The following is a 56,572-nucleotide window of genomic DNA, read 5'->3' as shown; positions in this document are numbered from 1 at the left end:
TTAAAGGTGATTTTCTGCAGCTCAACGGCCAGTTTCTCAGCGGCAGGCTTCATCAGCGCGCAGTGAGAAGGAACGCTGACCGGCAGCGGCAGCGCACGCTTAGCGCCCGCGGCTTTACAGGCAGCACCAGCACGTTCTACGGCTTCTTTATGCCCGGCAATAACCACCTGACCCGGTGAGTTAAAGTTTACCGGTGAAACCACCTGGCCTTCGGCAGACTCTTCGCACGCTTTAGCGATAGCGGCATCGTCCAGACCGATAATAGCAGACATGCCGCCAGTGCCTTCCGGAACCGCTTCCTGCATGAATTTGCCACGCAGTTCAACCAGACGTACGGCATCGGCAAAACCGATAACACCCGCACATACCAGAGCAGAATATTCGCCCAGGCTATGACCCGCCATCAGCGCAGGTGTTTTACCCCCCTGCTGCTGCCATACGCGATAAAGCGCAACGGATGCGGTCAACAGCGCGGGCTGCGTCTGCCAAGTTTTATTCAGTTCTTCAGCCGGACCTTGCTGAGTCAACGCCCACAGATCATAGCCCAGTGCAGCTGATGCTTCAGCAAATGTTTCTTCAACAATTGGGTAGTTTGCTGCCATTTCAGACAACATCCCAACGGTCTGGGAACCCTGCCCCGGAAACACAAATGCAAATTGCGTCATGTTTAAATCCTTATACTAGAAACGAACCAGCGCGGAGCCCCAGGTGAATCCACCCCCGAAGGCTTCAAGCAATATCAACTGCCCAGCTTTAATACGCCCGTCGCGGACGGCTTCGTCCAGCGCGCACGGTACGGAGGCAGCAGAGGTATTACCATGTCTGTCGAGCGTCACGACAACATTATCCATCGACATACCCAGCTTTTTAGCTGTCGCGCTGATAATGCGCAGGTTAGCCTGATGCGGCACCAGCCAGTCCAGCGCAGAACGGTCGAGATTATTGGCTTCCAGCGTTTCATCAACGATGTGCGCAAGCTCGGTCACCGCGACTTTAAATACTTCGTTACCCGCCATCGTCAGGTGGATCGGGTTTTCCGGGTTCACGCGATCGGCGTTAGGCAGCGTCAACAGTTCGCCGTAGCGACCGTCAGCGTGCAGATGCGTGGAGAGAATGCCTGGCTCTTCTGATGCGCTCAGTACAACCGCACCAGCCCCATCACCGAAAATGATGATCGTTCCGCGATCGGTTGGATCGCAGGTACGGGCCAGGACATCGGAGCCAACGACCAGAGCATGCTTAACTGCGCCAGATTTAACGTACTGGTCGGCAACGCTCAGGGCGTAAGTGAAGCCAGCACAAGCGGCTGCAACGTCAAACGCCGGACAGCCTTTGATCCCCAGCATACTTTGGATCTGGCACGCCGCGCTTGGAAATGCGTGAGTGGATGATGTGGTAGCAACCACAATCAGACCAATTTGTTCTTTGTCGATGCCCGCCATTTCAATCGCACGGTTTGCGGCGGCAAAGCCCATCGTCGCAACTGTTTCATTTGGCGCTGCAATATGGCGTTCACGGATACCTGTACGAGTGACGATCCACTCATCAGACGTCTCAACCATTTTTTCCAAATCGGCGTTAGTACGCACTTGTTCAGGCAGATAGCTGCCAGTACCAATAATCTTCGTATACATGTACGCTCAGTCACTTTTTGGTTATATACCGCTACGAGCAAATCGCTGATACGGTGGCCACATTCACAAACGCACCGTTATCTGTGTGCTCGTGATTTTGCGCTTTCGCCACCGTCCAGCAGTTCGAATCCAGCTGGGTATACAGATTCCAGGCGAGCGGCAATTCGCTGAGGAACTTGTCGCTGCACCGCCTGCACTGCCTGTTCAATCGCGACTTCAAATGCTCGCTGATTGGCCGCACCATGACTCTTAATCACCGTGCCGCGCAATCCTAACAGACAGGCGCCATTATACTGGTCGGGGTTGAGGTGACTAAATCGCCTTGTCAGGCTTTTTTGTAACCAACGTTTTAATAACAGAAGCCACCACGACCGTTTTTTGCCCTCACCCTGAGATTTCAGCAGTGAAAGGAACATTCTGACAACACCTTCCATCGTCTTTAATGTGACATTACCTGTAAAACCGTCACAGACCAACACATCGGTTTTGCCAGTCAGTAACTCATTGGCTTCAAGATAGCCGATATAATTAATGGAAGGGATTGTTTTTAGCACAGCTGAAGCATCTCGAATACTGTCGAGACCTTTCGTTTCTTCTTCGCCGATGTTGAGTAACGCTACGCGAGGATTGGCAATGCCAACAACCTCTTCTGCCAGCACGGAACCCATGACGGCAAATTGCACCAACATCGTGCTATCACAATCTACGTTGGCGCCCAAATCCAGCACCACCGTTTTGCCCTTTTGCTGATGGGGTAACACCGTCACCAACGCAGGACGCTCAATCCCCTCAAGAGGTTTGAGCAATAACTTCGCAAGTCCCATGAGTGCGCCCGTATTACCGGCGCTGACACAAGCTTGTGCCTGACCTTCTTTCACGAGCTCCAGGGCAACACGCATTGAGCTTCCACGACTGGCGCGAATAGCTTGCGAGGGCCGGGCATCACTGGCAATAACTGACTGAGCAGGGATAATCTGCAGACGCGAACGTTGTTCGAAGTCAGCTTTGGCAAGTAATGGCGTGATTGTATCGGGATCCCCGACTAAAAGAAGTGTGAGTTGCGAATTAGAATTCAGTGCCTGCAATGCTGCAGGCACTGTCACGGTAGGGCCAAAATCTCCCCCCATGACATCTAACGCCAGGGTTAGACGTGTCAAGGTATCGTCGCTGCCCGGTTAGGTGTTTCCCCAGTTACCCGGGGAAAGCCTCACTAAGCTTCATCACGCGTTCACTCTTTGTCTTTCTCACCAGAAGTGGGAAAGCCATTGAGTCATGCGTGATTACTTAGCGATTACCTTACGGCCACGGTAGAAACCGTCGGCAGTGATGTGGTGACGCAGGTGTTGTTCACCAGAAGTTTTGTCTACAGACAGGCTGGTGACTGCGGTCAGAGCGTCATGAGAACGACGCATGCCACGTTTGGAACGGGTTGGTTTATTCTGTTGTACGGCCATGGACCTTACTCCTCAATTACTTACGCTTTAAGCTGGCTAATACGGCAAATGGGTTTGGTTTTTGCGCTTCATCAGGCAATTCGCCAAAGACCATGTCCGCCTCGGACACTTCACAGTGTTCAGAATCATGCACCGGAACTACCGGCAAGGAGAGGATAATCTCATCTTCAACCATTGCAAGCAGATCGATTTCACCGAATTCGTTAACCTCAATCGGCTCATACGCTTCCGGGAGTGCTTCAGCCTGCTCGTCAGAACGGACAGGACTAAAACAATATGTTGTGTGAACATGAAGTGGGAACGGTTTCCCGCAACGCTGACATTCGAGCGTAACCGATACCTTCGCATCACCGGTTATAACGGCGAGACGCTGGTTATCGATAGCGAACGACATGGAGCATTCCACATCACTGTCCACACTGACTACAGAATCGGCGACGCGCTCAACCAGATCAGAAGTATAGATACCTTCATAATCGAGGCGTTTTTGAGCCGTACGAACCGGATCAAGAGTCAGGGGTAATTTTACCTTTTGCATAGGGCGCGCATATTAACTTTGTAACGTCATATAGTCAAAGAAAAAGGCAGCCTGTGGTTGCCTTTTGCCAATAATTCGCACACATTGCGGGTCATCGACTTAAAATCGCTCAAGACAAGCCACTACAGCCAGCTTGTAGGTCGAAGTCCATAGTTTAAAATGGCTATCATCAATACGCTATATGCGAGGGAAAAAATATGCCTCAACTTATTCTTGCTTCTACCTCCCCCTGGCGTCGCGCTTTACTCGAAAAACTGGCAATCCCGTTTGAATGCGCTGCGCCAGAGGTTGATGAAACGCCGTTGCCCGGCGAAGCACCACGCCATTTAGTCTTGCGACTGGCGCAGAAAAAAGCGCAATCTCTCGCCCACCGTTACCCATCGCATCTGATTATTGGCTCCGATCAAATTTGTGTTCTTGATGGTGAAATAACCGGCAAACCATTAACTGAAGAAAATGCCCGCCAACAATTACTCAAAGCCCGTGGCAATATTGTGACGTTTTACACCGGACTGGCGCTGTATAATTCTGCGACCGGACATTTACAAACTGAAGTAGAACCTTTTGACGTCCATTTCCGTCATTTAAGCGAGGCGGAAATTGATGATTATCTGCGTAAAGAGCGCCCGCTCCATTGTGCAGGTAGTTTCAAAAGTGAAGGGTTAGGTATTGCACTCTTTGAACGCCTGGAGGGTCGTGACCCAAATACCCTGATAGGTTTGCCGCTTATCGCGTTGTGTCAAATGCTGCGGCGGGAAGAGATGAACCCGTTGAATGCCTGATTGATTTGCCTGATGGCGACGCGATGCGTCTTATCAGACCTACGGTGCATCACACAATTGTAGGCCTGATAAGCAACGCGCATCAGGCTTTACTGCGTAAAAGCTCGAGGCAGCGCTTCAATTGCTTATCCATCGGCGCTTCAATACGCATCACTTCACCCGTTCCCGGATGGGTAAATTTCAACGCTGCGGCGTGCAGGAAAAGTCGATTCAACCCCGTATCCGCCAGTTGCTTATCGAACTCACGGTCACCATAGCGATCGTCAAAAGCAATTGGATGACCGGCATACTGGGTATGCACACGAATCTGGTGCGTACGTCCGGTCACCGGGCTACAGCGCACAAGCGTGGCAAACGCATAGCGCTCTTCCACTTTAAAACGTGTTTCTGACGGTTTGCCTTCCTGGTTCACCCGCACGATACGCTCGCCGCTTTGCAGAATGTTCTTTAACAGCGGCGCCTGCACGGTTTTGACATGCGACTGCCATTGGCCTCGAACCAGCGCGAGATAGTCTTTCTGCATGCCTTTTTCACGCAGTTGTTCATGCAATGAACGCAAGGCTGAGCGCTTTTTAGCCACCAGCAAAACGCCGGAGGTATCCCGGTCGAGGCGATGCACCAGTTCAAGGAAACGCGCTTCCGGGCGCAGCGCACGTAATCCTTCAATGACGCCAAAGCTTAACCCGCTTCCGCCATGTACGGCCGTACCTGAAGGTTTGTTAAGCACCAGAATGTGGTCATCTTCATATAAAATGACGTCGGTCAGCGCAGCGACCTTTTGCAGGTTCGGTGAAATGGCCTCTTCTTCACGTTCAGCGACACGCACAGGTGGAATACGCACAATATCCCCGTCTTCGAGTTTGTACTCGGGTTTAATGCGTTTTTTGTTCACCCGCACTTCGCCTTTACGCAAAATGCGATAAATCATACTTTTCGGCACGCCCTTAAGCTGGGTGCGCAAAAAGTTGTCGATGCGTTGCCCTGCTTCGTCGGCAGTAATGGCAACTGTTTTTACGGCTGGAGTCTCTGTTTTCATGGGGGCCGATTTTAAATAGCCATCAAGATTCGCGCCACACATTTTTCTATGCTTATATTAACTGCTATACCTTATTACTTAAGTTTGACATAGCCGATTTGGTGGTTATTAAAGCAATCACTACGCGGAAGTGAAAAAACTGTGAGTAACCGGGTGATAAATGGCAAAAGTCATCTTGCTATAACAAGGTTAGCAGTGGAATAATGAGGTTGTTTCCGTGTTGAATCTTGTTAAAACAAGAACTTTTCCGGAATGACCCAATTTTGCCCGACCGATCATCAACGCAGCAATGGCGTAAGACGTATTGATCTTTCAGGCAGTTAGCGGGCTGCGGGTTGCAGTCCTTACCGGTAATATGGAAGCTTTTCTGGAGAGTAACACCCAGACTGTTCCCCTGATAATTGCGCTGTGTTTCCGTATGAAATACAGGCAACCGACACTCTGCGCCTCTTTGAGCTGACGATAACCGTGAGGTTGGCGACGCGAATAGACACGAGGCCATCGGTTCACACCCGGAAAGGCATTACTCTGCCCGCAGCTTAGTCGTCAATGTAAGAATAATGAGTAAGTTACGATGAAAAGAATGTTAATTAACGCAACTCAGCAGGAAGAGTTGCGTGTCGCCCTTGTAGATGGGCAACGTCTGTACGATCTGGATATCGAAAGTCCTGGACACGAACAGAAAAAAGCCAACATCTATAAAGGCAAAATTACCCGTATTGAACCGAGTCTGGAAGCTGCTTTTGTTGATTACGGCGCTGAACGTCACGGTTTCCTCCCGTTAAAAGAAATTGCCCGCGAATACTTCCCCGCTAACTACAACTCCCATGGTCGTCCCAACATTAAAGACGTGTTGCGCGAAGGTCAGGAAGTCATCGTTCAGATCGATAAAGAAGAACGCGGCAATAAAGGCGCTGCGCTGACTACCTTTATCAGCCTGGCGGGTAGTTATCTGGTTCTGATGCCGAACAACCCGCGCGCGGGCGGTATCTCCCGCCGCATTGAAGGCGACGACCGTACCGAATTAAAAGAAGCGCTGGCAAGCCTGGAACTGCCTGATGGCATGGGGCTTATCGTGCGTACCGCAGGGGTCGGCAAATCCGCCGAAGCACTGCAGTGGGACCTGAGCTTCCGCCTGAAGCACTGGGAAGCGATTCAAAAAGCCGCTGACAGCCGCCCTGCTCCGTTCCTGATCCACCAGGAAAGCAACGTTATCGTTCGCGCTTTCCGTGACTACTTACGTCAGGACATCGGCGAAATCCTTATCGATAACCCGAAAGTGATGGAGATGGCGCGTCAGCACATCGCCGCACTGGGTCGTCCGGATTTCAGCAGCAAAATCAAACTGTACACCGGCGAAATCCCGCTGTTCAGCCACTATCAGATCGAGTCTCAGATTGAGTCCGCATTCCAGCGCGAAGTACGTCTGCCGTCCGGCGGCTCAATCGTTATTGACAGCACAGAGGCACTGACCGCTATCGATATCAACTCCGCACGCGCAACTCGCGGCGGCGACATCGAAGAAACAGCGTTCAACACTAACCTTGAAGCAGCCGATGAAATTGCCCGTCAGCTGCGTCTTCGCGACCTCGGCGGTCTGATTGTAATCGACTTCATTGATATGACGCCGGTTCGCCACCAGCGCGCGGTTGAAAACCGTCTGCGCGAGGCCGTACGCCAGGACAGAGCGCGTATTCAGATCAGCCATATTTCTCGCTTCGGTCTGCTGGAGATGTCTCGTCAGCGTCTGAGCCCGTCTCTGGGTGAATCCAGCCATCACGTGTGCCCGCGCTGCTCCGGCACCGGTACCGTACGTGATAACGAATCACTGTCGCTGTCTATTCTGCGTCTGATCGAAGAAGAAGCACTGAAAGAAAATACGCAAGAAGTTCACGCTATTGTTCCTGTGCCAATCGCCTCTTACCTGCTTAACGAAAAACGTACCGCGGTTAATGCTATCGAAACGCGTCAGAATGGCGTGCGCTGTGTGATCGTGCCAAACGATCAGATGGAAACCCCGCACTATTCTGTGCTGCGCGTACGCAAAGGGGAAGAAACACCGACCCTGAGCTACCTGCTGCCGAAACTGCATGAAGAGGCAATGGCATTGCCGACGGAAGAAGAGTACGTCGAGCGTAAACAGCCTGAGCAACCGGCGCTGGCCACCTTCGCCATGCCTGACGTTCCGCCAGCCCCTGCTCTGCAGGAACCTGCCGCGAAAGCCGCCGCGCCTAAAGCTGCAGCAGCAACCGCAGCCGTTGCCGCACAGCCCGGTTTGATTAGCCGTTTCTTTGGCGCACTGAAGTCCATCTTCGGTGGTAGCGAAGAAGTGAAACCGGTTGAACAACCTGCGCCGAAAGCTGAAGAGAAAACCGAACGCCAGCAGGATCGTCGTAAACCGCGTCAGAACAATCGTCGCGACCGTAACGATCGTCGTGATAACCGTGATAATCGCGGTGACCGTGACAACCGTAGCGAACGTTCAGAAAACGGCGAAAACCGTGAAGATAACCGCCGTAACCGTCGTCAGTCCCAGCAGCAAAATGCGGAAGCTCGCGATAACCGCCAGCAAACCACTGATGTTGTAGACAAAGCGAAATCCGGTGATGAACAGCAGGCGCCGCGTCGCGAACGTAACCGCCGTCGTAACGATGACAAGCGTCAGGCTCAGCAGGAAGTTAAAGAGCTGAACCAGGCAGAACAACCTGTGCAGGATACCGAGCAGGAAGAGCGCGTACGTCAGCCTCAAACCCGCCGCAAACAGCGTCAGTTGACTCAGAAAGTTCGTTTCACAGACAGTCCGGCGGTTGAAGCCGAAGTGGCTACTGTTGCTGCAATCGCTGAAACTGCTGTTGCTCAACCAACAGAGCAGCCGGTACCGGCACAGCGCACCGAACTGGCGAAAGTTGATCTGCCAGCCGTCGTTGCTACTGAGCAGGAAGACAACAGCGAAGCTCGTGACTCCAACGGTATGCCGCGTCGTTCTCGCCGCTCTCCTCGCCATCTGCGCGTCAGTGGACAGCGTCGTCGTCGTTACCGTGACGAGCGTTATCCGGTTCAGTCGCCGATGCCGTTAACGGTCGCCTGCGCATCTCCTGAATTAGCGTCCGGTAAGGTTTGGATCCGCTACCCTGTTGCACGTCCTCAGGATCAGCAGGTTGAAGAACAGCGCGAACAGGAAATGGTCCAGCAGCAAGCTGCACCTGTCGCCGTAGAGCCTCAGGTTGCTGCCGCTGCCGTTGAACACATTGTGGATACCCCTGCGCCGGTTGAAGCCGTGCAACCAGAGGTTGTCGTAGCTGAGCCTCAGGCCGCCGTTGTTGAAACCACACAGGTTGAAACCACGCATCCGGAAGTGATTGCGACCCCGGTCGAGGAACAACCGCAAATTATCGCTGCATCTGATGCGCCCGTAGCAGAAGAAATCGCCGCTGAAGCCGAACCTGTGGTTGACGTTGTGACTGCACCGGTTGCCGAAGAGCCTGCAGAGGTTGTTATTCCCCAGCCAGAAGTGGTTGAAGAGATTACTGAGGTTGTGGAAACAGCGCCAGTTGTTGAAGAAGTTGCAGCGCCGAAAGACGTTGTTGCCGCGCCTGTCGTCGAAACTGAAGTCGTTAAGGCTGAAGTTGTCGCAGCCAGCGCTGATGCTGAACACCTGCACAGCCATGCAACCGCGCCAATGACCCGCGCTCCGGCACCGGAATATGTGCCAGAAGCGCCGCGTCATAGCGACTGGCAGCGTCCGGCATTCGCCTTTGAAGGCAAAGGTGCCGCAGGTGGACACAGCGCAACGCATCAAGCGACTGCGCCAGCAACACGTCCACAGCCTGTTGAGTAAGCCATAATCAATATCAAAGCCGGCCCTCGGGTCGGCTTTTTTATATCTGATCTACACCTTTCATCCCCGTCAGCTGCGGCATAACATCCTTCATTAGGGCCAGAAACTTGCGTAAGCGGGTCGGATAGTAACGCGCCCACGGATAAACCAAATGTACAGGCAACGGCGCCGCATGCCACTCAGGTAGCAACGCAACCAGACGTCCATTGGCAATATCCTCCGCCACCATCCAGCTTGAAACAATTGTCACTCCCAACCCCGCCAGCGCGGCATTTCTTGCGACATAAATACTGTCTGTGCTTAATCTGGGTGAAATATTCAGCGTGACTGGCTCATTACGCAATTGGTGCAACAACGAAACGCTATGCTGATAAAACGTGTTCACGGCAATCCAGGGCAGCGCTGATAACTGCTCAGGATGAGAAAGCTCGCCATATTGCTCCAGCAGTCCTGGACTCACCACCATACTACGGGGAACTTCAGCCAGTAAGACGGAAACCGTGGCCGGATCCACCTCAGCACCAACCCTGATCGCGCAATCAATATTATCGCTCAGAAAATCAACGGTTTTATCGTTGAGCATCCACTCTACTGCCAACTGGGGATAGCTCGAAAGAAACTGCAAAAGCGGCTCAAGTAGTTGTTGTTGCCCGAACGCATGCGGTGCGCGGACTCGCAACGTCCCCACCGGTTCATCTTCTGTGACATTAAGTCCATCTTCCAGCGCCAGCCAGGCATCAATAATCTTCTTAGCATGCTGATAGCCTCTTTCACCATCGTCGGTCAATTTCATCGCATGCGTGGTACGCATAAGCAGTTTCACACCCAGCAGCGTTTCCAGCGATTGCAGCCGTCGGCTAACGGTCGCCTGCGTCGTCCCTATCTGTTTTGCCGCTGCCGAAAGCGATCCTGCTTCGACAATACGTACAAACGTACGCATCAGCTCCACCCTGTCTATACGCTCATTTTTTATCATTTTCAGTTTCATCATACGTCTGACGTATAACTGTTTTACCACTGCGCTCGCTACCGCGCCACTCGCTTAAGGATAAAAATAGCCGCACATCCTGTGATTGAGGAATCATTTGTGAACACACATACCGCACTTTCCCGTTGGGTCATTTTTGTTCTGGCAATGGGCGCCGGATTCAGCGTGGCCGCTATCTACTACGCCCAGCCTCTTCTGCCTTTAATGGGTCAGGATCTGGCCTTAAGTCTCACCGGTATGGGGTTGGTCCCGACGCTGACCCAGGCGGGATATGCGTTAGGTATATTGTTTTTATTGCCATTAGGCGATCGTTATGACCGCCGGACATTAATCCTGCTGAAAAGCATCTCTCTTGCCGCGCTGCTGCTGGCCTGTAGCTTTACCGGTCAGTTGCATTCGCTATTACTGGTGAGCCTGCTGATGGGAATGGCGGCAACCATGGCACAAGATATTGTGCCTGCGGCGGCAATACTGGCACCCGAAGGCAAGCAGGGAAAAACGGTGGGCACGGTGATGACGGGCCTTCTGCTGGGGATTTTACTCTCACGTACCGTCAGTGGGCTGGTGGGCGAAGCGTTTGGCTGGCGCAAGATGTACCAACTCGCTGCCGTCAGCATTGCCGTAATTACCGCGATTATGTGGAAAGTACTGCCTCGCTTTACGGTCCATTCCACGTTGAGCTATCCATCATTAATGCTCTCAATGGCGCAACTTTGGCAACGATATTCCACCTTGCGCCGCGCAGCACTGGCACAAGGCTTTCTGTCCATTGCTTTTAGCGCCTTCTGGTCTACGCTGGCGGTAATGTTATCTGAGCATTACCACATGGGTAGCGCTATAGCGGGTGCTTTTGGTATCGCGGGAGCAGCCGGAGCGCTTGCCGCACCGTTGGCGGGTCATCTTGCCGATAAAGTGGGTGCGGCAAAAGTAACGCAATTGGGTGCTTTGCTGGTAACGGCATCTTTCGCTCTGATGTTTTTGTTACCCGCCCTGCCCGTTCAGGGGCAGTGGCTGCTCATCGCCCTTTCGGCGGTAGGTTTTGATCTCGGATTGCAATCCAGCCTGGTTGCCCACCAGAATCTGGTCTATAGCCTGGAGCCTCTGGCACGAGGACGATTGAACGCTCTGCTGTTTACGATGGTGTTTATCGGTATGGCGCTGGGTTCGGTTCTCGGAAGTCAGGTCTACGCCCTGGCAAATTGGGAAGGTGTCGTTGCGTTGGCTACCTTCAGCAGTGCAATTGCGTTGGTCATAAGACTGACGGGGAACCCGTCGCTTAGTAAGACGTCGGTTGCCTAAAAAAATGCCCGCTCCGGGGTGTTAAAGGAGCGGGCAGACAAACATACCCAGTTTCAAGATATGTTTCAAAACGAGGCGTTAACGATTGAGCTGGAACAACGACATTCCCTGCATATCGGTGAACGCTTTATAGGATGCCTGTAGCGCAGCCTGCTGCATGACATAAGACGAGATCGCGGCGTTCCAGTCGACATCCACCAGATTACTCATCTGCTGAGTTTGGCCTAATGCACGATCGGCACCCAGTGAATCCAGCGAGCTTAATTCACTCAGCTGCGTACCTAATTCTGCACGGACGCTCAAAACATTATTGAGTGAATTCTTTAAACCACGGTTGGTTTTATCAATGGCAGCAGCGGCGGTAGCTTTTGCAACGTCATCACCCGCAATAGGGGTTTTGAGCGCATCAATAGCGGTATCCAGCATTTTAAACAGGTTCTTTTCCTGAGTACCGCCACCAGGTTCCGGTACGGCGTTGCTTGTCAGGTTGGCGAATACTTTATCGCCAGTATGACCAATCACCATGGTTCGGGAGGCATCGACCTGTTGGGTAACGTTTGTTGTACCGCCGCTGTAAGCGCCATCTGCCTGGGCAAACGGTGCGGATTCTGTTTTATATCCACCGAAAATATAGCGACCATTACCGTCGGTACTGTTTGCCAGATTCATCAGCTGATCGCGGATCCCCTGCAGGTCGGTGGCCAGCGATGCACGGTCATCATCACTTAACGTTCCGTTCCCGGCATAAACGATTTTTTCCTGTGCAGCCTGAATTGCCGTCGTCACCTGGCTCAGAACATTCTCTTCCAGCGACACCTTTTGCGTCGCGAATGAGCGTGCCAGCGTATATTGGCTGTTCTGCGCCTGAGCCTGAGAAAGTACCACGGCCTGCGAGGCGGCAATCGGATCGTCTGATGGGTTGATCACACGTTTGCCCGTTGACATCTGCTCGCCGAACTTCATCCATTCAGCCTGAGAGTTAGTGATGCCACGCATATTCTGCTGGTACATCATCTGGGTGCTGATACGCATTGTGTCCCTCTCCCTTAGCGGATATTAATCAGTGCATCAAACAACGCATTCGCGGTCTGCAGCACTTGCGCGTTAGCCAGGTAATACTGCTGAAAACGCTGTAAATTACCGTACTCTTCGTCGAGGTTAACGCCGGAAATAGACTGTTGCTGCCGGTAAAGCTGTGTCACCACGTTGTTCTGGGTGGTGGCGCTGGTTTTCAGCGTAGCGGTTTTGTTCCCGACATCGCTTACCAGCGTGGCATATGCATCGTTGAAGGTCTTATTGCCGACAGTCGCTTTGGTTTGCAGATCTAACAGTTTCTGACCGTTACGGTTGTCGCTCTTGCCTTTATCTATGGTGGGGTCCGTATCATTTTTAGACACTTGAGCCATGGCGATTTTCGACTCATCGGTCACCATAACTTTCATATCAACGATAGCGTTACTCACGGGTTTTACAGTAAAACTGTCATTAGCTTTCGCGCCAGCATTAACGGTGATTTCCATCCCGTCAAAGGACATTTTTCCACCGGTAACGGTGGCTTTGAAGCTGGTATTATCCGCCAGGCGAGTAACCTGCCAGTCCGTCCCATCAAAAACGATTTTATAATCTGTCGCCTGCACAGCGGAGCTGTCAGTGATCTTAGCGCTTAACGATCCTGTACCCGTATTTTTCGCGTTGTTGAAGACTTCCGGGCTACCGATAGCAAAGAAATCCTTACCCTGATCGCCGTTGGCATCAAAACCTTCTTTATGCTGGGCGTTAAATGCACTGGCAAATGCAAGCGCCAGTTGACCGAGGGTATTACGCGTCTGATCCAGCTCCTGAGAACGGAAGGTGAGCAGTCCACCCAGTGAACCGGTATTCAGCAGTTTCTCCGGAATTTCAACAGCTCCGGCAACGCCATCAACGTAGGCCACGGTTGTACGATTAGGATCATCGCTGGAAGGCACTGCCGCCAGTTGACGTGCATTGCTGCCCTGCACCAGCGAATAGCCGTTGGCCATGGTCAGGTTGTAAGTGCCTCCATCCTGAATGCTGACTTCAACACCGACAATCTGATTCAGTTCACTGACCAGCTGATCGCGTTGGTCAAGCAGGTCGTTAGGAGACGCACCTGCGCCGACGCCTGTCATACGAGAAATCTGGTCGTTGAGGCTGGCAATTTGTTTCGAATAGTTGTTGATCTGATCAACGCTGGCTTTAATCGCGGTATTGACCTGCTTATCCTGATCGCGCAGATACTGGTCGGTCGTTTTAAACTGATTTACCAATCCATCAGCTTTACCGATTAGCGCCTGGCGTGCCGCCGGATCTTCGGCGTTGCTGACCAGCGTTTGCAGGCTGGTAAAAAAGTCCTGCATGGAGGTCGAAATAGAACTGGTTTTGCTGGAGAGCAGATTGTCGATTTTTGACATTTGCTCATAACGTGTCGTCAGACCGCTGCTCTGGTTCTGCGCTGCTCGCAACTGGTTAGTGATAAAGGAGTCATATTCACGTTGTACACCAGAAACATAGACACCATTGCCTACCCAGCCCCCCGCACCCAGCGTGCTGTTCGCTTGCGCCATAATTGTCGTCTGTCGGGTATATCCGGCAACGTTATAGCTGGAGATGTTGTTACTGGCAGTATTCAACGCGGCCTGCGCTGCGCTGAGTCCACTCATCGCGTTATTAATCAAGCTGGACATGGAGGTTCCTTGTAATCCTTCAATACTCGTTATTATCGGCAGCAGGTCGGTAGACTTGAGCTATTTAAAAGAGATTATCGATGTTCGTGCTGTAGGTTTTGCTCACTTTTTCACTCATCGATTTCAACTGCTGGATCATGCTGGTTAATTTTCGCGCATAGTTAGGGTCCGTGGCGTAACCCGCATTTTGCAATGCCTGCGCCCCTTGCTCGGCTGTCGCGGCAGCGGTCACTGCCGCATAGCGCGGGTTACGCGATATCAGACCGACATAATCCGACAACGCCTCAAGGTAAGAGCTATAGACGCGGAATCTGGCTTTCACCTTTTTCGCCTCACCGTTCTCATATTCAGTCGTGGTGATTTCAGTGGTTGGACCTTTCCAGCTTCCTGAAGCCTTCACGCCAAAAATGTTAAAGCTCGGTTCATCGTTCTCACGGCGAATTTGTCGCTGCCCCCATCCGGATTCCAGCGCCGCCTGTGCCAGAATCAGATGATGCGGGACGCCGCTTTGCTGGCTGGCCAGCTTAGCCGGCAGCGATAGCTGGGCGAGGAAGTCTTTACTGTCACCTGACAGTGGCTCATCATTGCTTTCCGTCGCCCGGGGGATGGCTTTGCGGACCAGTTGCGTCAATGCCTGATTTTGATAGCTGGTCACCGTTTCCAGTGAAAACTTCATCGGCACCTGCGGCGCGTCATCCGCAGGTTGCGCTTGCCCTTCAGTCATCTGCTTGACCATCATTTCAGCCAGCCCCAGACCTTTGCCTGCGGTCATTTGCTGCGCAATTTGTTGGTCATACATACTGGTATACAAGCGCGTTGAATCGCTGCTAAACACGCCATCTTTCGGCAGCGCTTCACGCATGCTTTTCAGCATCATCTGCACGAACATCCCTTCAACCTGACGGGCGACCGGACGGATATTCGCCGCCGGATCCTGACCCGCTTTCGCTTTCAGTTCGTTCAGTGATTGCGCATCCCAGGCAGCGCTGGTCAGCAGTTTGCTGTCACCAATCATTAGATGATTTCCAGTTTGGCGCGTAAGCAACCCGCGCTCTGCATCGATTGCAGAATGGACATCAGATCCATCGGCGTTGCCCCCAGCGCATTCAGCGCACGCACCACATTGTTCAGGTTGGCGCTGGAACGCACGCTTTGCAGTGAACCACCGCTCTGGCGCAGGTCAATCTGGGTTTGTGGCGTCACCACGGTTTGTCCACCACCAAACGGTGTGTCCGGTTGGCTGACGTTCGCCTGGCGGTTCACCGTGATCGACAAGTTGCCTTGTGCCACGGCACAGCTATCCAGCGTCACTTCACGGTTCATGACGACAGATCCGGTGCGCGAGTTGATAATCACTTTCGCATCCTGCGGCGTGACGTTCACCTCAATATTCTGGATATCAGCGAGGAAACGCACCTGCGAGCTGTTGCCACTTGGTACGCGAACCTGAATGGTTCGGGCATCCAACGCTGTTGCGCTACCAAAGCCACGCGCGCGGTTGATGGTGTCGGTAATCTGCTGCGCCATCGTGAAATCTTCATTATTAAGCTGCAGATTAATGGTGTTACCACCGCCGAACTGGCTGGGTAATTCACGTTCGATAATCGCGCCGTTGGTAATGCGTCCACCATTGAGCTGGTTAACCTGTACGCTACTGCCACCTGCAGCCGCGCCCGCACCGCCCACCAAAATATTCCCCTGAGCCAGCGCATATACCTGACTATCGACCCCTTTTAACGGGGTCATCAGCAGCGTACCGCCGCGCAGGCTTTTGGCATTCCCCATAGAGGAGACCACTACGTCGATGGTTTGTCCCTGACGACCGAATGCAGGAAACGACGCGGTAACCATCACCGCCGCCACATTTTTCAGCTGCATATTGGTACCAGTTGGCACGGTTATCCCCAACTGCGAAAGCATGTTATTGAGCGTTTGCGTCGTAAACGGCGTCTGTGTGGTCTGGTCACCCGTTCCATCCAGACCCACCACCAGCCCATAACCTATCAACGAGTTTTCCCGCACGCCCTGAACGCTGGTCAGGTCACGAATACGGTCAGCATGCGCAAAGGTGGTTATCAGCACCAGTACCATTCCAACAAAAGATTTAAACACTGGGTACCTCGCTTACATCGGCGACAAGTTAAGGAAGAAACGCTGCAACCAGCCCATATTCTGCGCTTCATTGATGTAGCCGTTACCGACGTACTCAATACGCGCGTCCGCAACCTGGGTTGACGGTACGGAGTTGCTGCCACTGATGGTGCGCGGGTTAACAACCCCGGAGAAGCGGATGAATTCAGTGCCCTGATTTATAGCGATCTGTTTTTCACCCACGACATGTAAGTTGCCATTCACCAGTACCTGATCGACCGTTACGGTCAGCGTACCGCTGAAGGTATTTCTGGCGTTCGCGCCGCCTTTACCGTTAAAGGAGTTACCGCCGGAGGCTTCTACGTCTGCACGTTCGTTACCGAACAATCCTTCCAGATAGCGCGGTACGGTATCAAAGCCAAAGTTTGTCTTGCCGTCGCGACTGGCGTTCGCCGAAGAGCTTTTGCTCGCGCTGACGTTTTCCTGCAATACGATGGTCAGCGTATCGCCAATATTGCGTGGACGACGATCTTCAAAGAGTGGCTGATAACCATAGTTAATCGGTTGTGCCGACTGGAAGATTGAGCCATTCGCCACCGGCGTTGGACCTGGAACTGGCTGGGCAGACGTTGCGCCCTGCACGAGCGGCGTGGCCGGGATCCAGGCACATCCTGTTAGTGAAACCACCAGCAGGGCTAAAATTGGGTATGGGTGAAGCGCGTATTTTCGCATTGCGGTCATCTTCAAAATCAGTGTGCCGGTGAGGTTTTCACCCCACCGGGCTCCACTTTAGAGTTGCGTCAGTTTTTGCAGCATCTGATCGGTGGTCGATACCGCTTTACTGTTGATTTCGTAAGCGCGCTGAACCTGGATCATGTTTACCAGCTCTTCCGCCACGTTGACGTTAGAGGTTTCAACATAGCCCTGATACAGCAGACCCGCGCCGTTCAGCCCTGGCGTGCTCTCATTCGGCGCACCGGATGACTGCGTTTCGGTGTACAGATTCTCACCAATGCTTTCCAGACCGGTATCGTTCATGAAGGTTGTCAGGTTAAGCTGCCCGACCTGAACAGGCGCCGCCTGCCCCTGTTGGGTCACGCTGACAATACCGTCACGTCCAATGGTGATACTGAGCGAGTTAGCCGGAATGGTGATGGCAGGCTGAACCTGAAAACCACCCGCCGTCACCAACTGACCGTTCTGATCCACCTGGAAAGAACCGTCGCGGGTATAAGCGGACGTACCATCGGGCAACATGACCTGGAAAAAGCCCTGGCCTTTAATCGCCACATCTTTACTGTTGTTGGTCTGCGACAGGTTACCCTGGCTGTGTAAACGCTCGGTCGCAACCGGACGTACGCCGGTACCAATCTGCAAACCAGACGGCAGTGTGGTCTGTTCAGAAGACTGTGCGCCAGGCTGACGAATCGTCTGGTACAACAGATCTTCAAATACGGCACGTTGGCGCTTAAATCCGTTGGTGCTGACGTTTGCCAGGTTGTTGGCAATCACATCCATGTTGGTTTGCTGCGCATCCAGGCCGGTTTTGGCGATCCATAATGAACTGATCATAAAATGTCCTGTATTAACTCATCGACAGCAGTTGGTTGGCGCGGCCCGCGTTATCATCCACGCTACTGATAATTTTCATCTGCATTTCAAAGCGGCGGGCGTTGGCGATCATGTCGCTCATCGCAGCAACCGGTTTAACGTTACTGCCTTCCAGCACGCCCGACATCACACGGATGCTGGGGTCGGCCTGTAACGTTGCACCGCGGGTAGCCTGCGCGGCCTGGGTCAGACGGAACATACCATCATCGCCACGTTGCACTTCAAGCCCTGTAGCCTTCACCAGCTTCAACCGTCCCACTGGCGCGACCGTATTAGCCGGATCGCCTGGGTTAAGTGCAGAAATTGTCCCGTCCGCCGCAATGGTGACTTCTGAACCTTCCGGTACGGCTATCGGTCCGGCTTCGCCAATTACCGGGTGTCCCTGAATAGTCAGTTCACCCGTTGGGCTTACCTGAATAGCGCCGTTACGGGTATATCCTTCGCTACCGTCCGCAGTCTGCACAGCCAACCAGCCATCCTGTTGCAGCGCCACATCCAGCGGGCGGGAGGTATAGTCCATCTGACCGGGCGTCATATCGGCCCCCGGCGTGGAGGCCACCACCAGCGTACGCGTTGGTAAAGACAATCCTTCTACAGGAACCGCGCGCAGTGCATTGAGCTGCGCACGAAACCCTGGCGTGGAGGCGTTTGCCAGGTTGCTGGCCGTCACCGCCTGTTGATTCAGCGTCTGACTGGCCGCGCCCATGGCGGTATAAATTGCGTGATCCATTAAGCCATCCCGTCAGGCGCTTAGCGCAGGTTGACCAGCGTGTTGAGGATCTGATCCTGGGTTTTGATGGTCTGCGCGTTCGACTGATAGTTACGCTGGGCGACAATCATATTCACCAGTTCTTTACTCAAATCCACGTTTGACGCTTCCAGCGCGCCGTTGGTCAGCTTGCCGAAGTTACCTTCGCCTGCGGTACCCAGCAGCGCCACGCCGGAAGACTGAGTCGCCGCCCAGACGTTGTCGCCCTGAGACGCCAGACCTTCGTTGTTGGCAAAGTTTGCCAGCACGATCTGCCCCAGAACCTGTTGCTGTTCGTTGGAGTAGTTACCGACCACGGTACCGTCATTGTTAATCTGGTAGCTCACCAGATCGCCCGGCTTGTAGCCGTTCTGATTCGTGGCAACGATGTTGTTGGCACCGGTGTTCTGCTGCATGGAGTTCAGGAAGCTCAGGGAGAAATTAGCGACATCTGCGCCGTTAATCTGCCCTGTATCGATTCTGATATCCTTTGGCCAGACGGCTGGAGCCGTCGGTGGTACTTCGGCTGCCGTGGCGCTAATCCCTAAAAACACACCGTTTTCGTTAAAGCGCATAAACCCGGCTGATTTTGCAGGATCGCCGGTTGAAGCATCTTGAGTGAAGACTTCCCAGGTGTTGCTCTGCGCGTTTTTGACATAAAAAATGTTCATGTCATGAGCGTTACCCTGGCTATCGAAAACGGTAACGGTGCCTTTTTTATTGTAGGAATCCGCATCGCTTGGATTAAACGGGGTCTTGGTTGGCACTTTGTCAGTGGAGTTCAGGTTGACCTGCATTGACGCAGTGGTAGTTGATTTAGCCGCCATCAGCGTATTCGGGATGGTGATCGGCGCCGGGTTCGCACCCTGCTGAACTGTTGGCGGTGTACCGGTAGCCGGATAGCCTGTCAGCTGCAGCCCCTGCATGTTAACGATATTGCGGTTTTCATCGAGCTTGAACTGACCGTTACGGCTGTAGAAAACGGAACCGTTGCTGTCTACCATACGGAAAAAACCGTTCTGGCTGATAGCAACATCCAGACCACGTCCGGTGTTGGTGGTAGTACCGTCGGTAAAGTCCTGAGTAATACCCGCAACTTTAACGCCCAAACCGACTTTCGAACCGGCAAACATATCGGCAAAAGATGCCGTGCCAGATTTAAAACCGTAGGTGGCGGAGTTGGCGATGTTGTTACCAATGACATCGAGGTTGGTCGCTGCAGCGTTCAGACCGCTGACCGCTTGAGAAAAGGCCATGACTTACTCCTGATAAGTGTGAAGGCTTAAATTATCTGCCGTACTTCGTCGAGGGTGGTGGTTCCATAGGTGCCCAGATCCAGCGTATTACCGCCGTTACTGCGAATAACGCCCTGCACCAGCGCAAACTGAAGCGGCTGGGCCACCAGTTGCGTTCCGCCATTACTGGCAGCAATTGACACGTTGTAAGAACCGCTTGGTGCATCCGTGCCATCGGTCATGGTGCCGTCCCAGGTAAAGGTATGAACGCCCGCTTTCAATCCACCAATGTCAATGGTGCGTACCACTTTGCCGTCTTTATCGGTAATGGTTGCGGTAACCTTATCTGCCGGTTGCTGCAGCTCAACGCCAAATGGTGTTGTCGTAGTTTTGGCACCTTCTTCTGTCCCTTTACCGGTCAGAATGGTCGTACCCGGGATCATGACACCGTGGCCAATCAGCGTACTGGCCTGCAGCGACTGGCTGTTGTCGATCTGCCCGGAGATTGACCCTAACGTGGTGTTCAGCTTCTCAATCCCGCTCACGGTACTGATTTGCGCCAACTGGGTAGTCAGTTCGTTGTTTTGCAGCGGGTTGGTAGGGTCCTGGTTTTTCAGTTGTGCAACCAGCAGCGTAAGAAAGCTGCTTTGCAGGTCAGCGGCGTTGCTGCCCGTCAGTGAGCTATTCCCCGTGGCGGCATTAACCCCCGTCGTGCTCGGGTCATTCATTTTTACAGCAATAGACATGTGCGCCTCCTTTACTGGCCTAGCGTCAGCGTTTTAAGCATCAAGCTTTTCACGGTGTTGAGCACTTCGACGTTTGCCTGGTAGCTACGTGAGGCAGACATGGTGTTGACCATCTCGCCAACAACGTCCACATTCGGCATTTTTACGTAGCCGTTCGCATCGGCCAGCGGATTACCGGGTTCATAAACCAGCTTATCCGGTGCCTGACTTTCAATGACGTCAGCGACTTTTACGCCACCGGTTGCCGCACCTGGCGCAGCATCTACCTGAAAAACAACCTGCTTCGCGCGATACGGCTGACCGTCGGGTCCGCTGACGCTATCCGCATTCGCCATGTTGCTGGCCGCGACGTTCAGGCGTTTAGACTGAGCCGTCAGCGCAGAACCTGCGATATCAAAAATATTTAACAGCGCCACGAATTAGTTCCCTCCTTGCAGCACGTTCATCATGCCTTTGATTTGTCCACCCAGCGCCGTCAGCCCCATTTGATATTTGAGGCTGTTGTCTGCAAATTGCGTGCGCTCCCGGTCCATATCTACCGTGTTGCCATCAAGAGATGGCTGGTCAGGAATACGGTAGAGCAGCTCCGTAGACGGCGCAGAAACGGTCTGGGCCGGAATGTGTTGTGCAGAGGTCAGCGTCAACGAAACGCCGCCGGTTTCTTCCCGTCCTCGCACCATGACTTTTTTTAATTCACTGGCGAAATCCAGGTCGCGCGCCTGATACCCCGGCGTGTCGGCATTGGCAATGTTGGCCGCCAATATTTCCTGGCGTTGGGCGCGCAAATTCAGCGCTTCCTGTTGAAAACGTAAGGCGGCGTCGAGCTTATCGAGCATATCTCCTCCGCAAATGACAAAATTCAGCCGACAGCTTAAATCCCATTACGCGCGCGTTATCGCCGGAATAAACGCAAAATGCGTCGCTATTTGTTGCGTTGATGACTGCGTCACACAGGTAAAATCCTGCCACTACCTGAAAAAGCGCGAGGTTTTGATGCAAACGTTTAAACGTGGAATAGTCGTGGCAGCACTGCTGTTCAGCCCTATGACGCTGGCGCAAGACCTGAATTCGCAGCTAACGGCATGGTTTTCCCAGCGCCTGGCCGGATTTAGCGATGAGGTGGTAGTCACTATCCGAACGTCACCAAACTTATTGCCCAACTGCGAACAACCGGCATTAAGCGTGTCCGGTAGCGCAAAACTGTGGGGCAATGTGAATGTGCTGGCCCGCTGTGCCAACGAAAAACGTTATCTGCAAGTGAACGTGCAGGCGACAGGAAACTACGTTGTTGCCGCTGCATCCGTAGCGCGAGGTAGCACCCTGACCCCAGCCAGCGTAACGCTGAAACGTGGTCGACTGGACCAACTACCGCCGCGCGCGGTGCTGGATATGAGTCAGGTGCAGGATGCAGTGAGCCTGCGCGATCTGGTGCCGGGCCAACCGATACAGCTTTCGATGTTACGCCAGGCATGGCGGATCAAGGCCGGTCAGCGCGTACTGGTTATTGCCAACGGAGATGGATTTCGGGTCAATGCCGAAGGTAAAGCGCTGAACAACGCCGCTGTCGCACAGAATGCGCGAGTGCGGATGATTTCAGGCCAGGTGGTGAGCGGCGTCGTCGATTCTGATGGGAATATTCTTATTAACCTATAATAGGTTAAAGATTTTTTAGCGTGTGCCGATAGATAAACAACCAATGATTACAGCGGGCCGCTATAGCGTAACCCCTCGATGAGGAAAAATAAAATGAGCATTGATCGTACCTCACCATTGAAGCCAGTAAGCACCGTTCAGCCGCGTGAAACCAGCGATGCGCCGGTACAAAAAGCGCGGAAGGAAAAAACCACCGCGACCACCAGCACCAGCGTCATGCTGAGCGACGCCCAGGCCAAACTGATGCAGCCCGGCAGCAATGACATCAATATGGAACGCGTGGAAGCACTGAAAACCGCAATCCGTAACGGTGAATTGAAAATGGATACCGGAAAAATTGCCGACTCGCTGATTCGCGAGGCGCAGAGCTACCTACAGAGTAAATAAAGTATGACTCGTTTGTCAGAAATACTTGACCAGATGACGACCGTCCTCAATGACCTGAAAACGGTAATGGATGCTGAACAGCAGCAGCTTTCCGCAGGGCATATCAACGGCAGCCAGCTACAACGTATTACAGAAGAAAAAAGCTCCTTGCTGGCAACCCTTGATTATCTTGAGCAGCAGCGCCGCCTGGAACATGACGCCACGCGCAGCGCCAATGATGAGATTGCTGAACGCTGGCAGACTATCACCAAGAAAACACAGCATTTACGCGACCTCAACCAGCACAACGGTTGGCTGCTGGAAGGGCAGATCGAGCGTAATCAACAAGCAATACAAGTGCTGAAACCGCACCAGGAACCAGCGTTGTATGGCGCAAACGGTCAAACCTCTGCTGCGCACCGCGGCGGGAAAAAATTCTCTATTTGATGTCAGCCTGATAACGTTTTGCTTATCAGGCCTACGCCTTTTGTAGGCCGGATACGGCGTTATGCCGCCATCCGGCATTGATCCTTTACGCCGTCCGACGCACAAACTCTTTTACTTTAAAGCCCAGTACGGCGAGTGCTGCGAAGTAAGCGGCAATACCTGCCACCACGACCGCCATCAGACGCAGCAGACGCCACAACATCGTTCCCTGCGACCAATCCGGCATGATGTAGAGCATCCCAACCAGCACCGCAGACATCACCAGCACGGAAATCACCAGACGCGCCAGGAACCAGCTCCAGCCCGGTTGTGGGGTAAAGATTTTCTGTTTCCGCAGTTGCCAGTACAGCAGTGAAGCGTTCAGACATGCCGCCAGACCAATCGACAGCGACAGCCCGGCATGCTTTAACGGCCCGATAAACGCCAGGTTCATCACCTGGGTCATAATCAGCGTCACAATGGCAATCTTCACTGGCGTTTTAATATCCTGGCGCGAGTAAAAGCCCGGAGCCAACACTTTCACCACGATCAAGCCAATCAAACCTACCGAGTACGCCACCAGCGCACGCTGGGTCATCGCGGCATCAAAGGCGGTAAATTTACCGTACTGGAACAGAGACACCGTCAGCGGTTTGGCCAGAATACCCAACGCTACGGCACTCGGTAATGCCAACAGGAAACACAAGCGCAGGCCCCAGTCCATCAGACGACAATATTCATCATGATTACCGCTGGAAAAGCTTTTGGACAGCGATGGCAGCAGGATAGTCCCCAGCGCCACGCCCAGAACACCGGACGGAAACTCCATCAGACGGTCGGCATAATACATCCATGAAACTGAGCCAGAGGCCAGAAACGAGGCGAAAATCGTATTGATGATCAGTGAAATCTGGCTGACAGATACCCCAAGGATCGCCGGGCCCATTTGCTTGACGACACGCATCGCCCCCGCATCACGGAAGTTCACGCGCGGCAGCACCAGCATGCCAATTTTCTTCAAGTGCGGAAGCTGATAAATCAGCTGTAGCACGCCGCCAACCGTAACGGCCCACGCCAGCGCCAGCACTGGCGGGTTAAAATAGGGTGCCGCAAATAGCGCGAAGCCGATCATGCTGATATTCAGAAAGGTCGGGGCAAACGCAGGAATGGAAAAGCGGTTCCAGGTATTAAGGATCGCACCAACCAGTGAGGCCAGTGAAATCAGTAGAATATAGGGAAAAGTGATCCGCAGCAGTTGAGTGGTCAGCGCAAATTTATCCGCTGTGTCGGCAAATCCCGGCGCGGTGACTAATATCACCCATGGCGCAGCCAACATCCCGGCTACCGTCACCACGGCCAGCGCCAGCGTCAACAGTCCGGAAACGTAGGCAACAAACACGCGGGTAGCATCTTCCCCCTGCTTGCTTTTGTACTCAGCAAGAATCGGCACAAATGCCTGCGAAAATGCGCCTTCGGCAAAAATTCGGCGCAACAGGTTAGGAAGTTTGAATGCCACAAAAAAGGCATCTGTCGCCATCCCTGCACCAAAGATTCTGGCGACAATCGCATCACGCGCAAAACCCAGCACACGTGAAAACATCGTCATCGAGCTGACGGCTGCCAGCGACTTTAATAAATTCATCTATGTTGTATTCCAGACTCTGAGGCAAAACCCCGACAAACCTGCCCGTAGGTCGGATAAGGCATTCTCGCCGCCATCCGACACTTTTGCTGTGCCTGATGGCGACACCCTGGCACCTTATCAGGCCGACAAACCAGCCTATGGTTGAAAAGAGGTGTTATTTTGAGTGGGCATATAGTACCTGGATTACAATGAATTACTACCGCCAGATGTTACAGGGGGTTATTCAGCCATCGCCTCCCGCCACAGCTTTTCAACAACACGCTGGGCCAGTAGCGCCTGCTCGCCTGCCGTCTGGGGAACCGTCTGATTTTGCACGCACTCAATGAAATGACGGGCACATCCGGCAAAACCACGCTGTTCTAAGGTCGTTTGCCAGCCCGCTATCGGCTTATGAACAACACCTTGCCCACGCTCCTCCCGCCATTCCCGCATATCAGTGACGTCAATCAGGCCGCCGTCCGTCACCGCCTGCACGCTCTCGCGCTGGCTACCGGCACGGCGATGCATACTGGTCGTTATCTGCATTTGACCGACAGAAAAATGATGCTCGGCGTAGAGCATCGCACCAGATTCATTGGTCAGCAGCGTGCCGTTATTTAACTGCGCCTGCCCTCCCGCCAGCCACAAAGCGGTATCGACCACGTGCAGATAGTCGTCCAGCAGAGTGAAGCGCAGATCGTGCGGCCCAACGCTATCCGTACGGTGCTTATCCATTCGTACTGACGCTGCGGTGCCCAACTGGGTTTTGAGATCCTGGTACAGCGGTGCAAATCGACGGTTAAACCCGACCATCAGCGTGAGTTTTTTCCGCGCGGCCAGCTCGACCAGTTGCTCAGCCTCGTGCAGGTTTTCCGCCAGCGGTTTATCCACACACACGTGAACTCCGGCATTCAGCAATTCACTAACTACCGCATAGTGCGTCGCGGTACTGGAATGGACGAAAACCGCGTCGCAGGTTTGCGCCAGATTCTTCAATGAATCCACGTAGGGTATTCGCCAGGTGTCACAGATACGCTGTGCTTTATCGCGTGAAGGTGAAAAGGCGCCTTGCAGCGTCCAGTCCGCGGAGGTGCCTAGCACGGGTAGCCAGGCCTTTTGTGCAATACCGCCCAGGCCGACTACGCCGATACGTAATTTTTTCACGTTAGTCTCCCAGGTGCGCCAGCAAGGAATCAAGTCGCTGCTTAAGTTCTGCGACTTCCGTTTCCAGCGCTTCCACGCGCGCCTGCAGATCACCGGAGGCTACAGGGAGTTCATCTGCCGCGGCAATGGCTTCATCAACCTCACCACAAAACAGGTGCATATAGCGACTTTCACGTTTGCCCGGCTCACGCGACAGGCGGATCACATAAGGCCCATCTTCCCGGTTCGCCAGATTTTCCAGCGTCGACTCCACTTCGGCCATATCGCTGAATTCGTACATACGGGATGCGCGGCTACGCAGTTCACCAGGCGTCTGAGCGCCCCGCAGCAGCAGTGTGGTGATTATGGCCACCTCTGCGGCACTAAGCTTCAGATTGCCAAATTCAGAGTTGCAGAAACGCTGCTCATATTTCGTGACGCGATTGCCAAAACCGCTCACCGTGCGCAGAAAATGTCGCTTAACCAGGTTATCCAACTGCTCCTGCACGTCCGATTCCGACAGGTTCATCACCGGTTCACGATTCGTTTTTTGATTGCAGGCTGTTACGACTCCATTAACGGAGAGTGGGTACTGTTCCGGCGTGGTCACTTGTTTTTCTAATAAACAGCCAATCACTCGTGCTTCGGTGGCGGTTAATTCGTATTTCATCGTCTTCTCCATTAATCATGGCTGCATCTGAAACTTAGCGGCCGGGGGTCCATTCTGATGTGGTCAACGCCGTCAGCACGTGATCGCGCCACTGCCCGTCAATCAGCAGGTAGTCTTTGGCATACCCTTCTTTTTCAAAACCCAGTCGCGCCAGCAGGTCACCGCTGCGCTTATTATGTGGCATGTAGTTAGCCATAATGCGGTGAATATGCTGCGTGCGCTGCATATAACGGATGGCCGAGGTTAAGGCTTCATACATTAGCCCCTGCCCCTGCCATTTCTGCGCAATGGAGTAGCCGAGATAACAGGCATGGAAGGATCCCCGCACCACGTTTGAAAAGTTCGCAACGCCGATAATTTCTTTTTCGTCCGGATCGAGCAGCGCAAAATAATAGGCGGTGCCCTGTTTATGAAACTCAGAAATCATGCTCAGACGCGCCTGCCAGCCGGACGGATAGCAGTGGCTTTCATCGCGAATAGGTTCCCAGGGTTTTAAGAAATGACGATTTTCTGCGTAATAATCTGCCAGACGCCAGGCATCACGCTCATGCACTAAACGCACGACCAGGCGGTCGGTGGTTAAGCGCACTTTTGGCACGTTACTGCGATAGCCAAACATTCTATACCTACTCCTTCCCGTAACGTCTTCAATACGCTATTCGCATTACTATACCTGTGCGAATACGCCCTGTGAAAAGAGCAAAATGCCATTTTTTGAATTATTCACACATTTTGATGAAAACTCTCTATCAAGACGGACTTTTGATAAAAAAATATTGTCCCGCGAAGGGTGGGAAAAGCGATGACGACACCGCAGAATAGGAGGTGCTTATCTTTTAAACTCTATCCAGAGTGACGAGTTTTTCCCTGGAGGGGAAATGTCGCAAGTCTCGCAGGCAAGGAACCTGGGTAAATACTTCCTTCTCATCGATAATATGCTGGTCGTGCTGGGTTTCTTCGTCGTTTTCCCGCTGATCTCAATTCGTTTCGTCGACCAAATGGGCTGGGCCGCCGTGATGGTCGGTATTGCACTAGGATTACGTCAATTTATCCAGCAGGGGTTGGGTATTTTCGGCGGTGCTATTGCGGACCGTTTCGGTGCAAAACCGATGATCGTCACCGGCATGCTGATGCGCGCTGCCGGGTTCGCCACCATGGGCATTGCCCATGAGCCGTGGCTGCTGTGGTTTTCCTGCTTTCTCTCCGGACTGGGCGGTACACTATTCGACCCACCCCGCTCGGCGCTGGTGGTTAAACTGATCCGCCCGGAAAAGCGTGGGCGCTTTTTCTCTATTCTGATGATGCAGGATAGCGCCGGGGCCGTGGTTGGCGCGTTGCTTGGCAGTTGGTTATTGCAATACGATTTTCGTCTCGTCTGTGCCACCGGCGCAATTTTGTTCGTTCTGTGCGCGGCGTTTAACGCCTGGCTGCTCCCGGCATGGAAGCTGTCGACGGTGAAAATTCCAGTGCGCGAAGGGATGAGCCACGTGATGCATGACAAGCGCTTTGTCACCTATGTGCTGACGCTGGCGGGCTATTACATGCTGGCGGTACAGGTGATGCTGATGCTGCCAATCATGGTGAACGACATCGCAGGTTCACCGGCCGCTGTGAAATGGATGTATGCCATCGAGGCGTGCCTCTCATTGACGCTGCTCTACCCAATTGCCCGCTGGAGTGAAAAACGTTTTCGCCTTGAACATCGTCTGATGGCCGGTCTGCTGGTGATGTCTCTGAGCATGATGCCGATCGGTCTGGTGGGGAATTTGCAGCAGTTGTTCACCCTGATCTGTACGTTCTATATTGGCTCGATCATCGCCGAACCCGCGCGTGAAACCCTTAGCGCCTCACTGGCGAATGCACGTGCCCGAGGAAGCTATATGGGCTTCAGTCGACTGGGGCTCGCTATCGGTGGCGCAATTGGATATATCGGCGGCGGCTGGCTGTTTGATATGGGCAAGGCCCTGGCACAGCCTGAGTTGCCCTGGATGATGCTCGGTATTATCGGCCTCATCACCTTCCTGGCGCTGGGCTGGCAATTCAGTCTCAAACGCCCAACGAGAGGCATGCTGGAGCCAGACGCCTGATAGCCGAACCTGCTTCCGGGCGCTTTTCAGTTTTTTCTGCTGGCGTCCGGGGCGCTGGTACTCGATGATGCTTTGTGTCACGATTACGCCACATGCATCATGTTGAGGAACCCCATGAAAAAGTTTTTTTTTGCCGCTGCACTGATTGTCAGCGGCCTGTTGGTTGGTTGTAATCAACTCACGCAATACACGGTTAGCGAGCAAGAAATTAATCAGGCCCTGGCAAAGCATAATAACTTTTCTAAAGATATCGGCTTGCCCGGCGTTGCTGAAGCACACATCGTACTAAATAATCTCGCCAGTCAGATTGGCCGTGAAGAACCCAATAAAGTGACGCTGACCGGTGATGCCAACCTGGACATGAATTCCCTGTTTGGCAGCCAAAAAGCGACCATGAAGCTGAAGTTAAAAGCCTTACCGGTATTCAACAAAGAGAAAGGCGCAATTTATCTGCAAGAGATGGAAGTCGTGGATGCGACCGTTACACCAGAAAAAATGCAGTCGGTACTGCAAACGCTGATGCCTTATTTAAACCAGTCGCTGCGTAACTATTTCAACCAGCAGCCAGCCTACATTCTGCAGGATGACAGTAGCCAGGGTGAAGCACTGGCGAAAAAACTGGCGAAGGGAATTGAGGTGAAACCGGGGGAAATCATCATCCCGTTCACCGACTAATAAAACTGAGGGCGCCGATGCGCCCTTTTTTTTCGTGCAAACGAAAACGTTTCCGCTTATCCTTTGTTTCCGGCAAAAAAGACTATCCTCAGCCGGAGCATATTAATGACTGCACCATCCCAGGTTTTAAAGATCCGCCGCCCAGACGACTGGCATCTTCACTTTCGCGATGGCGACATGTTAAAAACTGTCGTGCCCTACACCAGTGAAATTTATGGTCGCGCCATTGTCATGCCGAACCTGGCACCGCCCGTCACCACGGTTGACGCGGCTATCGCTTATCGCCAGCGCATTCTTGACGCGGTACCTGCTGGACACGACTTCACACCATTAATGACCTGCTACTTAACGGATACGCTGGATCCCAACGAGCTGGAACGTGGATTTAACGAAGGCGTATTCACCGCAGCAAAACTCTATCCGGCCAATGCCACCACCAACTCGACGCATGGCGTAACCTCTATTGACGCCATCATGCCGGTGCTGGAGAGGATGGAAAAATTGGGTATGCCGCTGCTGGTGCACGGCGAAGTGACGCATGCAGATATCGATATTTTCGATCGCGAAGCGCGCTTTATTGAAACGGTGATGGAACCGCTGCGCCAGCGTTTGACCTCGCTGAAAGTAGTGTTCGAGCATATCACTACCAAAGATGCTGCCGAATACGTGCGCGACGGTAACGAGCTTCTGGCAGCGACTATTACGCCACAGCACCTGATGTTTAACCGCAACCACATGCTGGTTGGCGGGATTCGTCCTCACCTGTACTGCCTGCCGATCCTCAAACGTAACGTCCACCAACAGGCGCTGCGTGAACTGGTTGCCAGCGGGTTTACGCGCGCCTTCCTCGGTACCGACTCAGCGCCGCACGCACGTCATCGCAAAGAGTCAAGCTGTGGCTGTGCTGGATGCTTTAATGCACCGACCGCACTAGGCAGCTATGCCACCGTGTTTGAAGAGATGAATGCGCTGGACCATTTCGAAGCCTTCTGCTCACTCAACGGCCCACAGTTCTATGGTTTGCCGGTAAATGAGACCTTTATTGAGCTGGAACGTGTGGAGCACCTGGTTCCTGAGAGCATAGCGTTGGAAGACGATACGCTGGTGCCTTTCCTGGGTGGCGAAACGGTACGCTGGTCAGTAAAAAGCTAAAAAAAGTGTAGCCAACTGATTCGATTAACTGTATAAATAAACAGTATATTCAACAGGGGGCTACTATGCGTATTGAAGTCACTATTGCCAAAACTTCACCTTTACCTGCCGGTGCAATTGACGCACTGGCAGGTGAACTCTCCCGCCGTATTCAGCACCATTTTCCGGATAACGAAGGTAACGTTACCGTCCGTTATGCCGGCGCAAACAATCTGTCGGTTATTGGCGCGACCAAAGAGGACAAAGAACGCATCAGCGAGATCCTACAGGAAACCTGGGAAAGCGCGGATGACTGGTTCATCAACGAATAAATAACGATATGCAGTGATGTTTGTTTGCCGGGTCGCCCCGGCTTTTTTATACACGCTATCTTGTAATCAATTGCGCATTTCTTCTGACGAGCATTTAATTTAATATTAACCCACCGATTATCTTTTAACCAAAGCAACAAAATAATTGTGCAACATACTAAAAAAAAATGAATAACATGTCGGTTTCTTAGTCAGATAACGCTGAAAACAAAAAATTTATGCCCTTCCCTCTTTAAATTTTCAATGAATACCCTTATTTATTGATATACTGAAGTTGCTTCAGAAAAAAACGCATTGAACCTCGAAAACCGTTGTCTAGTAACACGAATTAGGGGGCATGATGGAAAAGAATAATGAAGTCATTCAGACTCATCCGCTTGTAGGGTGGGACATCAGCACTGTTGATAGCTACGATGCGCTGATGCTGCGTTTGCACTACCAAACCCCGAACCGCCCTGACCCGGATGGGACTGAAGTTGGTCAAACGCTCTGGTTAACCACTGATGTTGCCAGGCAATTTATTTCGATATTAGAAGCAGGAATCGCCAAAATTGAATCTGGCGATTACCAGGTAAATGAGTATCAGCGACATTAAACCTGATACATCCAACCATCAAAAGGCACCTTAGCGGTGCCTTTCTTATTTCCAGGTTGAATATTCCAGGTCAGTTATTTACCCTTCTACTATCGCGATTGCAGAGAGAAGCGGATGAAATACGACTTAATCATTATTGGCAGCGGTTCGGTAGGCGCCGCAGCTGGATACTATGCCACTCGTGCCGGTCTGAAGGTTCTGATGATCGATGCGCATATGCCACCACATCAACAGGGCAGCCACCACGGCGATACTCGATTAATTCGTCATGCTTATGGCGAAGGAGAAAAATACGTTCCGCTGGTGCTACGTGCACAAACATTGTGGGATGAACTGTCCACCCATAATGAAGAACCGATTTTTGTTCGCTCCGGAGTTATCAACCTCGGTCCGGCAGAGTCAACCTTCTTAGCAACTGCAGCGCAAAGCGCAAAACAGTGGCAACTTAACGTTGAACAATTAGATGCAGCGGCCATCATGGCTCGCTGGCCGGAAATTCGCGTACCTGACAACTATGTCGGTCTGTTTGAAGCGGAGTCCGGTTTTTTACGCAGTGAGTTAGCAATTAAAACCTGGATCCGTCTGGCGGAAGAAGCAGGCTGTGCGCAACTGTTTAAATGCCCGGTCAGCGCAATTCATCACGGTGATGATGGCATCACGGTAGAAACGGCTGACGGTGACTACCACGCGAAGAAAGCAGTGATCAGCGCCGGCACCTGGGTGCAGGCTTTAGTCCCTGAACTACCGATACAACCTGTGCGCAAAGTGTTCGCCTGGTATCAGGCCGATGGGCGCTACAGCGTTAAGAATAACTTCCCGGCCTTCACCGGCGAACTGCCAAATGGCGATCAATACTACGGTTTCCCGGCTGAAAACGACGAGCTGAAAATTGGTAAGCACAATGGCGGACAGGTAATTCACTCTGCAGAAGAGCGTAAGCCATTTGCCGCTGTAGCCAGCGACGGTTCTGAAGCCTTCCCATTCCTGCGCACAATTCTGCCTGGCGTTGGCTGTTGCCTGCACGGCGCATCCTGCACTTACGATAATTCACCGGATGAGGACTTTATCATTGATACTCTGCCGGAACATGACAATACGCTGATCATTACCGGGCTGAGCGGACATGGCTTTAAGTTTGCTTCTGTACTGGGAGAGATTGCGGCAGACTTCGCTCAGGACAAACAGTCTGAATTTGACCTGACCCCCTTCAGGCTAAGCCGTTTTAAGTGATAATAAATGAATGGCCTCGTTGGTGAGGCCATTTTTAATGACAGGAATAACGTCAATGCGCCGTATCTTTCACTATCTGGTTAATAATATTCGCGAGCACCTTATGCTCTACATTATTTTATGGTCGCTGCTGGCCATTATGGATGTAATATATATTATGTTTTTCTAATTCCTGTGCGCTGACATTAACTGACAAAAATTGAGATTAGCTTAATTTTAATTGCAATAAACTGAACAATAACAAAAACCATAACATCCCATAGACTCAGCCCCGCCACATATTTTCGCACTAATCCCTTGATGATTACCTCAACAATCAGTCAACTTTATTGAACAAAAAATAAATATCATCACTATTGTTATTTATTAGTTGCATTAATGTCTTTTACACGCCATTTTCATTCACTTCTGAAATATCAATCGGTGTGCTTATGCAATTCAATAATACTCCACAGCGCTATGGCGTAGTGTCAGCCACATTACATTGGCTGGTTGCGATTGCTGTATATGGCATGTTTGCGTTGGGGTTATGGATGGTCACGCTTAGCTACTATGATGGCTGGTATCACCAGGCCCCCGAACTGCATAAAAGCATCGGCATCCTACTCATGATGGGACTGGTTATCCGCGTTATCTGGCGGTTGTTCTCCCCTCCGCCTGCTGCGTTGGCAAGCTACTCCCGTTTAACCCGTATCGCCGCGGCAATGGGTCACCTCGCACTTTATTTGCTGCTCTTTTCAATCGTCATCAGCGGATATCTGATTTCCACCGCAGATGGCAAAGCGATAAGCGTCTTTGGCTGGTTCGACATTCCCGCCACCCTGGCCAATGCGGGTTCCCAGGCCGACCTCGCCGGTAGCCTGCACCTGTGGCTTGCGTGGACCGTGGTGATTTTATCCCTACTACACGGACTGATGGCCCTGAAACATCACTTTATTGATAACGACGATACCCTCAATCGCATGTTGGGAAAATCGTCATCTGACTATGGAGCTTAAAATGAAAAAAAACCTGCTGGGACTTACACTCGCTTCTCTTTTATTCACCACCGGGTCGGCCGTGGCGGCAGATTACAAAATTGACAAGGAAGGACAGCATGCCTTTGTTAATTTCCGTATTCAGCATCTGGGTTACAGCTGGCTGTACGGCACTTTCAAAGATTTCGACGGTACGTTTACCTTTGATGAGAAAAATCCCGCAGCCGATAAGGTTAACGTAACCATCAACACCAACAGCGTTGACACTAATCACGCCGAACGCGACAAGCATCTGCGCAGTGCAGATTTCCTTAACGTGGCAAAATTCCCGCAGGCTACCTTCAGCTCCACCAGCGTGAAAAAAGAGGGGAATGACCTGGATATCACCGGTAATTTGACCCTGAACGGCGTTACTAAACCGGTTACGCTGGACGCGAAGCTCATCGGTCAGGGTGGTGATCCCTGGGGCGGTACGCGCGCTGGTTTTGAAGCGCAAGGTAAGATTAAGCTGAAGGATTTCAACATCACCACCGATCTCGGACCTGCATCGCAGGAAGTCGATTTGATCATCTCAGTGGAAGGTGTTCAGCAGAAGTAACGCATGAATTACCGGATGAGGTTCTGCCCCTCATCCGGCATCATGTTATTTCGCAGGGTCTGGAATACCCAGTTTGGTATTCAGGTGACCGCGTGATTTATTGAAGATTTTATTGCCATTTTCACGTCCCGCACGACGACGCCGTTGTTCCTCTTCCGGCAACTCACTCTCTTCGCTACACAGCTCGCTACAGCAGCCTTTATATTTCTGCGCACAAGCCGGGCACTGAATAAACAACAGATGGCAGCCATCATTTTTGCAATTAGTATGGCTATCGCACACCGTGCCGCACTGATGGCAATGCGCGATAACATCTTCAGAGATCCTTTCGCCCATACGCTCATCAAAGACAAAGTTTTTACCGACAAAACGTACCGGGAGTCCCTGTTCACGCGCCTTGCGGGCATACTCAATAATACCGCCCTCAATGTGCCAGACTTTGCTAAATCCATTGTGTTTCATCCAGGCGCTGGCTTTCTCACAGCGGATCCCACCCGTGCAATACATCACGATTTTTTTATCTTTATGCGCCTGCATCATTTCAACAGCTTTCGGCAACTGGTCGCGGAACGTGTCTGCCGGTATCTCCAGCGCATTCTCGAAATGACCCACCTCATATTCATAGTGGTTGCGCATATCAATGAATACCGCTTCAGGATCGTCCAGCATGGCGTTCACTTCTGCAGCCTTGAGATAATCCCCCACGTTGCTGGCGTCAAAGTCTGGATCGTCAATACCATCCGCCACGATACGGTCACGGACTTTCATACGCAGTACCCAGAACGATTTACCGTCATCATCCAGCGCTATATTCAGACGTAAATCCTTCAATGCAGCATCAAACGCATAGAGTTGCTGGCGAAATGCCTCGACGTTGCTTTGCGGTACGCTGATTTGCGCGTTAATTCCTTCATGGGCAAGATATACTCGCCCGAAGACGTTCAATGCGGTGAACATCTGGTACAGCGCATCACGCGTGTGCTGAGGATTGGCAATGGTGTAATATTTATAGAATGAGATCGTCGTGCGCGGCTCGGTCTCGGCCAGCATTTTGGCTTTGAGGGCGTCGTTCGAAATGCGGTTGTGTAACACTGGCATGGTGTACGTATCCTGCAAATAAGGAATAAATGAAAATCGGCGGCATAATAAAGCAAACATCGCCAATTTACATCCACACATTTTACGCTACATTTCATACTTCACGATAAAACCGCAACAACAATTGCAGAATTAATCACCATTCTCCCGTCACAAATTTTTGATACGCGCGAAAAAATGCGACAATACAGGGAATTGGTCGTTTGAAGACAGGATAGACATGACGAATTTACCCAAGTTTTCGGCTGCGTTACTGCATCCACGCTATTGGTTAACCTGGCTGGGTATTGGCATCCTTTGGTTAATCGTGCAGTTACCCTACCCCATCCTCTTTAAGTTGGGCTGTGCATTAGGTCGACTGGCGCTACGTTTGATGAAACGTCGGGCAAAAATTGTTTCCCGAAATCTGGAACTGTGCTTCCCGCAGATGAGTGAGCAGGAACGCCAGCAGATGGTCGTCAAGAACTTTGAATCAGTAGGCATGGGCGTAATGGAAACCGGGATGGCCTGGTTTTGGTCCGATAAGCGTATTTCGCGCTGGACGGAAGTGATCGGAATGGAACATATCCGTGATGTTCAGGCGCAAAAACGCGGGATTCTGTTAGTGGGTCTGCACTTTCTGACTCTGGAACTGGGTGCGCGCCAGTTTGGCTTGCAGGAGCCGGGTATTGGTGTGTATCGCCCTAATGACAATCCACTGCTGGACTGGCTACAAACCTGGGGCCGCATGCGCTCGAATAAATCAATGCTCGATCGTAAAGACCTGAAAGGGATGATTAAAGCCTTGAAAAAGGGCGAAGTGGTCTGGTACGCGCCGGATCATGATTACGGCCCTCGCGCCAGCGTGTTTGTACCACTTTTTGCCGTTGAACAAGCCGCAACAACCTCAGGGACCTGGATGCTTTCGCGCATGTCCAATGCCTGCCTGGTACCGTTTGTTCCCCGCCGCAAACCTGACGGTAAAGGGTATCAATTGATTATGTTGCCTCCAGAATGTTCACCACCGTTGGACGACGCAGAGACTACAGCTGCGTGGATGAACAAAATTGTTGAGCAATGCATCATGATGGCGCCAGAGCAGTATATGTGGTTGCATCGTCGCTTCAAGACACGTCCTGAAGGCTCCCCTTCTCTGTACTGACGCAGAGTTGCAGCCCAGTGGGCTGCAACCCGCTCCCTACCCGTTTTAGGTTTAACTGCTATCCGCATTGCAGCAACTATCAACCAGGCGCATAATTAGCCTGCTTACTTATATTCAATCGATAGCGCAAACAGCGCATCACACTGCGGATCGCTATGTCACCCTCAGATGCCCCCATAAACTGGAAACGCAACCTCACCGTTGCCTGGTTAGGTTGTTTTTTAACCGGAGCAGCATTTAGCCTGGTCATGCCCTTTTTGCCTCTTTACGTCGAGAGTCTCGGCGTCACGGGTCATAGCGCCCTGAATATGTGGTCAGGCCTGGTCTTCAGCATCACCTTTCTCTTTTCAGCCATTGCCTCTCCTTTCTGGGGTGGTCTTGCCGATCGCAAAGGACGAAAAATCATGCTGCTGCGTTCCGCGTTGGGCATGGCAATTGTGATGCTGCTGATGGGACTGGCGCAAAATATCTGGCAGTTCTTAATCCTGCGCGCCTTGTTAGGGCTGCTTGGTGGATTCATCCCCAATGCGAATGCACTGATCGCCACCCAGGTTCCACGCAATAAAAGCGGCTGGGCACTGGGAACGCTTTCAACCGGTGGCGTTAGTGGCGCACTGCTCGGGCCGCTAGCTGGCGGCCTCCTCGCGGATCAGTACGGATTACGCCCTGTATTTTTCATCACCGCCAGCGTGCTGCTGGTCTGCTTCATCCTGACGCTATTTTTTATCCGCGAGCGTTTCCAGCCGGTGAGCAAGAAGGAGATGCTGCACATTCGTGAAGTCGTGGCCTCTTTAAAGAACCCCAAACTGGTGCTGAGCCTGTTTATCACCACTTTGATCATTCAGGTAGCCACCGGTTCTATCGCGCCAATACTGACCCTGTACGTTCGAGAGTTGGCTGGCAACGTCAGCAATATTGCATTTATCAGTGGGATGATAGCCTCTGTCCCCGGCGTTGCGGCATTAATCAGCGCCCCGAAACTTGGCAAATTAGGCGATCGAATTGGCCCGGAGAAGATCCTGATCGTCGCGCTGATCGTTTCTGTGTTACTGCTTATTCCGATGTCATTTGTCCATACGCCCTGGCAGCTTGGTGTTCTGCGCTTTTTATTGGGTGCGGCCGACGGCGCTCTGCTCCCGGCGGTACAAACGCTGCTGGTTTACAACTCGACCAATCAAATAGCTGGACGTATTTTCAGTTATAACCAGTCATTTCGCGATATCGGTAACGTAACAGGACCTCTAATGGGGGCAGCGATATCCGCCAACTACGGTTTTCGTGCCGTTTTCTGTGTGACCGCGGGCGTCGTACTGTTTAACGCCCTGTACTCGTGGAATAGCCTGCGCCGTCGTCGGAGTACAGAGGTCGTGGGATGATTTGTGTATTTGTATTCGCCGGTTCGGAATAATAAACTTATCTTACACGGCGTATATTTCAACCTTAATGATAATAGTAACACACCTTATTTCTGCCAGAATTTTTGGCTTCATACAATGCGGCATCGGCGTATGAAACAACTTTATCCGCTGATTCATCATCAATCTTACTGCAATATACACCGATACTTATCGTCATTTTTTCTTTTAACTCATACGAATTTGGTATTGTCGTACCATTCTCTACATTTCGCCTAATTCGCTCTGCAACAACAATTGCCTCATCTTTATCGTTACACTTAAGAAGGATCGCAAATTCTTCGCCGCCTACTCTGGCAAAAATATCCGTATCTCTGATTGATTTATTGACAATGTCGACAATGCTGATTATCACTCTGTCACCTTCCTGATGGCCGTAGGTATCGTTAATCCGTTTGAATTTATCAATATCCAGAACCATCACACATACTGCGCCTTTTGCTAATGATGATTTTAATGACTTATAGAATAGTTTACGATTATATATTTTAGTCATTGCGTCTTTAATAGCTGAATCCGTTTCTTTTTTTAAGATGATGAAGGTGTTGTACATCAGTATTGAGATTATACACAGGGCACTTATCACCTCAATCCCACGGCTAACATACCAAATATACATGCTATATTCATCCAGGCTCAGAAGTAGTACATTGGTCAATATTGCCGAGCAACACAGTAGCCCTATACTTTTCCACAAGATGTTATGCGTTCTGGTTTTAATGATTAAATACAACAGGACCAGTCCCCAGGATACAATAAGCGAATAAATGTACCCAATATGCCAGTGCACGGTGACATTATCAGGCTTCAGGCTTGTGATCTCGAGTGTAAAATTAGGGTTGTAACTGGCCAGAGCGTGCGCCACCACCGCGATAACAAGCATGATTAAAAAAGACAGAACGATATAGCAAGGTTCTCTTTCTTTGGTTTCAATAACTGTCGAGGATACTTTATAAGATTTTAATGAAACAAATAGCAGAGCAATGAAACTAATCTGCCGAAAGTAATAGAATATGGCTATATCGTTAGTTCTTTTTTCGATTGAGGCATAATCATTAATCAAGTCCTGAACGATGTAGATAGTCTCGATGAAAAATATGTTATTCCCAAGAAACGCCATACCTAATATCATAAGGCAGGTGAGATCTTTTCTACAAAGATACTGGAATAACATAAACAGGAAGATTATCCCATATAAAAAGAATAAACCTACAATTATAATCAGATATACTGTTTGCGGCACACTTTGTATCGTTAATTTAAATTGTGTAAGACACACTCCACCAAGAACATAGCTAGCCAAACAGATTATATAGAAAGCCATTAACCTTCTATTATTTGAATTGCCGTTATCCATAACAACCTTAAGGGCTCTCTTAATTTTGCATTTTATATAATAAAGCATAAGATTTTGCAAACTATTATATCTGCACAGATTCAATGACACTAATTCATTTCTTATTTAATGGTTTCTTATAGATTTATAACCTTTGTCATTAATAACATTTTATTATGTATACTATTTTAGTATCACTCACACCATTCACAGTCCCCATACACAAAAGATACTTTGTCACTACCAGAGACACCACTAAGTTTAGCCACTTTCATTGATTGCACCTGCGACACTTCCGTATTGGGCATTAATTTTCTTCTTTGTTTTTATTAAGTTATGAAATATTACGTCATAAGCGATCGGATTCCCTCTCTAAAACACATAAAAAATAACGTCCAACCCTGAAGATTTCCTTATATAACGTCATTTTTTAATTTTTTGATTTTCATTACTACATTGCAAATCACATACATTACTATTTTTTCTTGAATTTTTTTCCTGATATTACGTCGGCTTCAGTATCTGCCAATGTAAATTTTTTCATAAACAACCGAAGTTACTTTCCCCCAGTCTCGTAGGCATTGCAGGCAGTAATCATCTGATTGAGTGAGCCATGCAGCTAACGGGTTTGACGCTCTGCGGATCGCCGTCTATAGATTGAATCATCCCCCTTTATTGTTCGCCTTAGGAGAAGAAATATGGCAAAGAATGACATGAATTTTTATGCCACGTTGGAAGAGGCTATTGATGCAGCTCGTGAAGTGTTTCTGGCTGATAACCCTGACCTTGAGTCAGACGACGCCAGCGTTCAACAGCTAAGCGTCCAAAAATACGTGCTACAGGATGGCGACATTATGTGGCAGGCGGAATTCTTTGCTGACGAGGATGATGTAGATGGTGAATGTCTTCCAATCCTGAGCGGAGAAGCGGCCCAGAGCGTTTTTGATGGCGACTATGATGAAATTGAAATCCGCCAGGAGTGGCAGGAAGAAAATACGCTTCACGAATGGGATGAAGGTGAATTCCAGCTGGAACCTCCCCTTGATACTGAAGAGGGGCAGACCGCAGCCGATGAATGGGATGAGCGATAATTACTCGTAAGGTCCATGATGTATGTCGAGCGGCAGCAGCAACGTATCAAACACTAGCGAAAATGGCAGATCGAGGATAGTGACGTAGCGCCATGCGGAGTCCCTAACATCCCATTGCACGCCAGGATAGTATTGGTTTCCGTGTCCTTGCCCTGGGATGGTACGACTAATAATGCTGCCGCATCCGCTCAGGAAGAAGATCATTATTCCTACAGCCAATATTCGCACCTGCTACCTCACGACTCATTCTATTCAATATAAAAAAATACCGGCACCAGGCCGGTATTTTCACGTTACAGAACGCTTATTTTTTCCTGAGCGCCAGCGGGTTCAGTGTCAGTCCCTGATAGTAGTTCACCCACGAAGAATACTTATCAGGTGAATTCCAGACACGGTAATGTAAACGCGCCATGGTCACCGGATCGCTCAACAACACCAGGCGGCGATCGCGATTCAGTTTCTCCGGCGTTTCGTTCAGTGCCTGTTCCACATGACGATCGCGTGCAATCTCCAGCACGTTGCTGGCGCGGTGGCGTGCAGTCGCCATGGCCGTGGCCAGTGCGTTAAACGACGGATTAAACACCGCATGCATAAAGCCATCGTCCAGCGTACGTTTACGGTTCATCACCAGATAGGTATCGGTATCCACCAGCACCTGCGGCGGAGAATACTCTTCCGGGATCAGGAACAGCTTCCAGCGCTTGGTACGTAACCCCACCGTGGAACGGCTGGAAATCACGGAAACAAACGGTGACAGGATCAGCGAGAAGACAATCGGTGCCAGCCAGAACAGGAAACGCAGATCCAGCCAGGCCATACCCACAGCCCACACCAGCCCCAGCAGTAACTGAGAACCGTGACGCATAAACGCTTCACCCCACGGGGTCGAATCGTCATCACGCTGCGGCGAATTCCACACAACTTCCCAACCAAGGAAGGCACTCACGACGAAGACGGTGTGGAACAACATACGCACCGGCGCCAGCAACACGGAGAACAGAACTTCCAACAGCAGCGACAGCGTAACGCGGATAAACCCGCCGTACTCTTTCGTCCCTTTACACCAGATGAGCAAAATACTCAGCAGCTTCGGCAGGAACAGCAGCACCATCGTTGAAGCAAACAGCGCGATCGCCAGTTCAGGTCGCCACTGCGGCCAAACCGGGAACAGCTGACGCGGTTGCAGGAAGTACTGCGGCTCCGTCAACGCATGCACCACCTGCAATGCGGTAGAGAGCGCGAGGAACATAAACCAAAGCGGCGCAGACAGATAGGACATTACACCGGTCAGGAATACTGCACGGTGAACCGGGTGCATCCCTTTCACCAGGAACAAACGGAAGTTCATCAGGTTACCGTGGCACCAGCGGCGGTCGCGCTTGAGTTCATCCAGCAGGTTCGGCGGCAGCTCTTCATAAGATCCCGGCAGATCGTAAGCAATCCACACACCCCAGCCAGCACGACGCATCAATGCCGCTTCCACGAAGTCATGGGAGAGGATCGATCCCGCAAACGAGCCTTCGCCCGGTAACGGCGCGAGCGCACAGTGCTCGATAAATGGCTTCACGCGGATAATTGCGTTGTGGCCCCAATAGTGTGATTCCCCTAACTGCCAGAAGTGAAGCCCGGCGGTAAACAGCGGTCCGTAAACACGGGTCGCAAACTGCTGGCAGCGCGCATACAGCGTATCCATACCGGAAGCCTTCGGTGAAGACTGGATAATCCCGGCATTCGGATTCGCTTCCATCAGACGCACCAGGCCGCTCAGACAGTCACCACTCATCACTGAGTCAGCGTCCAGCACCACCATGTAGCTGTATTGATTTCCCCAGCGACGACAAAAGTCATCAATGTTGCCGCTTTTACGCTTCACGCGACGACGGCGACGGCGGTAGAAAATCTGCCCTTCGCCCTGCACCTCAGCAATCAGCTCCATCCACGCTTTTTGTTCTGCCACGCAGATATCAGGGTTGTAGCTGTCGCTCAGGATATAAACATCGAAATGTTCGGCGTTGCCCGTTGCTTTGACCGATTCCCACGTGGCGCGAAGTCCCGCAAATACGCGGTCAACGTCCTCGTTACAGATAGGCATAATCAGCGCGGTACGGTGTTCGGGATTCAGCGGTTCATCCCCAACCGTTGAGGCCGAGATACTGTACTTATCTCGTCCAATCAACAGTTGCAGGAAGCCCATCAGCGCAGTCCAGAATCCCGCAGACACCCAACAGAAAAGCACAGCAAACAAAATAAGAATGCCGGTCTGGAGCATGTAGGGCAGCAATTGCATAAAGGAGACCCATAAATCCTGCCCCATCATGTCTACCGGATTAATAAATGCCCACCCCTGATACGGGAGGATCGTCTTCATATACCAGGTTGCTACGACCGTTTGCGCCAGCGTTAGAATCAACAGCGTATAGCGGCGGATGGTGCCTACGGTACGCCATTTTTGCTCGCTCTCCTGTTCTTCTTTCGTCAAACGCGAAAGATAACGCGGCGTCACATCGCGCCCACGCAAGCGATCCCAAAAACGACCAACCGGGTTGGTACGCCAGGGATCGGGGAACATAGAGGTACGCGTTGCTTTTGGCATCGCCTGCAGCTGATCGCGGCCCTCATCGTCCTTAACCAACTGCTCTTTAGCCAAAGAATCCGGCCATGCTTGCTCAAGGCGAGCTTTCACAGAACCCTGCGGTGAATCATCTTCGCGCGAGTAAGTACGATGCTCGGCATCCAACGCCTGATGAACGGCGCGGATGTCAGTTTTCGGCAGTGCCGCTTTCTCGATATCCGAAAGCGGCATTGCGTCAATATACTCAGTTGTCTTATTCATTGGCAGGTAACTGGTAGCTCCAGGTTTCACTCAGCGTCTGATCGGCATTGACCAAGGCAGCACGCATTTCAGTGGTTTTCTTCACGTCTTTCACTTTCACGCGCAGCATCAAACGCCAACCTTTAGATACCGGGTTATAGCGCACAGTGCTTTCAACGATTTCACCGTTGTCGCCAATACTGGTTTGTGCGGTAACCGGGGTATCCTGCGGCAGCTTTTTCATATCTGTGCCGGTAAAGTCCACCACAAACGCGATGGTACCGTCAGGCTGACGAATCAGGTTGGACTGTTTTACATCACCGGTAGAACGACGAGTCTGCTGTACCCAGGCGCTTTCCGGCGCATGAAGCTTGTCCTCATCACGCGTGAACGTCAAAGTGTACTTGAAGTTCATCTCTTTGCCCGCTTCAGGCAGTTGATCCGGCGTCCAGTACGCAACGATGTTATCGTTCGTTTCATCGTTAGTTGGGATTTCAACTAACTCAATCTTACCTTTACCCCAGTCACCTTTTGGCGTGATCCAGGCGCTTGGGCGCAGATCGTAACGATCGTCGATATCTTCAAAACGCGAGAACTGACGGCCACGCTGCAACAGTCCGAATCCTTGCGGGTTTTCCATTGCGAAGCTGCTCACCGCGAGATGTTTCGGGTTATTCAGCGGACGCCAAATCCACTCCCCATTGCCCGCGTGGATAGACAAACCGTTAGAATCATGCAGTTCCGGACGATAGTTTGTCGCCGGAGACGGCTGGTTCGGTCCAAACAGGAACATACTGGTTAACGGTGCCACACCCAGTTTGCCCACTTTGTCGCGCAGGTATACTTTGGACTGAACATCCACGACCGTGTCACGACCTGGAATAATGACAAAACGATACGCTCCGGTTGCACGCGGAGAATCCAACAAAGCATAAATGGTTAAACGTTTATCAGTCGGTTTCGGACGTTCGATCCAAAACTCACGGAAGCGGGGAAATTCTTCACCAGAAGGCAGAGCGGTATCAATCGCGAGGCCACGCGCTGACAGGCCGTAGACCTGACCTGCACCCAGAACGCGAAAATAGCTGGCACCGAGCATGCTGACGATTTCATCGTTTTTATCTTTGCTGTTGATCGGATACAGCACTTTGAACCCGGCGAAGCCGAGATCTTTTACCGTGTCTTTATCATGCTGAACATCGCCAAAATTAAAATAATCCGGGCTGTATTTGATTCTTTTCACCGCCGTGGCGGTAACTTCGTTGATTTTGACCGGCGTGTCGAAGTACATACCCTGGTGGTAGAACTCGAGCTTAAATGGGGTCTTGAGATTGCTCCAGTACGCTTTATCGCGATTGAACTGGATCTGTTGATAATCCGCATATTTCATGTCGCGGAAAACGGAGGGCAAGTTACTTTTTGGCGCCTCATAGCCTTTCCCGGCTAAGGATTGAGCTTGTTTTGCAACATCATCAATACTGAACGCCCAGCTCGATGATGTGTACAGCGTTAACATGACTGCTGCACCCAACCAACGCATTTTCATCATTTGTAGTTTATGTTTCATAATTAGTAAGCACTTCCCCCTTTGTGTGCTTATATTGATCCGATCCATTTTAATGGATAATCGGGTACTCCGACAACTGAATCCCTGTATTGTTCGCGCGCTGGCTCATGGTTTAAGCAGGTTCATCTGCCTGTTTTCACTTTGCGTGCTTATCCTGGAGACAGGTTGTTGGACTTCGTGTAGGGTTGCCCTCGAATGTAACCATTATTCGTCTTAGGGATAAGACGAAAAGTCTGAGAATACGTAACTGTCTATGAGCTCTGTATCACCACCACGTGAATATTTTCTTGACTCCATCCGTGCCTGGCTAATGTTGTTAGGGATCCCATTCCATATTTCATTGATCTACTCCACCCACACCTGGCACGTGAACAGCGCAGAACCGTCATGGTGGTTAACCCTTTTTAACGACTTTATCCATGCATTTCGCATGCAGGTCTTCTTTGTCATTTCAGGTTATTTTTCCTACATGCTTTTTTTGCGCTATCCGTTAAAACGCTGGTGGAAGGTGCGTGTAGAACGCGTGGGGATCCCTATGCTGACCGCGATTCCGCTGCTTACGCTGCCGCAATTTATCATGCTGCAATACGTGAAAGGGAAAGCAGACAGCTGGCATACCCTCAGCGGCTATGACAAATACAATGCGCTGGCCTGGGAGCTGATTTCTCATCTGTGGTTTTTACTGGTTCTGGTGGTGTTAACGACCCTGAGCATGTGGGTGTTTACCCAGATGAAAAACAGACTATCGCGTGGAGACGGTACCCCTGCATCGGGGGTGTCAATGACCAAATTAACGCTGATTTTTATATTATTGGGTGTCGGCTATGCCGCCGTCAGAAGAACGATTTTCATCCTCTACCCTTCGATTCTCAGCGATGGCATGTTTAATTTTATCGTTATGCAAACGCTGTTCTATGTGCCTTTCTTTATGCTCGGTGCGCTGGCGTTTATCAATCCGAATCTGAAAGCACTGTTTACCACGCCATCGCGCGGCTGCACGCTAGGCGCCGCATTCGCATTTGTCGCATACCTGCTCAATCAACGTTACGGCAACGGCGATGCCTGGATGTATGAAACCGAATATGTCATTACCATGGTCATGGGGCTATGGATGGTGAATGTCGTCTTTTCGCTTGGCCACCGTTTACTGAATTTCCAGTCGGCTCGCGTGACCTATTTTGTCAACGCGTCGCTGTTCATCTATTTGGTGCACCACCCGTTAACGCTGTTTTTTGGCGCGTATATCACACCGCATATCAAGTCGAATCTGCTGGGTTTTCTCTGCGGTCTGCTTTTTGTGGTTGGAATTGCGGTCATACTGTACGAAATCCATTTACGGATCCCGGTGCTGAAGTTTCTCTTTTCGGGTAAACCGCCCATTAAGCAGGATAAAAACAAGGCGGTAGCCGGTTAGTTTTCTTGCATTGAATGGTTCAGAGCAGCCATTCAATGGGCAACACGGATGCAAGCCTCACCAGAACCCGCTTCCAGAATCCTGTAGCGGGTTCTTTTTTCAGTACCTGTTCGCTGCCAGAAAGCCGATCAACCCAGTTGATTCTGCCCCAACGGTCAAGACGTAGTTGCCAGGCCATATCACGCTGGCTTTGCATAAAACGTTTATGAATCAACTCAGCCAGTACTTCACTCTCAATCACAAACCCCATTTCCGTATTGAGCAACGTTGAACGGGGATCAAAATTAAGCGATCCTATAAACACTTTACGACCGTCAATACTGAAGGTTTTCGCATGCAAGCTGGAGCCTGAATTACCGGTTAATCCCCGGTCATGAACTGCTGAAACGCGATCGCGGGTTGGTTTGAGCTCGTATAACTCCACACCGTAGCGCAAGAGTTTTTTTCGCCAGCGCGCGTAGCCTGCGTGAACAACCGCGACATCATTCGCTGCCAGAGAATTAGTTAAAATTGCGATCTTAACGCCTTTTCTCACCAGTCTCAGGAGCTGCGCCACACCGGCGCGAGTTGGTACAAAGTAGGCGGAAATAATATCAATACGCTCGGTGGGAGATCCCATCACGTCAAACAAACGCTGTGGTAATAGTGAGTGGCGCGGCGCTTTCCCCTCTCCTTTAGCAGGATCATCACTCAGCAAGCGCGTTTTCGCCCAAATTAGCGGCAGCGACCTCTGATCGAGATGGGTCATAAACTGGCTGGTTTCCAGCTTATGTAGATAGCGACGCGTTATGTCATCGTTATACCAGGATTCCGGAAGTTCGATTTTTTGCGTAGAAGCTGGTTCAGCCACCTCAAGTACGTTTTGCAATGTTGAAACCGAGCGGCTGTGCCAGTAACGCTCAAAGTCGTCTGCAACATCCTGGACAACCGGTCCAATAGCCATAACGTCCAGATCGGAAAACAGTGGTTGTTCGCCTGCGCCAAAATAGGCATCGCCTATATTTCGCCCCCCCACAAGAGTTACGACGCCGTCAGCGGTATAACTTTTGTTGTGCATACGTCGATTCAACCGGGCAAAATCGGTTAAATAGCCCAGGGCACGCAGGATGCGAAAGGAAAAGGGATTAAACAGGCGGACTTCAATATTAGGGTGATTGTCCAGCAAACGCAGCGTGTCATCCAGACCTGGCGTGTTGTTATCATCCAGCAACAAACGCACCCGGACGCCCCGCTTCGCTGCGGCCAGCAAAACGGAAAATAACAATAGCCCGGACATGTCGCTTTCCCAGATGTAATACTGAACATCCAGGGTACGTTCCGCCATTTCTGTCAACCGATAGCGAGCAGCAAACGCATCCAGGCTGTCATCCAACGTCAGAATGCCGCATTCTCCCGGGTGGTTTACGCATAGCGGCGTGATGGCACGCTCAAGTCGCGTCATATCAGTCCGTGCGTTCATCGCCTTGTTGGGTAAGTAATCTCTTGTATAGTCGAGCGTTTTCTTCATCAAAGCACACGAAGTATATTTGATCGGGTAGCGTACGTCGGGTGATAAATTTCAACACCGTTTTCACCGCGATCTCTGCCGCTGCAGCACGTGGATAACCATAAACTCCGGTGCTTATAGCTGGAAAAGCAATGGATTGATAACCATTGGCTAAGGCCAGTTGCAATGTATTTAGATAGGCCTCTTCAAGTCGTTCAGCCTCGTGGTGATCACCGCCTTGCCAGACAGGTCCTACGGTGTGAATAACTGCTTTTGCCGGAAGCGCTCCAGCCAACGTGATAACGGCATGCCCGGTCGGGCATTCTCCCTGTTGTTGTATAACCTGTTTGCAGGCCTCCAACAACGCAGGCCCGGCAGCACGATGAATCGCGCCATCGACTCCACCTCCTCCCAGTAACGAGGAGTTGGCCGCATTGACGATCACATCTACCGCGATCGTCGTAATGTCGCCCTGTAACACATGAACACGCGATTGCATAAGTTCCCCCTGACAAAACACTCTCCGTTAAGTGTACAGCAGGGTTTTCCTTGAAATCTCACTTTTTAGCCATAAGCGTGCATACCTACGCCAGAATGATTCATTTATATTCAATATTCAGAATAGCCATGCTTTTCTGTTCATTGAGGTAATGCATTTTCACCGTGGCAATTTGTTGCACACTCTGAGGCGCTGTCGTGACCTGTTGCAGGTCGTAGAGACTATTACTCATCGTGCCATCACGCATACATGACAATTCAATCTGTTGTTGTCGAGTGTTAACGTCGCAAGGTGCTTCAACTATTGCACCACGAAAATGAATAACCCCGCCGGGTGAGATTTGCGTCGCCATTGCGGGGAGGGTTAAAAGAGAAAAAGCCCACAAACCGGTATTTAAAATACGCTTTAATAATGTACACATAAGGGTTCCTCAATGATTAATCATCCTTGAGGGATCGCAATGATCCTTCACCGCTGCGAGTTACGATCAAATAAAACGTTTGTTCGTTTCTATATTCATAGAACAGCACTGCACTCCCAGCCACACCCTTAATGAAAATCCGGCAAAAAATTATGGGTGACTGTTTGAGTCAGGCCATTGTTGCGACAGATGCAGAGACTGCCCGTCAGAAACGGTAACGATAATTTTGACCGAATCCTCCGGTGAAATATTAAAGCTCATTTTTGTTAATTCAATTGGCCGATTAGCAGGGACCGAAAGGCTTGTTTTCTGCTGTGACTGACTTTGTCCGCCCTTTCCTTTACGTACGGCAAGGACTTGCACTTCACATACGCACGGTTGAGCTAATGTCACCTGAGGAATAATGGTGTACATGTCACCTTGCTGAGTTGTATTGAATGTTATTTGATTTGCCAACGCGGCAATGAGTAATAGCGTGTGCATAATATTCTCCCGAAAAAAAACAGGGCTTTCGCCCTGTTTATTATCAGTCAGAAAACTGAATTAGTGCTGGTTAGCTGTAGCATTGTTGCCATAACCAACCTGCTGAATCAGCACATTGGAGTCAGACGCTGTCTGATTAACCACAGCACCGTTACGACCACCGAACTGAGTTACGCTGATATCAGCATTTTTTGCATTCCACTGATTGATATCAGCACTGTTCTGGAAGCCGGTCTGTTTCAGGCTAATGGTACTGTCATCAGCACCTTGGCCGACGGTCGCACCGTTACCATGTCCGTGTTGTGTGATAGTCACGTCTGATTTACGTGCATCACTTTGCAGCGCATTCGCAACGTTACTAGAGCCAAATTGGTAAATACTCATTGAAGAGTCTGGGCCATAGTTGCTACCGCCACCATGATGATTACCGCCCCATTGCGGAACAACACCTGCCAGAGCACTGCCAGAAACTACGATTGCTGCGAATGCTGCCACTTTTAAAAGTTTCATGGTAAACCCCCATCGGATTGATTTAAACGTCGTTTATGGATTAGCGTTGAGTAACGCGAATTGCCATTTGCGACTGTCTCTGCACCACAACTGCTGTTTTTTGTGTACCGTACTGGGTAATATTGGCTTTATTACCAGAGCCTTTCTGGATAATCATCGCCGTATTACCGTAAGAGCTTTGTTTAATACTCGCATCATTAGAGCTACCCGTTTGATCAATATATGCAAAGTTATTTGATCCCGTCTGGTCTGTTTTCGCCCGGTTACCTGAACCTTCTTGCGAAATGACCGACAATAACTTGGTGCCCTCCTGGCGAGTATTTGCACTATTAGCAGTACCAACCTGACCAATAATGGCTGCCTGATTAAATGAAGACTTACTTAATTCATTTACCGCAAAGTTATATTCTGAATTAGCTAAATCATAACTGGTTGCGGATGCAATCCCAGGCACTCCCAGTATTGTAAACATCATAAATAACAACTTGTTTTTCATGTTGTCACCCTGGACCTGGTCGTACATGAAGTTAAATTAATTACCACTCAAATTGTTGTTAACATGACTTACATTTGTTAACGCCACGTTACGATGAAGAGTATGTCCGTGGAAACATTTTAAATAACTCACCCGCGAGTGGTATTTTTATATCCGGATTCACACCAAAGTACTAATTAACAGTGAATAACACCGCTTCTGGTCTGGCTTTTATTTTTATTTTGCTATCAGTAATGAATTTCTATGCAGTCACTGAGAAAGTGCATTTTGCACGATATCAGGGCCTCTCAGTACAACGTCGAGATAGACATCGGTACAAGTCGTGACAAAGGTCATTTTTTTCCATCTAAAATTGACCAACGTAAATTGAGACAAGGATTTTAGAATTCATTAGAAATCTAAAACTCAACAACCATTAATTAACTAATTTAAAATCAATGCGTTAGTATAATTTGTATGATTTTTTAAATCTATGCAGCAAAGGTAAAATGTACAACTTTCCTATCAAATCTAAACTCTAATAAAACCATAAAATCACATTTTAATATATAATTTTACAAGTTGTTACATGTTTAACACTTGCTTTAAGATTTGTAATAGCTAGATTGAAATCAGTTGAAGTCCATTTGTTTTAATATTTTCACCCCTTTGGGTCGATATTTTATATCTACACAGCAGTGCAACATCTGTCAGTACTTCTGGTGCCTCTATTTTAGTAGAGACAGCTGTCAGGTGTGCGACTAAAAAGTGGAGTTTCATCATGTTTAATGAAGTCCATAGTATTCATGGTCATACATTATTGTTGATCACAAAACCTTCTTTGCAGGCAACTGCATTATTACAGCATTTAAAACAATCACTGGCACTCACCGGAAAACTACATAATATTCAACGTTCTCTGGATGATATATCCTCCAGCTGCATTGTTTTACTGGATATGATGGAGGCAGATAAAAAACTGATCCATTACTGGCAAGATAATTTGAGTAGAAAAAACAACAATATAAAGACGTTATTGTTGAATACTCCTGATGATTACCCTTATCGGGATATCGAAAACTGGCCGCATATCAATGGTGTTTTTTACGCAACTGAAGACGAGCAGCGTGTCGTAAGCGGCTTGCAGGGTATCTTGCGCGGTGAATGTTACTTCACGCAAAAACTTGCCAGTTATCTGATCACGCACTCTGGAAATTATCGTTATAACAGCACGGAGTCGGCACTGCTGACGCACCGTGAAAAAGAGATCCTTAATAAATTGCGTATCGGCGCCTCAAATATTGAAATCGCTCGCTCACTGTTTATCAGTGAAAATACGGTAAAAACACATCTTTATAATCTTTTCAAAAAGATAGCTGTCAAAAACCGTACGCAGGCGGTCTCATGGGCCAATGATAACCTCAGGCGATAAAGCCATGAAACGGTATTTGACCTGGATTGTGGCAGCAAATTTATTCTTTGCTGCCGGGAGTCTGCACGCAGCGACAACCGTAGAGGTGGAGGTTCCCGGGCTGTTAACTGACCACACTGTCTCTTCAATCGGGCATGATTTTTATCGGGCCTTTAGTGATAAGTGGGAAAGCGAGTACACAGGAAACTTAACCATTAATGAAAGACCCAGTGCGCGTTGGGGAAGTTGGATCACCATAACGGTCAATCAGGACGTTATCTTCCAGACTTTTTTATTTCCGACGAAAAAAGACTTCGACAAAATTGTAGTCTTCGCATTGGCACAAACTGAGGAAGCATTAAATCGCCGGCAAATAGATCAAACACTATTAAGCACTAGCGATTTAGCGCGTGATGAATTCTAAAACATGATTTTGTCCGGAGGCTTTCATGCGTGTTAAACATGCAGTGGTTTTGCTCATGCTAATTTCACCATTAAGTTGGGCCGGAAACATGACGTTCCAGTTTCGCAACCCAAACTTTGGTGGCAACCCGAATAATGGTGCTTTTCTGTTGAACAGCGCCCAGGCCCAGAACTCATATAAAGATCCAAGCTATGACGATTACGGTATTGAAACCCCGTCAGCTCTGGATAACTTTACTCAGGCGATTCAGTCACAAATTCTCGGTGGCCTACTCACCAACATTAATACCGGTAAACCAGGAAGAATGGTGACCAATGATTTTATCATTGATATCGCCAACCGGGACGGACAACTGCAATTGAATGTCACCGACAGGAAATCGGGGAAAACTTCGACAATTGAAGTGTCGGGTTTACAAACACAGTCGACCGACTTCTAAGTTATAGCCACGAAAGGAAATAATCATGCAGCGTTTACTTATCATGGTGGCAGTAATTTTACTCAGCGGATGTTTAACAGCTCCGCCTCAAGAAGCCGCTAAGCCGACATTAATGCCCCGAGCCCAAAGCTATAAAGACTTGACGCATCTGCCTATGCCTACAGGTAAGATCTTTGTGTCGGTATACAACATTCAGGATGAGACTGGCCAATTTAAACCTTACCCGGCAAGTAACTTCTCAACCGCCGTCCCGCAAAGCGCCACGGCTATGCTTGTCACCGCATTGAAAGATTCTCGTTGGTTCATCCCACTGGAACGTCAGGGGTTACAGAACTTGCTTAACGAACGCAAAATCATTCGTGCAGCTCAGGAAAACGGTACGGTTGCGATTAATAACCGGATCCCGCTACAGTCCCTGACCGCGGCAAACGTCATGGTGGAAGGATCAATTATCGGTTATGAAAGCAACGTTAAATCGGGTGGTGTCGGTGCACGTTATTTTGGTATTGGCGCCGATACGCAATACCAGCTCGACCAGATAGCGGTAAACCTGCGCGTAGTTAACGTCAGCACCGGTGAGATCCTGTCGTCAGTGAATACCAGTAAAACCATTCTGTCTTATGAAGTACAGGCTGGGGTGTTCCGCTTTATTGACTACCAGCGTCTGTTGGAAGGTGAAATTGGCTACACCTCTAACGAACCGGTTATGCTTTGTCTGATGTCAGCGATTGAAACGGGCGTTATCTTCCTGATTAATGACGGCATCGATCGCGGATTGTGGGATTTGCAGGATAAGAAACAAGTTGATAATGACATCCTGGTTAAATACCGTCATATGTCGGTACCGCCAGAATCCTGATGGGTCTATACAGCATAAAAAGCGTGAGGAAAACCCTCACGCTTTTTTATTTACTGGTCAGCGTCGACGATATTCTATTTTCACGGCGAGATGCCAGCCACAGACCACTGTTTTTCATTGCATAGCCGAATACGAGGCCCAGTGCCAGTGACGGTACAACCAGTCGCCAGTCGCCCTGCCCTGCAAATGTTGCACATGCGCCAATGAACGTGCCCGGTACAAATGAAAGCAGCCATTGCTTTGCCTGGATACACATCAGAAACGCGACAATTCCTGTCATGACATAACCAATAATGTCCATATGCGGAGCAAGCGCACTACCGTTAATAATCACCAACGCCCACACCACACCGCTTAGCAGCGTACACGCCGAGATCCACAGTCCTTTTAACCCACCTTGCGGGCAGGCGAAATAAGCCGTGCAACCCAGAAAGCCAGCCCAACTGAGTAAACCAAGAGAAACGGCCACCCATCCCCAGATCCCGGAGAGAATGCCCGTTGTAATTGCAATTGAGAGAAGTATGTTCATGCCGCGCATCTTAGCAGAAAAACGGCATGGTAATGAGATCGCGCACACAATTTATGCAAGCTTATAAATTGAGTTGCACTTTTAAGTGACGTAGGTCACATTTATTCGTCTGTATCTTCCTGCAATTCGTCCCACATCGCACCAATGGCATCACGCGTCAGCGGTGCTATCGTACGCCAGAAAGGCGTGTTCGCGTGCGCTTCAACTTTACCAAGGAACGTACCGCACCAGGGCAGCAAGTAGTCTACAAACAAGGTTTCAAGCGCCTCACTTTCATCTTCCGCAGACTGGTCTTCAAGCCATGAAGCCGCCAGCAACAGCGTACCAATGTGATCTGCCGGTGTATCAGCAAGCGGCATGCCCCGGGCTGAAAGAAATGCACGAACATCAGATTCTTTCGCCCCTTCTACCCAGGCACTACGATAAGGCGGCACTGCACACTCGTCACCGACAAACAGCGCGTTGTAATCTGCAGCCAACTGGGGCATATCGCAGCTCTTCTGTAAACGGGTGAGCAGTTCGTCCTGTTCCAGCGGCCAGTTGGCGGACAGTTTACCTTCACTAATCAGGGTAAACAGGGGAACCAGTAAAGGGTCCTGCGGTTGGCGGTAAAACAGCGAGCCCAGTACACGACACAGGATAGAAAACTCGTTCATTGATATATTCCAGTTAGTAACAATTACAGTTCAGCAAATTCCGCGATCGGCTCCATGCCTCGCGATTCCAGAAACGCCAATAGACGTTTAGGTGTGACGTTTAAAATTCTGTCTTCAGGGAAATTAACATCATCCAGGATTTTACGGCATTCGCCAAATTCTCCCAGCGTGAAAGCGGTATGTGAATCCGACCCTAACGCCACCCATCCACCAGCATCACGCACAGCCGCAGCAACCGCACGGCAATTATCCTCACTGCCCTTACGCGAATGCAAAAACGAAGAGTTATTGATTTCCAGTGCAACCTGGTACTTTGCCGCCGCCTGCGCAATTGCTTTAATATCAACAGGATATTTGGGATTTCCCGGATGACTTATGATGTGCACATTACCGCTGGCCATCGTAGCTATCATTGCCTGAGTATTGGTGTCTTTATCGTGAGGTGCAAAAACCGGCTCATGGAAGCCCGCAATAATGAGGTCCAGGGAGGTAAACATCGGACCTGAACAGTCAATTTCACCTTCAATATTCTTAATATTGGCTTCTATTCCGCGCAGGATCCCCACGCCATCCACGACACGTGGCCAAATACGCATATTGATAAAGTGCCAGTGGTGAGGCGCATCCGCCATGTCCGGTCCATGATCGGTAATGGCAAATAGCTTGATGCCTTTGCGACGAGCTTCCGCGATGTAATCACTTAAGGTGCTGTAGGCGTGGGTGCTGGCGACGGTATGCATATGCAGGTCAACGGGATACATAACTCTCTCCTGTAGTCATTTTCCGTCAAGGATAGCAGGTATCGCCGCCATTAATACCCTAAAATTCGAGTCGCAGGCAGGTGGCAAGGGAGTGATACCTGAATCACTTACTTACGTAGGTGATTCAGGTGAACAACCGTAGCCAACGCACATGCAGCTTGAAGTATGACGGGTATTTTAGCTGAAACCCGGTACTTGCCGGGTTACCATCAATATCCCCGAACGCGATTGACCTGACCTGTTACGACTTGCCCGCTCTCCAGGTTCATAATCGTGCGGGAGATATAGTCCACCGCTTCTGCCGGACGGGTAACTGCGGCAATATGTGGCGTCATCGCCACACGCGGATGTTTCCATAATGGGCTGTTTTCTGGCAGCGGTTCACGGCTATAAACATCCAGCATGGCCCCCTTCACCTTGCCGCTTTCCAGCGATGCCAGAAGATCGTCTTCATTGAGATGAACACCGCGTGCAAGGTTCAGCACGTAGGCGCCATCCTGCAATTGGCTAAGTAAATCAGCGTTAATAATGCCTACGGTTTCTGCCGTATTAGGCAGAAGGTTGATCAGCACGCGAGTTTGACTCAAAAATGCGCCCAGTTCCTCAGTACCGGCGAAGCTTTCCACGCCAGACCAGGATTTACGCGTACGACTCCAGCAGCGCAGTGGGAATCCCCATGCTTGCAGGCTTTCGGCTACTTTTGCGCCCAATACCCCAGCTCCCATGATCCCGACGGTAAACTCCTCGCGAGTATATTCTGACAACGGCTGCCATTTCGCCTGATTTTTCAATGCCTGATAATCATCAAAGCGACGAAACCAGTGCAGCACCTGACTGACCGCATATTCCTGCATTTGCAGGCCCATACCCGTATCTTCCAGACGGAAAAGCGGGATCGACGCATCCAACATTTCCGGATGAGCATTGAGTTTACTGAGAATAGAATCGACACCCGCGCCCAGCGCAAATACGGCTTTTAATTTTCGTCCTGCGAGCATTTCAACCGGCGGATGCCAGACCAGCGCATAGTCAGCATGTGCATTATCACCCGCTTTCCACTCACGTACGTTCGCACCAGGTATTGCCTTTGCCAACGCATTAATCCACCAAGTCGTATCGAATGTTGGGTGATAGAAAATTATATCCATATTGTCTCCTGAACATTGTTGTGCGGAACTTTCTCGCACTTATTATCATCATTTTTCGAGGGAACATCAGAGTAGCAAATTTTAGGGTGCTGGCAAAAAAAACAATTCCCGCTTATTTATGCTCCATGTTGCTTGAAGTTTGTGTAAATGCACATTTTTTTCAAAAAGTTGATTGACGGCGGGGCGGTGTTTCCCCTACATTAGCGCCCGTTCCGGTAGCACAGGAACAACAATATGGTGAGGTGTCCGAGTGGCTGAAGGAGCACGCCTGGAAAGTGTGTATACGGCAACGTATCGGGGGTTCGAATCCCCCCCTCACCGCCATATTTTAAGAAGAGCTCGTACGCAAGTACGGGCTTTTTTTTCGCATGTTGCACATCTACGG

60 protein-coding genes and 1 tRNA gene (1 of these 61 cut by a window edge) are annotated in these 56,572 nt (G+C 50.5%); 24 read left to right on the top strand and 37 right to left on the bottom strand.

All coding sequences use genetic code 11. The features are described from left to right. The 5 genes from fabD to yceD all read right to left on the bottom strand — a co-directional run. On the bottom strand, nt 1-665 hold the 5' portion of the coding sequence (gene fabD, locus OGY09_RS17890; RefSeq protein ID WP_003832182.1) for an ACP S-malonyltransferase. 265 nt of this gene lie to the left of the window's left edge; 665 of the gene's 930 nt are visible here — the first part of the coding sequence; the start codon lies at nt 663-665; its stop codon lies off the left edge, out of view. A 15-nt stretch (nt 666-680) separates the two neighbouring features. Further along, entirely contained in the window at nt 681-1,634 is a 954-nt protein-coding gene (gene fabH / locus OGY09_RS17885) for a beta-ketoacyl-ACP synthase III (protein WP_003832181.1), read from the bottom strand. A gap of 77 nt (nt 1,635-1,711) precedes the next feature. Next, a complete protein-coding gene (gene plsX / locus OGY09_RS17880; RefSeq protein WP_071846967.1) occupies nt 1,712-2,791 on the bottom strand; it encodes a phosphate acyltransferase PlsX in 1,080 nt (359 codons plus the stop codon). 123 nt (nt 2,792-2,914) lie between these two features. Continuing rightward, on the bottom strand, nt 2,915-3,088 hold the full coding sequence (gene rpmF / locus OGY09_RS17875; RefSeq protein WP_003036242.1) for a 50S ribosomal protein L32: 174 nt from the start codon (nt 3,086-3,088) through the stop codon (nt 2,915-2,917). Nucleotides 3,089-3,104: 16 nt separating this feature from the next. Then, entirely contained in the window at nt 3,105-3,626 is a 522-nt protein-coding gene (gene yceD, locus OGY09_RS17870; protein ID WP_003036239.1) for a 23S rRNA accumulation protein YceD, read from the bottom strand. 197 nt (nt 3,627-3,823) lie between these two features. Between yceD and OGY09_RS17865 the strand changes: the two genes are divergently transcribed. Next, nucleotides 3,824-4,408, top strand: a complete 585-nt coding sequence (locus OGY09_RS17865; RefSeq protein ID WP_003832177.1) for a Maf family protein — start codon at nt 3,824-3,826, stop codon at nt 4,406-4,408. 82 nt (nt 4,409-4,490) lie between these two features. Here OGY09_RS17865 and rluC read toward each other — a convergent pair whose 3' ends face one another. Further along, complete coding sequence (gene rluC / locus OGY09_RS17860) at nt 4,491-5,444, bottom strand: 23S rRNA pseudouridine(955/2504/2580) synthase RluC (protein WP_190973160.1); 954 nt, start codon at nt 5,442-5,444, stop codon at nt 4,491-4,493. 574 nt (nt 5,445-6,018) lie between these two features. On the opposite strand from rluC, the gene rne reads away from it, so the two are divergent. After that, nucleotides 6,019-9,282 carry a ribonuclease E gene (gene rne / locus OGY09_RS17855; protein WP_032942961.1) on the top strand — a complete coding sequence of 1,088 codons (3,264 nt, stop codon included), beginning with the start codon at nt 6,019-6,021 and terminating at the stop codon, nt 9,280-9,282. 40 nt (nt 9,283-9,322) lie between these two features. Here rne and OGY09_RS17850 read toward each other — a convergent pair whose 3' ends face one another. Continuing rightward, nucleotides 9,323-10,270 carry a LysR family transcriptional regulator gene (locus OGY09_RS17850; RefSeq protein ID WP_080685917.1) on the bottom strand — a complete coding sequence of 316 codons (948 nt, stop codon included), beginning with the start codon at nt 10,268-10,270 and terminating at the stop codon, nt 9,323-9,325. Nucleotides 10,271-10,369: 99 nt separating this feature from the next. Between OGY09_RS17850 and OGY09_RS17845 the strand changes: the two genes are divergently transcribed. Beyond that, on the top strand, nt 10,370-11,569 hold the full coding sequence (locus OGY09_RS17845; protein WP_032942959.1) for an MFS transporter: 1,200 nt from the start codon (nt 10,370-10,372) through the stop codon (nt 11,567-11,569). A 78-nt stretch (nt 11,570-11,647) separates the two neighbouring features. Here OGY09_RS17845 and flgL read toward each other — a convergent pair whose 3' ends face one another. The 11 genes from flgL to flgB all read right to left on the bottom strand — a co-directional run bounded on the left by flgL (nt 11,648) and on the right by flgB (nt 21,541). Further along, entirely contained in the window at nt 11,648-12,601 is a 954-nt protein-coding gene (flgL, locus tag OGY09_RS17840; RefSeq protein ID WP_032942958.1) for a flagellar hook-associated protein FlgL, read from the bottom strand. Between the two features lie 14 nt (nt 12,602-12,615). After that, complete coding sequence (flgK, locus tag OGY09_RS17835) at nt 12,616-14,274, bottom strand: flagellar hook-associated protein FlgK (RefSeq protein WP_008784364.1); 1,659 nt, start codon at nt 14,272-14,274, stop codon at nt 12,616-12,618. 64 nt (nt 14,275-14,338) lie between these two features. Continuing rightward, nucleotides 14,339-15,289 (bottom strand): flagellar assembly peptidoglycan hydrolase FlgJ, encoded by a 951-nt coding sequence (gene flgJ, locus OGY09_RS17830; RefSeq protein WP_286590736.1) that lies wholly within the window; start codon nt 15,287-15,289, stop codon nt 14,339-14,341. Next, entirely contained in the window at nt 15,289-16,365 is a 1,077-nt protein-coding gene (locus OGY09_RS17825) for a flagellar basal body P-ring protein FlgI (RefSeq protein WP_050579918.1), read from the bottom strand. Before OGY09_RS17825 ends, flgJ begins: the two co-directional genes overlap by 1 nt. A gap of 33 nt (nt 16,366-16,398) precedes the next feature. Then, nucleotides 16,399-17,097 (bottom strand): flagellar basal body L-ring protein FlgH, encoded by a 699-nt coding sequence (locus OGY09_RS17820; protein WP_032934415.1) that lies wholly within the window; start codon nt 17,095-17,097, stop codon nt 16,399-16,401. Between the two features lie 57 nt (nt 17,098-17,154). Continuing rightward, on the bottom strand, nt 17,155-17,937 hold the full coding sequence (gene flgG / locus OGY09_RS17815; RefSeq protein WP_003036202.1) for a flagellar basal-body rod protein FlgG: 783 nt from the start codon (nt 17,935-17,937) through the stop codon (nt 17,155-17,157). A 13-nt stretch (nt 17,938-17,950) separates the two neighbouring features. After that, entirely contained in the window at nt 17,951-18,706 is a 756-nt protein-coding gene (locus OGY09_RS17810) for a flagellar basal body rod protein FlgF (protein ID WP_003832161.1), read from the bottom strand. 20 nt (nt 18,707-18,726) lie between these two features. Beyond that, complete coding sequence (gene flgE, locus OGY09_RS17805) at nt 18,727-19,980, bottom strand: flagellar hook protein FlgE (RefSeq protein WP_032942957.1); 1,254 nt, start codon at nt 19,978-19,980, stop codon at nt 18,727-18,729. Nucleotides 19,981-20,006: 26 nt separating this feature from the next. Beyond that, nucleotides 20,007-20,705 (bottom strand): flagellar hook assembly protein FlgD, encoded by a 699-nt coding sequence (gene flgD, locus OGY09_RS17800; RefSeq protein WP_003832158.1) that lies wholly within the window; start codon nt 20,703-20,705, stop codon nt 20,007-20,009. An 11-nt stretch (nt 20,706-20,716) separates the two neighbouring features. Beyond that, nucleotides 20,717-21,121 (bottom strand): flagellar basal body rod protein FlgC, encoded by a 405-nt coding sequence (gene flgC / locus OGY09_RS17795; protein WP_003036191.1) that lies wholly within the window; start codon nt 21,119-21,121, stop codon nt 20,717-20,719. Nucleotides 21,122-21,124: 3 nt separating this feature from the next. Further along, nucleotides 21,125-21,541 carry a flagellar basal body rod protein FlgB gene (flgB, locus tag OGY09_RS17790; protein WP_003036189.1) on the bottom strand — a complete coding sequence of 139 codons (417 nt, stop codon included), beginning with the start codon at nt 21,539-21,541 and terminating at the stop codon, nt 21,125-21,127. 157 nt (nt 21,542-21,698) lie between these two features. Here flgB and flgA point away from each other — a divergent pair, with 157 nt between their 5' ends. The 3 genes from flgA (at nt 21,699) to flgN (ending at nt 23,171) form a co-directional block, all read left to right on the top strand. After that, nucleotides 21,699-22,358: a flagellar basal body P-ring formation chaperone FlgA gene (flgA, locus tag OGY09_RS17785; RefSeq protein ID WP_008784358.1), complete on the top strand. Its 660-nt coding sequence runs from the start codon at nt 21,699-21,701 to the stop codon at nt 22,356-22,358. Nucleotides 22,359-22,451: 93 nt separating this feature from the next. Next, a complete protein-coding gene (gene flgM, locus OGY09_RS17780; RefSeq protein WP_032942956.1) occupies nt 22,452-22,745 on the top strand; it encodes a flagellar biosynthesis anti-sigma factor FlgM in 294 nt (97 codons plus the stop codon). Between the two features lie 3 nt (nt 22,746-22,748). Then, complete coding sequence (gene flgN / locus OGY09_RS17775) at nt 22,749-23,171, top strand: flagella biosynthesis chaperone FlgN (RefSeq protein WP_003036178.1); 423 nt, start codon at nt 22,749-22,751, stop codon at nt 23,169-23,171. Nucleotides 23,172-23,256: 85 nt separating this feature from the next. Here the strand turns inward: flgN and murJ are convergent, their stop codons facing one another. From murJ to rimJ, 4 genes are all read right to left on the bottom strand, one after another. Beyond that, a complete protein-coding gene (gene murJ, locus OGY09_RS17770) occupies nt 23,257-24,792 on the bottom strand; it encodes a murein biosynthesis integral membrane protein MurJ (RefSeq protein ID WP_003832150.1) in 1,536 nt (511 codons plus the stop codon). A 222-nt stretch (nt 24,793-25,014) separates the two neighbouring features. Continuing rightward, a complete protein-coding gene (locus OGY09_RS17765; protein ID WP_032942955.1) occupies nt 25,015-25,938 on the bottom strand; it encodes a Gfo/Idh/MocA family protein in 924 nt (307 codons plus the stop codon). Nucleotide 25,939: 1 nt separating this feature from the next. Continuing rightward, nucleotides 25,940-26,587, bottom strand: a complete 648-nt coding sequence (locus OGY09_RS17760) for a YceH family protein (RefSeq protein ID WP_032942953.1) — start codon at nt 26,585-26,587, stop codon at nt 25,940-25,942. Between the two features lie 34 nt (nt 26,588-26,621). Further along, nucleotides 26,622-27,206 carry a ribosomal protein S5-alanine N-acetyltransferase gene (gene rimJ / locus OGY09_RS17755; protein ID WP_003832145.1) on the bottom strand — a complete coding sequence of 195 codons (585 nt, stop codon included), beginning with the start codon at nt 27,204-27,206 and terminating at the stop codon, nt 26,622-26,624. A 259-nt stretch (nt 27,207-27,465) separates the two neighbouring features. On the opposite strand from rimJ, the gene mdtH reads away from it, so the two are divergent. The 9 genes from mdtH (at nt 27,466) to OGY09_RS17710 (ending at nt 34,212) form a co-directional block, all read left to right on the top strand. Next, the gene (gene mdtH / locus OGY09_RS17750; RefSeq protein ID WP_003832142.1) at nt 27,466-28,674 is read left to right on the top strand and encodes a multidrug efflux MFS transporter MdtH; all 1,209 of its coding nucleotides are present in this window, start codon (nt 27,466-27,468) and stop codon (nt 28,672-28,674) included. A gap of 114 nt (nt 28,675-28,788) precedes the next feature. Next, complete coding sequence (locus tag OGY09_RS17745; protein WP_020996498.1) at nt 28,789-29,349, top strand: lipoprotein; 561 nt, start codon at nt 28,789-28,791, stop codon at nt 29,347-29,349. Between the two features lie 105 nt (nt 29,350-29,454). After that, nucleotides 29,455-30,501: a dihydroorotase gene (gene pyrC / locus OGY09_RS17740; protein ID WP_032942952.1), complete on the top strand. Its 1,047-nt coding sequence runs from the start codon at nt 29,455-29,457 to the stop codon at nt 30,499-30,501. Between the two features lie 65 nt (nt 30,502-30,566). Then, nucleotides 30,567-30,812: a DNA damage-inducible protein I gene (gene dinI, locus OGY09_RS17735; RefSeq protein ID WP_003036157.1), complete on the top strand. Its 246-nt coding sequence runs from the start codon at nt 30,567-30,569 to the stop codon at nt 30,810-30,812. A gap of 340 nt (nt 30,813-31,152) precedes the next feature. Then, nucleotides 31,153-31,407: a biofilm formation regulator BssS gene (bssS, locus tag OGY09_RS17730; protein WP_003036154.1), complete on the top strand. Its 255-nt coding sequence runs from the start codon at nt 31,153-31,155 to the stop codon at nt 31,405-31,407. Between the two features lie 114 nt (nt 31,408-31,521). After that, the gene (gene solA, locus OGY09_RS17725; RefSeq protein ID WP_032942951.1) at nt 31,522-32,637 is read left to right on the top strand and encodes an N-methyl-L-tryptophan oxidase; all 1,116 of its coding nucleotides are present in this window, start codon (nt 31,522-31,524) and stop codon (nt 32,635-32,637) included. Nucleotides 32,638-32,692: 55 nt separating this feature from the next. Beyond that, the gene (locus OGY09_RS17720; protein WP_003036148.1) at nt 32,693-32,806 is read left to right on the top strand and encodes a YceO family protein; all 114 of its coding nucleotides are present in this window, start codon (nt 32,693-32,695) and stop codon (nt 32,804-32,806) included. A 262-nt stretch (nt 32,807-33,068) separates the two neighbouring features. After that, the gene (locus OGY09_RS17715; RefSeq protein ID WP_032942950.1) at nt 33,069-33,635 is read left to right on the top strand and encodes a cytochrome b; all 567 of its coding nucleotides are present in this window, start codon (nt 33,069-33,071) and stop codon (nt 33,633-33,635) included. 1 nt (nt 33,636) lies between these two features. Next, nucleotides 33,637-34,212, top strand: coding sequence for a YceI family protein (locus OGY09_RS17710; protein ID WP_003832130.1), 576 nt, complete (start codon nt 33,637-33,639; stop codon nt 34,210-34,212). A 45-nt stretch (nt 34,213-34,257) separates the two neighbouring features. Here OGY09_RS17710 and trhO read toward each other — a convergent pair whose 3' ends face one another. Then, nucleotides 34,258-35,310, bottom strand: coding sequence for an oxygen-dependent tRNA uridine(34) hydroxylase TrhO (gene trhO / locus OGY09_RS17705; RefSeq protein WP_032942949.1), 1,053 nt, complete (start codon nt 35,308-35,310; stop codon nt 34,258-34,260). A gap of 220 nt (nt 35,311-35,530) precedes the next feature. Between trhO and OGY09_RS17700 the strand changes: the two genes are divergently transcribed. Further along, nucleotides 35,531-36,451, top strand: coding sequence for a Kdo(2)-lipid IV(A) acyltransferase (locus OGY09_RS17700; RefSeq protein ID WP_003036136.1), 921 nt, complete (start codon nt 35,531-35,533; stop codon nt 36,449-36,451). Nucleotides 36,452-36,606: 155 nt separating this feature from the next. Continuing rightward, nucleotides 36,607-37,827: a multidrug efflux MFS transporter MdtG gene (gene mdtG, locus OGY09_RS17695; protein WP_032942948.1), complete on the top strand. Its 1,221-nt coding sequence runs from the start codon at nt 36,607-36,609 to the stop codon at nt 37,825-37,827. 64 nt (nt 37,828-37,891) lie between these two features. On the opposite strand, the gene OGY09_RS17690 is transcribed toward mdtG, so the two are convergent. Beyond that, entirely contained in the window at nt 37,892-39,223 is a 1,332-nt protein-coding gene (locus OGY09_RS17690; protein WP_032944370.1) for a sensor domain-containing diguanylate cyclase, read from the bottom strand. Nucleotides 39,224-39,915: 692 nt separating this feature from the next. Between OGY09_RS17690 and OGY09_RS17685 the strand changes: the two genes are divergently transcribed. Then, nucleotides 39,916-40,293: a MysB family protein gene (locus OGY09_RS17685; protein WP_008784346.1), complete on the top strand. Its 378-nt coding sequence runs from the start codon at nt 39,916-39,918 to the stop codon at nt 40,291-40,293. Here OGY09_RS17685 and OGY09_RS17680 read toward each other — a convergent pair whose 3' ends face one another. The 3 genes from OGY09_RS17680 to mdoG all read right to left on the bottom strand — a co-directional run bounded on the left by OGY09_RS17680 (nt 40,294) and on the right by mdoG (nt 44,654). Continuing rightward, on the bottom strand, nt 40,294-40,521 hold the full coding sequence (locus OGY09_RS17680; protein WP_003832117.1) for a YceK/YidQ family lipoprotein: 228 nt from the start codon (nt 40,519-40,521) through the stop codon (nt 40,294-40,296). Nucleotides 40,522-40,597: 76 nt separating this feature from the next. Further along, nucleotides 40,598-43,126 carry a glucans biosynthesis glucosyltransferase MdoH gene (gene mdoH / locus OGY09_RS17675; protein ID WP_032941800.1) on the bottom strand — a complete coding sequence of 843 codons (2,529 nt, stop codon included), beginning with the start codon at nt 43,124-43,126 and terminating at the stop codon, nt 40,598-40,600. After that, nucleotides 43,119-44,654, bottom strand: a complete 1,536-nt coding sequence (gene mdoG, locus OGY09_RS17670) for a glucans biosynthesis protein MdoG (RefSeq protein ID WP_103014639.1) — start codon at nt 44,652-44,654, stop codon at nt 43,119-43,121. Before mdoG ends, mdoH begins: the two co-directional genes overlap by 8 nt. A 271-nt stretch (nt 44,655-44,925) precedes the next feature. On the opposite strand from mdoG, the gene mdoC reads away from it, so the two are divergent. After that, nucleotides 44,926-46,086, top strand: a complete 1,161-nt coding sequence (gene mdoC, locus OGY09_RS17665) for a glucans biosynthesis protein MdoC (protein ID WP_032942947.1) — start codon at nt 44,926-44,928, stop codon at nt 46,084-46,086. 19 nt (nt 46,087-46,105) lie between these two features. Here mdoC and OGY09_RS17660 read toward each other — a convergent pair whose 3' ends face one another. From OGY09_RS17660 to csgB, 6 genes are all read right to left on the bottom strand, one after another. Next, entirely contained in the window at nt 46,106-47,596 is a 1,491-nt protein-coding gene (locus OGY09_RS17660) for a phospholipase D family protein (RefSeq protein WP_370458776.1), read from the bottom strand. Continuing rightward, the gene (gene ymdB / locus OGY09_RS17655) at nt 47,529-48,071 is read right to left on the bottom strand and encodes an O-acetyl-ADP-ribose deacetylase (RefSeq protein ID WP_032942945.1); all 543 of its coding nucleotides are present in this window, start codon (nt 48,069-48,071) and stop codon (nt 47,529-47,531) included. Before ymdB ends, OGY09_RS17660 begins: the two co-directional genes overlap by 68 nt. A gap of 100 nt (nt 48,072-48,171) precedes the next feature. Beyond that, a complete protein-coding gene (locus tag OGY09_RS17650) occupies nt 48,172-48,492 on the bottom strand; it encodes a YmdA family protein (protein WP_032942944.1) in 321 nt (106 codons plus the stop codon). Nucleotides 48,493-48,642: 150 nt separating this feature from the next. Continuing rightward, nucleotides 48,643-48,975: a curli assembly chaperone CsgC gene (csgC, locus tag OGY09_RS17645; RefSeq protein WP_020996502.1), complete on the bottom strand. Its 333-nt coding sequence runs from the start codon at nt 48,973-48,975 to the stop codon at nt 48,643-48,645. 60 nt (nt 48,976-49,035) lie between these two features. After that, nucleotides 49,036-49,485 carry a curli major subunit CsgA gene (csgA, locus tag OGY09_RS17640; RefSeq protein WP_008784338.1) on the bottom strand — a complete coding sequence of 150 codons (450 nt, stop codon included), beginning with the start codon at nt 49,483-49,485 and terminating at the stop codon, nt 49,036-49,038. A gap of 40 nt (nt 49,486-49,525) precedes the next feature. Next, nucleotides 49,526-49,981 carry a curli minor subunit CsgB gene (gene csgB, locus OGY09_RS17635; protein ID WP_032941802.1) on the bottom strand — a complete coding sequence of 152 codons (456 nt, stop codon included), beginning with the start codon at nt 49,979-49,981 and terminating at the stop codon, nt 49,526-49,528. A 760-nt stretch (nt 49,982-50,741) separates the two neighbouring features. On the opposite strand from csgB, the gene csgD reads away from it, so the two are divergent. The 4 genes from csgD to csgG are packed head-to-tail and all read left to right on the top strand — an operon-like array spanning nt 50,742 to nt 53,093. After that, entirely contained in the window at nt 50,742-51,392 is a 651-nt protein-coding gene (gene csgD / locus OGY09_RS17630; protein WP_003832092.1) for a biofilm master transcriptional regulator CsgD, read from the top strand. 4 nt (nt 51,393-51,396) lie between these two features. After that, nucleotides 51,397-51,795, top strand: a complete 399-nt coding sequence (gene csgE / locus OGY09_RS17625; RefSeq protein WP_008784336.1) for a curli production assembly/transport protein CsgE — start codon at nt 51,397-51,399, stop codon at nt 51,793-51,795. A 25-nt stretch (nt 51,796-51,820) separates the two neighbouring features. After that, nucleotides 51,821-52,234: a curli production assembly/transport protein CsgF gene (gene csgF, locus OGY09_RS17620; protein ID WP_003832089.1), complete on the top strand. Its 414-nt coding sequence runs from the start codon at nt 51,821-51,823 to the stop codon at nt 52,232-52,234. 25 nt (nt 52,235-52,259) lie between these two features. Further along, nucleotides 52,260-53,093 (top strand): curli production assembly/transport protein CsgG, encoded by an 834-nt coding sequence (csgG, locus tag OGY09_RS17615; RefSeq protein WP_008784335.1) that lies wholly within the window; start codon nt 52,260-52,262, stop codon nt 53,091-53,093. A 46-nt stretch (nt 53,094-53,139) separates the two neighbouring features. Here the strand turns inward: csgG and OGY09_RS17610 are convergent, their stop codons facing one another. The 4 genes from OGY09_RS17610 to ghrA form a co-directional block, all read right to left on the bottom strand. Beyond that, on the bottom strand, nt 53,140-53,622 hold the full coding sequence (locus tag OGY09_RS17610; RefSeq protein WP_032934412.1) for a DUF1097 domain-containing protein: 483 nt from the start codon (nt 53,620-53,622) through the stop codon (nt 53,140-53,142). 101 nt (nt 53,623-53,723) lie between these two features. Next, nucleotides 53,724-54,278: a TorD/DmsD family molecular chaperone gene (locus OGY09_RS17605; RefSeq protein ID WP_003832084.1), complete on the bottom strand. Its 555-nt coding sequence runs from the start codon at nt 54,276-54,278 to the stop codon at nt 53,724-53,726. A 23-nt stretch (nt 54,279-54,301) separates the two neighbouring features. Beyond that, entirely contained in the window at nt 54,302-55,039 is a 738-nt protein-coding gene (locus OGY09_RS17600) for a phosphatase (RefSeq protein ID WP_008784332.1), read from the bottom strand. 209 nt (nt 55,040-55,248) lie between these two features. Next, nucleotides 55,249-56,187, bottom strand: coding sequence for a glyoxylate/hydroxypyruvate reductase GhrA (ghrA, locus tag OGY09_RS17595; RefSeq protein ID WP_032942943.1), 939 nt, complete (start codon nt 56,185-56,187; stop codon nt 55,249-55,251). Nucleotides 56,188-56,423: 236 nt separating this feature from the next. Between ghrA and OGY09_RS17590 the strand changes: the two genes are divergently transcribed. Further along, nucleotides 56,424-56,511 (top strand) — tRNA-Ser (locus OGY09_RS17590). Nucleotides 56,512-56,572 lie beyond the last annotated feature (61 nt).

Source organism: Citrobacter sp. Cpo071, assembly GCF_030332765.1.
Lineage (GTDB): Bacteria > Pseudomonadota > Gammaproteobacteria > Enterobacterales > Enterobacteriaceae > Citrobacter > Citrobacter portucalensis.
Note: the sequence above shows the minus strand (reverse complement) of the source record. Positions and strands in the feature narration are given on the sequence as shown.

Excerpts from the sequence above, each read along its gene's own strand:
- OGY09_RS17650 (WP_032942944.1), bottom strand. The coding sequence starts at position 48,492 with ATGTGTACATTATTAAAGCGTATTTTAAATACCGGTTTGTGGGCTTTT.
- trhO (WP_032942949.1), bottom strand. The coding sequence starts at position 35,310 with ATGCCAGTGTTACACAACCGCATTTCGAACGACGCCCTCAAAGCCAAA.
- OGY09_RS17685 (WP_008784346.1), top strand. The coding sequence starts at position 39,916 with ATGAATTTTTATGCCACGTTGGAAGAGGCTATTGATGCAGCTCGTGAA.
- OGY09_RS17745 (WP_020996498.1), top strand. The coding sequence starts at position 28,789 with ATGAAAAAGTTTTTTTTTGCCGCTGCACTGATTGTCAGCGGCCTGTTG.
- OGY09_RS17825 (WP_050579918.1), bottom strand. The coding sequence starts at position 16,365 with ATGGTACTGGTGCTGATAACCACCTTTGCGCATGCTGACCGTATTCGT.
- ymdB (WP_032942945.1), bottom strand. The coding sequence starts at position 48,071 with ATGCAATCGCGTGTTCATGTGTTACAGGGCGACATTACGACGATCGCG.
- csgD (WP_003832092.1), top strand. The coding sequence starts at position 50,742 with ATGTTTAATGAAGTCCATAGTATTCATGGTCATACATTATTGTTGATC.
- flgK (WP_008784364.1), bottom strand. The coding sequence starts at position 14,274 with ATGTCCAGCTTGATTAATAACGCGATGAGTGGACTCAGCGCAGCGCAG.
- rne (WP_032942961.1), top strand. The coding sequence starts at position 6,019 with ATGAAAAGAATGTTAATTAACGCAACTCAGCAGGAAGAGTTGCGTGTC.
- rimJ (WP_003832145.1), bottom strand. The coding sequence starts at position 27,206 with ATGTTTGGCTATCGCAGTAACGTGCCAAAAGTGCGCTTAACCACCGAC.
- flgN (WP_003036178.1), top strand. The coding sequence starts at position 22,749 with ATGACTCGTTTGTCAGAAATACTTGACCAGATGACGACCGTCCTCAAT.
- OGY09_RS17710 (WP_003832130.1), top strand. The coding sequence starts at position 33,637 with ATGAAAAAAAACCTGCTGGGACTTACACTCGCTTCTCTTTTATTCACC.
- flgL (WP_032942958.1), bottom strand. The coding sequence starts at position 12,601 with ATGCGTATCAGCACCCAGATGATGTACCAGCAGAATATGCGTGGCATC.
- mdoC (WP_032942947.1), top strand. The coding sequence starts at position 44,926 with ATGAGCTCTGTATCACCACCACGTGAATATTTTCTTGACTCCATCCGT.
- OGY09_RS17720 (WP_003036148.1), top strand. The coding sequence starts at position 32,693 with ATGCGCCGTATCTTTCACTATCTGGTTAATAATATTCGCGAGCACCTT.
- flgB (WP_003036189.1), bottom strand. The coding sequence starts at position 21,541 with ATGCTCGATAAGCTCGACGCCGCCTTACGTTTTCAACAGGAAGCGCTG.
- OGY09_RS17760 (WP_032942953.1), bottom strand. The coding sequence starts at position 26,587 with ATGAAATACGAATTAACCGCCACCGAAGCACGAGTGATTGGCTGTTTA.
- OGY09_RS17600 (WP_008784332.1), bottom strand. The coding sequence starts at position 55,039 with ATGTATCCCGTTGACCTGCATATGCATACCGTCGCCAGCACCCACGCC.
- flgA (WP_008784358.1), top strand. The coding sequence starts at position 21,699 with ATGCAAACGTTTAAACGTGGAATAGTCGTGGCAGCACTGCTGTTCAGC.
- OGY09_RS17605 (WP_003832084.1), bottom strand. The coding sequence starts at position 54,278 with ATGAACGAGTTTTCTATCCTGTGTCGTGTACTGGGCTCGCTGTTTTAC.
- mdoH (WP_032941800.1), bottom strand. The coding sequence starts at position 43,126 with ATGAATAAGACAACTGAGTATATTGACGCAATGCCGCTTTCGGATATC.
- mdoG (WP_103014639.1), bottom strand. The coding sequence starts at position 44,654 with ATGATGAAAATGCGTTGGTTGGGTGCAGCAGTCATGTTAACGCTGTAC.
- bssS (WP_003036154.1), top strand. The coding sequence starts at position 31,153 with ATGGAAAAGAATAATGAAGTCATTCAGACTCATCCGCTTGTAGGGTGG.
- csgE (WP_008784336.1), top strand. The coding sequence starts at position 51,397 with ATGAAACGGTATTTGACCTGGATTGTGGCAGCAAATTTATTCTTTGCT.
- csgC (WP_020996502.1), bottom strand. The coding sequence starts at position 48,975 with ATGCACACGCTATTACTCATTGCCGCGTTGGCAAATCAAATAACATTC.
- dinI (WP_003036157.1), top strand. The coding sequence starts at position 30,567 with ATGCGTATTGAAGTCACTATTGCCAAAACTTCACCTTTACCTGCCGGT.
- OGY09_RS17700 (WP_003036136.1), top strand. The coding sequence starts at position 35,531 with ATGACGAATTTACCCAAGTTTTCGGCTGCGTTACTGCATCCACGCTAT.
- OGY09_RS17810 (WP_003832161.1), bottom strand. The coding sequence starts at position 18,706 with ATGGATCACGCAATTTATACCGCCATGGGCGCGGCCAGTCAGACGCTG.
- csgG (WP_008784335.1), top strand. The coding sequence starts at position 52,260 with ATGCAGCGTTTACTTATCATGGTGGCAGTAATTTTACTCAGCGGATGT.
- csgF (WP_003832089.1), top strand. The coding sequence starts at position 51,821 with ATGCGTGTTAAACATGCAGTGGTTTTGCTCATGCTAATTTCACCATTA.
- rpmF (WP_003036242.1), bottom strand. The coding sequence starts at position 3,088 with ATGGCCGTACAACAGAATAAACCAACCCGTTCCAAACGTGGCATGCGT.
- OGY09_RS17610 (WP_032934412.1), bottom strand. The coding sequence starts at position 53,622 with ATGAACATACTTCTCTCAATTGCAATTACAACGGGCATTCTCTCCGGG.
- OGY09_RS17820 (WP_032934415.1), bottom strand. The coding sequence starts at position 17,097 with ATGCGAAAATACGCGCTTCACCCATACCCAATTTTAGCCCTGCTGGTG.
- flgD (WP_003832158.1), bottom strand. The coding sequence starts at position 20,705 with ATGTCTATTGCTGTAAAAATGAATGACCCGAGCACGACGGGGGTTAAT.
- OGY09_RS17715 (WP_032942950.1), top strand. The coding sequence starts at position 33,069 with ATGCAATTCAATAATACTCCACAGCGCTATGGCGTAGTGTCAGCCACA.
- murJ (WP_003832150.1), bottom strand. The coding sequence starts at position 24,792 with ATGAATTTATTAAAGTCGCTGGCAGCCGTCAGCTCGATGACGATGTTT.
- csgB (WP_032941802.1), bottom strand. The coding sequence starts at position 49,981 with ATGAAAAACAAGTTGTTATTTATGATGTTTACAATACTGGGAGTGCCT.
- OGY09_RS17690 (WP_032944370.1), bottom strand. The coding sequence starts at position 39,223 with ATGGATAACGGCAATTCAAATAATAGAAGGTTAATGGCTTTCTATATA.
- mdtG (WP_032942948.1), top strand. The coding sequence starts at position 36,607 with ATGTCACCCTCAGATGCCCCCATAAACTGGAAACGCAACCTCACCGTT.
- solA (WP_032942951.1), top strand. The coding sequence starts at position 31,522 with ATGAAATACGACTTAATCATTATTGGCAGCGGTTCGGTAGGCGCCGCA.
- csgA (WP_008784338.1), bottom strand. The coding sequence starts at position 49,485 with ATGAAACTTTTAAAAGTGGCAGCATTCGCAGCAATCGTAGTTTCTGGC.
- flgE (WP_032942957.1), bottom strand. The coding sequence starts at position 19,980 with ATGGCCTTTTCTCAAGCGGTCAGCGGTCTGAACGCTGCAGCGACCAAC.
- pyrC (WP_032942952.1), top strand. The coding sequence starts at position 29,455 with ATGACTGCACCATCCCAGGTTTTAAAGATCCGCCGCCCAGACGACTGG.
- rluC (WP_190973160.1), bottom strand. The coding sequence starts at position 5,444 with ATGAAAACAGAGACTCCAGCCGTAAAAACAGTTGCCATTACTGCCGAC.
- flgJ (WP_286590736.1), bottom strand. The coding sequence starts at position 15,289 with ATGATTGGTGACAGCAAACTGCTGACCAGCGCTGCCTGGGATGCGCAA.
- flgG (WP_003036202.1), bottom strand. The coding sequence starts at position 17,937 with ATGATCAGTTCATTATGGATCGCCAAAACCGGCCTGGATGCGCAGCAA.
- OGY09_RS17850 (WP_080685917.1), bottom strand. The coding sequence starts at position 10,270 with ATGAAACTGAAAATGATAAAAAATGAGCGTATAGACAGGGTGGAGCTG.
- OGY09_RS17865 (WP_003832177.1), top strand. The coding sequence starts at position 3,824 with ATGCCTCAACTTATTCTTGCTTCTACCTCCCCCTGGCGTCGCGCTTTA.
- yceD (WP_003036239.1), bottom strand. The coding sequence starts at position 3,626 with ATGCAAAAGGTAAAATTACCCCTGACTCTTGATCCGGTTCGTACGGCT.
- flgM (WP_032942956.1), top strand. The coding sequence starts at position 22,452 with ATGAGCATTGATCGTACCTCACCATTGAAGCCAGTAAGCACCGTTCAG.
- mdtH (WP_003832142.1), top strand. The coding sequence starts at position 27,466 with ATGTCGCAAGTCTCGCAGGCAAGGAACCTGGGTAAATACTTCCTTCTC.
- fabH (WP_003832181.1), bottom strand. The coding sequence starts at position 1,634 with ATGTATACGAAGATTATTGGTACTGGCAGCTATCTGCCTGAACAAGTG.
- ghrA (WP_032942943.1), bottom strand. The coding sequence starts at position 56,187 with ATGGATATAATTTTCTATCACCCAACATTCGATACGACTTGGTGGATT.